We start from the raw sequence: 56,915 nt of genomic DNA on the forward strand, positions 1-56,915 counted from the left end.
CCATCGCCCGCTGCATGACCAAGGTGCGCAGCTGACTGGCCAACGAGTGGCGGATACGCAGCGGGTGGCGTCGATCGACCAGATTGTCTTCGAGCGCCTCGATCACGCCACTGTTGTCGAGGGTTTCACGCAGCAGGAGAGCGCCGCTGTCGCTGGTGGTGCGGTGGCCGCTCAGCTCGACACGGACAGAGCCGTTGCACGAGGGCGACCAGGTCGTTAGGGTTTCACCCATGGCGAGTGGTCCTCTTGAATCGTGTTCTGGCAGGAACATCTTGATTCTACAAGAGAAAACCACTCGCCATCTTCGTTTTCAGGACGCCCTCATGAATAAGCCGGGGTCTACCCTAGAAAAATCAAGAGAGCCTTCTCCTTGAAATTTTTCATACTGCTCTGGAGCCATATAAGGTCTACTACCATAAGGGCGACGAAGGACCAAATAGGCATTGGCAAGTTCAAAGTCGGCGACAAATGATCTCATTTTTATAGGATGGTCATCACCAACAGCGAAATGCTTCGATATATAGTCCAAAAAAATATTCTCAGGCTTGAGGTCTTGGTGGCATAACAGTCCTTTATTTGCACAATAATTCAAACCATGTATGATCTGAATAGAAATCGACAAGGCCTCAGACTCAGGAACAGGCCCCTCACATATGAAATCCCGCAATGTAATATCACGCTTCCTAGACAACAAAAAAGGAACGCCTGAAATTACATCAACATCAAAAAATCTCTGTACGGTTGGGTGATGGCAAACCACATGAGCATTATTCACTTCATACAATGCTTGTGAAAACAAAGCGTGTCTATCCGCCAAAGACATGGATTCTTCGATTTTAATACCTTTTGCAATCACATAGTTGACGTCGCCGCCCTTGAAGGTATAAATCATCGAATGAGGTGTAGACATTTCACCAATCAAATCACCATTCTTACAAAGCCTGCCTTCAACAATGATTTTTTGAATATCTTCAGGAAGTTCCCACAGCATTTTCATAAACAGTCTCACATAGACATAATGGATAAACTTTTACTTAGCCAGGAATCCAGACCACTCAGCATTCTCCCCAAGATATGTATCTTTATATTAAACATATGGCCATGTAAGCATTATTATCTCCTATCCAGTCATAATTCTGTGATCATGCCGGTACTCACCATTGACTGCAGGTAATCAGCCAGCTTTCTGGGATGCTCACCGCCTCTCAACAGCACGCCGGCCTCCATGTTTCTCTCCATGGCATAGCCGGTCAGATTGGCGCTGGTGATGAAGGCGAGGCGATCGTCGGCCACGGCGACCTTCGCATGGACACTGCCGCCAGTGAACTCTTCAGGCCTCATCTGCCAGGCGTAGAAGCGCGTTCTGGGAAGCACCCCCCTCATCAGAGAGACTGAGTCCAATGAGAGGTTCCCGCCCTTGTCTTCGGACGACTCCAGCAGAATCTTGACGTCGACTCCGCGATCGGCAGCCTCATTGAGCGCCGTGACGATGCGATCAACCTTGTAAGCGACGAAACTAGTAAGGAAGAGGCGCTTTCGGGCCCCTCGGATCACCTCCAACATGACCTGCTCGGTCTGCCGTGTGGCGGTACCAACTGGGGTTGGCCCCGTCCAAACCAGCTCGGGCCTCAGCTCCTGATAGTACTCGACGACACAGGATGCCCCTTCCAGCATTCCGGTAAGGCGAGTAGCAGAGATGTTTTGAGCCGCCGCCTCCCGCAGGAGCCGCCGAAGCAGCTCCTTCGAGTGGTGGTGCGTCACGCGACGCTCCAAAACGACCGCATCGATTTCACCGAGCTCGATCAATGCATCGACGACGCTGCGCAAGGCCCCCTTGGAAACGGCCGTGGCGAACTCGACCACACATCGTTGCAGCCCATTCATCCTTCCCACCTGAAGAAGGCGGCACCGCGTGTCTCCAGCGTGGGCATCAGCAGGGCACGATCCAGATACCTGTTGCCGGCTTCACAGGAGGTCTCGGCAACGAACGAGCACGCATGACAGGATGCACCATGCAGCGACTGGTCCTTGGTGGGGTCGTGCTCCGCACACAGCGGATCGGAGGAACACACCTCGGCCCTGTCAAGTGCCTGGGTTAGCAACCTCTCCAGGTTCTCCGGTTTGCCGAGCTCGACGAGACCACCCAGGGTGCCGTCCGAATCCGCCGCCGCGGTGTAGATCAACACACCGGCCTGGTTCTGATCGCCCTCGACATCGGCATAGATGCGCTCCCGAATGCTTGCGGCATTGTAGCCACACTCCAGCGCCATCTCTCGAATGAGGGCATGGGCTAGAGTGTGGAGCATGGCATAACGAATTCCAGGATAGCCGACTTCTGGGTCCAGCTTCCGTTTCCTACGCCAGCCGCGGTGGGCCGATCGCAGCTTCCTGTCCAGCCCATCAATGACCTCTCGACCGTGCCACTCTTCCAGGTGGTTCAGGTTGAACTCGATGAAGACACCTTCACCATGCACTTCCGTCGCCGGCACCCACTCAGGCGCTCGTGAGGTCAGCGGTGCACGCTTCACCGAGTCTTCGCCCGCCTCTTCTTCCGGGGACTCGATCCGTGTGAAGCCGATCAATGCGTTGACCTCCTTCAGACGCTCAAGGAGGACCACTCGCTTGATCTCATCCCGGAACTGATTCGGGGCGGGGACGACCTTGCTCTTGAAGCTCGGGTAGTCGTTGGGTGGCTCATCGGCCGTGAGCACCTCCCATTCCGGTGTCTTGATGTCACGATCTTGGACCTCGCCCCCCCTGCTCTGGTGCGCCTGAATGGCAACCCATATCTCGCCGACCTCATACGTCTCGATGCCTGGCAGCTGGCCGGACTTCTTGAGGGTCTTGACGACCATCTTGACTTCCAGCTCCGACTCGACATCCTCGAAGAAGGTCCATCCATCCTGAACCAGCTGGCTCAAGGGGGTCGACGACTTGGGCGGAATCGCTAGCACGGAGAGGGTCGCCGGAAACCAGCCATTGGTGGCCCCGAGCAGAACCGTGCGAGCCTCCTGATCACACTCCTCGAACCGCGTGAGATGCGGATGTCGGCCTCGACAGCCCGGCAAGTTCTCCTTGCTCGCCTTGCCGAACGCATGAGCCATGTTGCGAGCGGCTTTACACTCGTCACACTTCACCCACAGGTTCTCCGTCTGCAAGGAGGCCCCGTTCTCATAGAAACGCAGCGATCCCTTGCAGTCGCTCAGACCGCGGTGGACGAACCAGTGCCAAGGAAAGTCGTCCAAGTGTCCCGACTTGCAGGCGATCAGGAAACGCGCCGGGACGGCATCGGCATCGGAAGCTTTCTTCTTGTTGTCCGAGCCTTTGCACCCCTTGTGAACATAGCGCGCCTTCTCGATCCTGAATCGATCCTTCAGTTCGAACAAGCCCGCTTCGACGGGTGAGAGAAGCCCGCATTTCACACATCTGAGCCAGCGCGGAAACGGCTTCACCGGGACACCGATCAGCGCTTCGGCAGAGGTGTTGTCCTTCACCTCCCCCTCGTTGATCGGTGGCATGCGTAAGGACTCGACCTGAGGACCCAATACCCGTCTGACGTTTGCCAAGAGACGTGCCTCATGAACGGCTCGGCACCTGGGCTCGTCCCATTGCTCTGAGGACATCGTGACGACGGACATGTTGGGCAGATCAATCAAGGCCCCAGGGCCATACGACCACAGTAATTGACTGGGGCGGATCTCGCCGATTCGCGTCCTGCTCATGACTCTTCTCCTTCTTCAGCGGATGCCGCAGGCCGCGCCTGCCAGTCTGGCGCATCACGCATCCAGGCGTCGTCCATGACGATGCCCACCCCGGGCTCCACTTCGCGCATCGACATCGGTACCGTCCATTTCGACCATGGATCTACCCCGGGCTTCTTGAGCAACTCAACGGAGGTGTCCGATGACTGCCGCATTTTCTGATACACCAGCGTACGGCCGCCCAAGCTCGCTTCCTTGGCCCAATCATCGGCTCGCGACTTGAGCTGATCCACCGACCACTGGCGCTTCTCCTTGGATTCGGTGACGTTCGCGGCTCTATCCACGATCCGGTCAGAGACGTCTCGCAGCTCGTCTCGATCCGGTCGGTCCAACTCGTCGGCGCCCTCGTTGGCTCCGAACGCGTCATATTCGTTACGAAGTAGGCTGACGAAGGTGCCGGTCAGGCCACGATCCATCGCTCGTGGCGAGAACGGAGTGACCGACTGCGCCTCCACGTGCTGGTAGAAGGTGGCGTGATAATGCTCGTAGGTCTCGTAATGCGACAGATCACGGGGTTTCGACCAGGTGAGCACGCTGGCCACTAGACCTGGGAAGGCACGCCCCACCCGTGAGGTGGCCTGAATGTATTCGGCCGTTCCCTTGGGCTGGCCATTGACGACCATCAGCCCGAGTCGGTTGACGTCGACCCCCACGGAGAGCATGTTCGTCGCCAGCACCACGTCGAGCGCGCGATGATCGCGCTCGCCATAGTCGACAACCCACTTGCCCGCCTGATCATCGTAGCGCCCCTGGAAACCGATCTCCATCTGATCCAGATACTTGGGGATCTGGTCGTTGCGTACTCGTGAAGTGAGCTCCACCACATCGATCTTGCGACGCTGAGCCAACCCCGGACGTTCGACCAGACTCATGGCGACCCGATAACAGCGCGTGTTGACGTCGTCTTCCGCCAGGCGCTTCATGCCGCCAAGCTCGCGGAGTGAGTTGAAGTAGCCCACCAGCGTCATGTAGGGATCCGCGGCCTTGCCGAAATGATCGAACAGGGCCTGGGCCGCGGTCAGGAAGGCCGTGTAGGTACGAATCAGGACTGCGGGGCGAGAACTGCCCGGCGCACAGATGCCCAGATAACGACGCCCGGAGATCTCTTTGGTCGGGCGCTGGACGGAGAAGTAGTTGTCATCGACGTCCAACCCGGAAGGTGGGAAGACGGCGAGTCGCCGCATGAAGACGTTGCGTACCTGATCGGCGGCCTTCCGGACCGTCGCCGTGGAGGCGACGACCTTGGGGCGAATCTTGGTCTCTCCATCACGCCAACTGCAGAGTTCGTCCACGGCCGTCTCGTAGAGACCGACCATGGTCCCCAGCGGCCCACTGATCAGATGGAATTCGTCTTGGATGATCAGATCGGGCGGCCGAATCGCGGGAACGGTTTTCACCTTGGAGGCGGGGTGCATGCCCTGCTTGCGATGGCTGTTTTTGCACGATTCCAGCCCGGGCCAGAGGAGGCCATGACGTTCACACTCCCGGTCGACCCTCCCGAAGAGGGTTCTGACCTCCGGTTTCCAAGCCATCTGCGCAAACTTGTCGACCGTCGCGATCATCATGCTGGGCGGACGATGGTAGATCTCTTCGTCGACCACTTTCACGGGCAGCCCAGGGTGAGAGAGACGTGACGACCGACCTTCGGAGAACTCGCAGTGACCGTAGGGATCGCTGCAGTAGAGGGTCGTGCGCAGCGCCGTCTTGTCGACCTTGATGTTTCGCCGGGGATTGATCTCCGAGCCACACCAGGGACAACCGGTGAGCTGTGCGGGTGATGCCAGGCTCGAAGTGTTGCGGTCGTCGTTGCGCGTCGCCTCTATGGCTTCGTGCGCCTTGGCTGTGGTACCCGGTGTCACCTTGTTGCCGACCCACAGGCCGATCGTGAAGGGCTCCTCCCCCCAGACGACTGGCTCACTGCGGCGCATTACCTCCATGGCGCAGATCAATGCAGTGGCACGCTGGAACTGCTGCAGCGTGAGCAGCCGCAGGGTGTAACGCATGATGACGGTGAGCCCTCGCGAACCATCCAACCCACCCTGCATCCCCATAAGCCGGCGTATCCCCATGGCGAAGGCGGCAACACCCAAATAGGCCTCGGTCTTGCCACCACCGGTGGGAAACCACAACAGGTCGGCATGCGCCTCGACGGGATGGGTCCTGTCCTGGTGGTGTGGATTGGCGAGAGAGGGAATCGAGAGCAACAGGAAGGCGAGCTGGAAGGGACGCCAAGAACGGTTTTTCCGTTCATCAAGGGACTCAGGCGTCACATCGGCACCGCGCCGTTTCTGGAGTGAGTAGATGCTGCGGATCCGTTGATCCGCCATCGCCTGGTTGGCGAAGCGAAAGGCCTTTAGCGCCTTCGGATCATCCACAAGGGTCGACACTCCCTCGCGAAGCCGGGTGAGGATGGAACGGCAATCGCCGAGGATGCTCTTTGCAGCCTCCTCGTGCTCGGTGATCTCGTCTCCGATCCTGTTCTCCTGCTCCCCGATCCAGGCGGCATAGTCCTCGGTCAGGGAGGTCAAAGCCTCTCGCAGATCCTCGACCTCCATCGCCGCCAGCTCTTTCATGTCCAGCCAGCCACGCTTGATCATGTGCCGTTGGGCTGGACGATCCTCTGAAGACAAGCCTGGTGTCTCCGTGACGGGGATCTCATGGTAGGGCATCACCTGAGTGCGTACTTCAGTCGCCAATGTCGGCTTCGACTCGGGAACCGTGGCATGAACCGACACTCCGTGACCAACGGCGAACTCGAGCTTGCGCCGATAGACCAGGGCCAGCCGTTCGCGCTCTTCGTCATCGACGGCGTCACTGCCGGGGCGGCGATGGAAGATCGCCTTGTCGTCGGCCGATCCCACCGCCTCGACGCGAATCTCGGGCTGGAATACCCAGGCGGCATCCTTGTTCTGCTTGGGTTCCTCTTGACCGTTCACCAGGAAGAGCGTGACCAGCCGCTCCCCTTTGGCATTGGTTCGAATCGTCCCTTGGAGACGTATCAGCTCGTCGCTTGGACTGGGAGTCGCTGGAGCAATGGGGCCATCCTCGAGGGGCAGACGGAAGGAGCCGCCACAGGGCACCCGCTTCCACACCTTGATCTTGATCTGCTCTTCTTCCCCGGTCTCCTTGTTCTTCCTTGTGCGGGTGAAATCGTGTTCCTTCCCAGGGAGTTTCTCGTAGCGTCCCCAGGTGGCGGTCACCTCGACGCTGTCGACGTCCGGCGCCACGCAGAACGTCATCCCGATGCTCGAGGGGACCAGCGACTGATTGTCGGTGTTGTCGATCTCGTCAAGGGCATCGTCGTCGGCATCGACTCGCCCGGTGACCTTGTTGAAGTCCTGTCCCGGCTGGTGGAGCGAGGCATCCTGAGGCTCGTCCGGCTCGTCATCCTCATCCATCCCCGCCGCCGGCTCGACCGTGGTGGTATCACCATCCACAGGCTTTCGAGGGGCGAGCTTGCCGACGAGGTAACGGTCCTGGACGCTCATGTCCTTGATCAGCTCATTCGGGCCGCCGGCGGGGCCGAGAAGGTCGTCGACGACCGCCAACTGCAACAGCTCACGGATGTATGCATGGGCATGGGGTTTGTGCTCTGGATGCTCGGGATCGACGAGGGGCACTGCCGCCAGTGAGAACCCCAGCCCCTTCGAGACGGCCTCTGCGAACTTGGTCCATTCGAGGCGACCGATGCTGCCTGCACAAGGCGGCAGACCCAGGTTGGCGAGTGATACTGGCTGCTCGATGGGCTTCACGCGGTCCAGGTAGTACGTCGTGGCATCGGCCTGCCAGCGTGACTTGAGCACACGGCCGACACGTGCGACACGGCCGTCTCGATCGACGATGAGCAGCCAATCGCCATCACGGACTCCCTTGAGGAGCTCCCCACTTGACGTGATTTGCAGCGTGAATGGTGACAGCCTCGGATCGGTGACAGCACCCTGGTCGACGGCCATCCATGCGTTGGGAGTTCGACCTTCCATCTTCTCAGCCATCCTTTCCCCCTCAGTTCCCGAATTCGTTGTTCAACAAAGACTCGACCCTGCTTCTCGAATTGTATCCGTTCTTAATCAGTATCTCGGCGATGTCCCGGCCGGATATGAAGATGATGGGATGCCTGTCCTCACGAACCTCCTCATAGGCCTGCTTCGACACCACCGACGTGGTAACCAGCACACCGAACTGCCTGTGGCGAATGCGCGAAATGAGACGAGCGACGTCTTTCACGCCCACCGTGACGGGTGAACCGCCGCCAACGACGGGGGGACGATAGCACTTCGCTTCCAATGAGAACTCCGCGTGTACCGGATCGGACATCAAGCCCAGCGAGTAACGGCCCACGGCATCACGCCCACCATCCATCACGCCACGGGTGATCTCGTCGATGACGACACGCGTGTCGGTCATCTGATAGATACGAGCGGCGAATGCCTCGAAGGCGTGCGGGATGGCTGTGAAGTGGCCCCAGACGGCTTGGAGGATGTCCGCCTTGAGCTTTGTGTCGACCGTCTGCTGGGCAACTGATCGGACCGTCGTCGTGGGCTCGGCGGAGAGGGGCAGATAGTGACCCTTCGTCAGCCACTCCCGCCACGCATGTGGTGCATGCTCCGTCAACGAGTCGCCGGTTGCGAGGTCGTCGAGCCAACGACGCTTCACCACCGGCACGTCGAGGATGGTGAAGTGGGCACGGTAGTTCTGGAACCGCTGCCCCTCGGCCGACTTCCAAACACCCAAGAGATCCTCGGTGGCGGACAAGCCAGGAAAGCCCGGCACGGCCAAGCCCCGGAACTGCACGGAACGGGCTCCCTGCTCGGTGGGGTGCTTGCGAAACACGAAGAACGGAGGCACGCCAACGCGTGGAGCCTGGTCGCCGTGTACGCGGTCGAAGGCATGCCTCAGCAGCGCATTTCCGCCCTTTCGGGTGTCGTGCAGCTCGTGCCCAGGCCGCTTGTTGTCACCGTAATAGGTGAAGAGGCCCGTGCTCGTGTCAAGGGTGTCGGGCCAGTCAGGATCATGTTCCGTGGTGTACAGAACGACCCAGTTCTTGGTTGAGCCGCGACCCGCCATCCGGAAACCACCCATGTTCCCCGTACTAGGGGGCAGCTTGTTGATCGGCTCGCCCGCAAGCTGGCCGTCGCGGGTACTTTCGTACACGGCATCCACGATCAAGTCGCAACCCAACAGATCGCCATGGATAACTATTCGACTCATGAGTCGTGTCTCACGGCACGGTAACGAGCACCACGGCGTTCACCCTGACGCTCAATGAGGCCCCGATCTATGAGATCCCGAATCGCCGGAGACCAGTGGCTGTCGGCAAGGCCGGTGGCAGCAAGAATATCCGACTTGGCATACGAGCCTTCACGTGAATGGAGAAAGTCAAGAACCTTTTCGGAAGGAGCCAAGTCCACCTTGGTGGAAACCGGCCCTGACTCAAAATCAAGTTGAGGTTGATCCCTTTCCTCACTGGAGGCATATCGAGCACGTGAGGAACGGGACGAAGATTTTCTTTCTCCACTGCCAAGCAAGCCTTGGGCGACCTCTTCCTCGTAACGCTGACGGTTGAGTTCGGAAAGACGTCGAAGCACTTCAATACGCGCATTCTCGCTTATGGTGAAGCGGACTCGATCGCTTTCAGGAAGATATTCCACCTCGTGAAAACCATGATCAAGATTGAGGTCACTCCATCCGTAGGCGTGTGCGACGGCAGTATCCATTTTGCAGCGCAATGTGCGCAACTTTTCTATATGCAGATTCGCCTCACCTGTATTATGAAACAGGTTATATAGCTGAGTTGGGCCGACAGATAGAGCATCAAATGCCGTTTGTCGAAATTCACAGTATTCCTTACCAGCTTCGTCAAGCGCCCCCCCGCTTTCATACTCTGGGAATGGAAATGTTGACAATGCCTTTGAAGTAGAATAGGCGATACTCCCAGCACCTCGTGACCCAGACCTCCACCGAGCCCAGATATCATGTATAGTTGACTGAAGAATAGCAAACACCGCATCTTCATCAGAAAAAACAACTTTTGTTTTTTGATTAAATATTGCGTGGCCTGAGTAGAAACGAAACACAAGATACTTTGAATTGCTCGCTGTAACCAGATACCTCGCCATTCTTGACTGAGCAGCTCGTAGCCCAGGTCGCATATCCCAATATTTCCAGAAGCAGTCCTGATGAATTTGGCCTTCTTGTGCCTCTCTGAAAGGCTTTACAAACTCCTCAATTCTAGAGAATGCCGCACGCCATCTACGCGACTCTTCTTCACTTCTATCTTCAAAATCAATGGCCCAACGAAAGGGGAATAAATAGACTGAATCGGAGATGTCGTCACCACCAAAATACGGAAAAATAATATCCGACACCGACGGATCGCTTTGCACAAGAGATTCACGCTCTTGTGCCGACAACACAAACTCCTCCCCCATTAGCTTATAACCATCAGACCTCTCTCCTCTGAAGCATTTTAAATCATATATATCCACATCAACATTAGAGTCCAGCCCGCCAGAAATAAATGGAACAATTTTCTTATCTAGAAAGCGATCGCCATTCCATATTCCTTTTTGCAAAACAATGATGCTGACATCTAAAGCTGCGGACCCTGGCCAAGGCATTTGCGAAATCGCCCAAAAAATACTTGAATCTTTCCGCAACAGGTAATCCAAGCCTACAGCCCGATTTCCTGTATCTTTTATTGTTGCAGTCACCACTTTTCCGACAACCCCTTTACTAGCCAATATCGAAAAAGCTCTCAGCAAGAAAAATACGCACAAATCAGGCGAACCCCTCCTGCCTTCCCGAATGGAATCCAGATAGGTATAGTATGAGCGCCCAAAACTTCCTGTTATCAATCGGCCACCAATGTATGGCGGGTTTGCCACTATGGCATCAAAGCCTCTACGCTCTCCGACAAACACCTCTGGAAACTCTAAAGGCCAATGAAAAGGTTGGTGAGTTCCTTTTTTTACGTTAGAAAAACCATCACGGAGTGTAGCAACCGATATTTGCTGAATTGATGACACCGCATCACGGTCACCGTCAACAGCCTGCCCGGCCTGAATGGACAGCGACGCCAAGGCTCTTTCCAGAGCAGCGCCCTTGCTACCTAACGCGAAAATCTCCCCTATAAAAGCATCCGCGATCAGCTCCGGCACTTCAAGCTTACGCCTCGCATCCGCATCCAGATACGACATGGACTCAACGTCCCAGATATCACGAATCGGCATAGCGCGCAGCTGTTGACGCAATTCGATTGCCGCGTAAACCGCTCGCTCAATATTTTTCCCGAAAAGCTGTTGCTGCCCCTTCCCTGTAGGTTGCATAGAAAGTTCGGTAAGCTGATCCAACCGATGAATTCCCAACAAGCTGTCGCCACAGCGCAGGTTGTGATCCAAAAAGCCGAAAGGACGCCCTTCGGCCAAAGTGACCAACCAGATTGACAGTTTGGCGAGCTCCACCGCCAGCGGGTTCATGTCCACACCGTAGAGGCAGCGTTCGGCGACGAGCCGACGCGCGATCACCGTGCGTTCCTCGGCATCCCGTGGCAGCAGCTCACTCTCTTCGGCGCTCTTCAACACCTCACCGTCGTCGCTGACGAGCCCGCCCGAGGCTTCGGCCTGACTCCAGGCTTCGGTGAGCCGTTCACCCAGCCAGCGGCAGGCCTGGACAAGGAAGGCCCCAGAACCCATCGCTGGATCGCAGACCTTCAGGTCCAGTAGCTCTGCCGGGGATTTCAGTTTCCACTCTTCCTTCGGCTGCCCCTCCGCCGGGCCGAGGTAGGCAACTGGGGTCAGCGTCTCGTGGACGATCTTTTCAGTGAGGCTCTTGGGCGTGTAGTGCGTCCCGGTCTCGCGACGGTCATTGCCCATCACAACCGCATAGGCACCAGGGTGGTAGAGCCTGGGGTGGTCCCAGGGGTCCAGTGCCATCAGGTGTACGTAGGGCTCAACCCGATCATGTAGATCCACGTCTCCTCGACAGGCCGTCAGCAGCGCGGCGGACAGACGGTCATCCCGGGAACGTTGCAGATCAGTTCTCAATGCCGCAACACTACGTCCCGTCCTCTCTCTGAGAAGCTCGATCAAAGCCTCCTGGCCGTCCAGCCCGGCCTCGGCAAGCTCTCGCAACGTCACCTTCGGCGACTTGGCCTGGGCGGAGGCCCGCAGCTCGACCGTGACCTCATCGATTTGTCTGACGGTGCGCTCCAGTAGGCCCTCGTAGACGTGGCCTATCTGCTCGACGTCCAGAGCGCGATAGGAGAGCGTGCGCCCTTCGTAAATCTGGATCGCATCGAGCATGCGCAGTACGGTGCGATCGTCGATACGCAGCGGATCCGCTGCGTCTGTGAGCCAACTGGAGCCTTTGGCTCGCCCCTCCAGGAAGGGATAGCGGTCGGGATCGAAGAGTGACCCACCCATGGCGGGCAACCGCAGATCCGAGTGCTCGATGCCACCGTAGATGGCCCGGAACAGTGCCAGCAGCCTTGACCAACCGGCGTGTCGCCGCTCCAGGAGTTCGTGGGCATTGGACGACACCCGGCGGAGGCGCTGCCGGAAGGTCGACAACGCATAGTGGTTGTCGTAGGTGGTGTTGCCAAGCAGGAGAAGCCCCCGCTCCTCCGCCGAGAGGATGAAGACGAGCCGCATCATGACGGTGAGGCCGCCTTCGTAGAGCTCCTGCGGCGTCACGCCTTCGAGCAGCTTCCCGTTGGAATCCTGGTAGGCCTTGTCGATGGCTTGGATCAACACCTCGATCGCCGTGCGCACCTGGTCGCCCAGGGCCTCGGTGACCTCGTCCTGATGCTTCTCGGACTTGGCAAAGAGGCTGGGCAATTGCGCTTCCTCGGGACCGTAGAAACGAGGTACGGCCAGGAGCGAGGCGAAGGCACGCAGGGTCTCGGGCTCCTGACTCCAGAGGCGCGCGTACCAGCTCACGAAGCTCGTCACCTGGCCGGCCGGTGCATGGACGAGCATCCAACGCTCGCCGTTGGTGACCAGGCCGGTGGGGCAGCCGATGCCACGGAGATAGTGCACCATGCGTTCGGCCGGGGAAGCCGCCCAGCCATCTCGATGGACGACCTCGTCGAGCGGCGAATTGGGGGGCTGGACGAACATCGGCAGAAGAGGCTTGTCAGTGGCGTTCACATTCACGAGCACGACGTCCGGCGTGAAAGTCAGGCCATGCTCGGACAGCAACACGTGCAGGACGTCACCGATCTGGTCTCCGCGGCGAAGGTCTTGGTCACCCATCTGCAGCGCCGTCGCCAGCACCTCGTCCACCCAGGCTCGGTGGAGTTCGTTCAGGCTCGGATCGTCGACGTCGACGGCCTCTCGCCATTCGTCATAGGCCTGTCGGATCCTAGAACTGACGTATTTGTTAAGCCCTTCAAGCGACTGACCGGAGAACGCCTCGTCCAGCACCGGGATGCTCAGGAAGGGGCCGGACACCTCGATCAGGTTAAGCCAATCGTGACGTTCGCTCATGCCTCGACCTCCTTGGCGAGTGACTCGGGGACTAGGAAAACGACGGCGACGGGGAAGGTGTGATCCTTGGGGGCAGAGTGATGACGTTCGATGGCACCGACTTCGTCTTCCAACTCGGAGGGCAGGCGATTGAGACGAGCCTCCAGCGCTGCACGGTCCACCTGCAGCTGGTGTTTTTCGGCATCGCTGAAGATGTCCAACTGCTCCGGCTCCCCGTTCCCGTACAGCTCCTTCTCGAGCACCTGGCGAAGCTCGTCCAACACCTGCTGGATGTCGTCGATCTCACGACGCTTGCGACTCTCCAGGGTGTTGGTCAGGTACTGCAGACGATCACGGGAGCGTGCCTCCACGGTCGCCATCACAGCGTCTCGCTGTTGCTCAAAGCGCTCCCTGAGGGCCTGAAAGTGATCCTCCGACACCCTTGCCGGGCGGGCTTCCTCCAGCCAGGTGCGGATGGTCGTGACCCGGTCCTCGCGTTTGAAGCCATTCGACCTCAGGTAACCCCCCGCCTCGGTCAGCTCCTCGTGCAGGCGATGGTGCTGCCCCCCGGTGATCACCAGCCGTGACACCACGGCCATCGCGGGGGATTCCAACCGATCGTCGGGCAGTGTTCTCACAGCGACTCTGTGCACACGTCTTGAGCCACCACGATCCCAGACCTGTCGACGAAGAAGTCGCAACGACAGTTGCACCAGCGGATGATTGAGGTGCACCAGAACCACGTCGTCACGCCCCTTGGCGACGTCATGGTCGAAGGTGATCGGACGCGGTTTCTTGGTGAAAGGGTGAAGCAGGCCTTCCAATCCCTGCGCCCAGCTACCCGAAAGTCGAGGAAGCCTGAACACCTTGCCCTCCGGTACGCATTCGAGAGACGTCGGCTCCAGATCGGGCTTCTCGGCGATGCGAAGGGCCGTGCGTACCGCTCTCTCGATGTGCTCGGCATCGAAGTGTTGCTCCCGACGAGTCTCTTCTATGCGCTCGCGTAGCTTGGCGACCCGCTCGCGAAGATCCCGATCCGATTTGATCAGGTGACGACTCTTGTTGGCGCGGACCTCGGCCTCCTGGGTGTCGAGCTCGCGAACCCGCCCCTCGAGGAGAGCCGGCAGCTGTGGAGCGATGACGGGATTCACACTGCCCATGTCGGCACGCATGGTGTCCAACTTGTTGAGGGCCCGTAGGATGTCCGCTCCCTCATTGCCGTTGGCATCGATGGGGTGCCAGATGCGGACCTCGTCGGCTCTCTGGCCATGGCGGTCGATGCGCCCGTTGCGCTGCTCCATGACGTTGGGGTTGTAGGGGATCTCGACGTGGATCATCAAGCTGCAGTGGTTCTGCAGGTCGATACCCTCGGATGCGGCGTCCGTGGCCAGAAGGATCCTCAGTGGTGACTCGCTGGGGTGCGCCTGAAACGCGGCCTTGATCTTTTCGCGCTCCTCGGTGTCCATGCCACCGTAGATGAGCTCCATGCGCTCGGCGCCGAAGTCGTGACCCGAGAGGACCTGCTGGAGCCAGCGCTGGGTGTCGCGATATTCTGTGAATAGGATGACCCGCTCATCCGACCAGGCGCCGTCGCGTCGTATGTGACTCTCGAGCCAGTCGATGATGGCCGTCGCCTTGCTGTCCGTGCGGTGGGCGTTGCTCTGGGCCCACTGCATGAGCTCGCGAAGGATCTCGCGCTCCTCGTCATCGAGGGGGCGGCTTCGACGATCGACCTCGATCAGGGCTTCCGCTTCGGCGGCGTCACGCTGTCCATCATCGGCGTAATCCTCCTCGGTGCGGGCGATCGCCCGACGTAGGATGCCGGCGTCCAGCCTGTTCGCGCGCTCTTCGCCGGAGCCACCACGCCCCTCCATGGTGTCGACGTGCTTGGCGAGCGTGGAGGCGAAGGCGTCGGTGGACGAGGCGAGACGCTTCTTCAGGAGCTGGTGAACGAAGTGCTGCGCGGAGCGATCCCCCGCCTCGCCAGATTCACGGCTGGCGATGTACCGGTCCAGCAGTTCCCTAACGCGCTGCTCGTCGGGGGTGTAATGGACCTCCAGTGCCTCGAGACGCCGACGAGCGTAGACGGGACGCCCATCGGGGTGGACGAGCTCCGACTTCAGGCGGCGCACCATGACGCTGGCAAGTCGTGACTCGTCCGGCTCCACGTTGCGGGCGAAGCGCTGGTCGTCCAGCAGTTCGAGAAGTGCCGTGAACGACTCGGTGAAGCCGTTGTGCGGTGTCGCCGTCAGGAACAGCTTGTGCTGGAAGTGAGGAGTGAGCATGCGCACGAGTCGTGTGCGCAGGCTGTCTACGGCATAGTGCTTGACCGTGGGAGCCACATTGTGGGCTTCGTCAACGACGAGAAGGTCGAAGCGGCGCGGGAAGCTGGTGTGTACCGGCAGGGCATCACGAAGGTGCCGCAGCCCCTCCCCCTGCTTGGCCCAGTCCATGGAGGCGATGAGGCGTGGGAAAGAAGTCCAGGGGTTGGCGTGCAGCCCCTGCTCTCGACGCAGCCTCTTTAAGTAGGGGGTGTCGACTATGCGGAACTCGAGGCCGAACTTCTCCTGCATCTCCTGGCGCCACTTTTCCTGAAGCGACGCCGGGCAGAGGACCAACACGGTCCTGGCGCGGTGGCGAAGGAGCAGTTCCTGGATGACGAGGCCGGCCTCGATGGTCTTGCCGAGGCCCACGTCGTCGGCGATGAGCAGATTGACGCGTGCCATGTCGATGGCCCGCACCAGGGGATCGAGCTGGAAGTCCTCAATGCTGACGCCGCTTCGGAACGGCGCCTGCAGATAGCCCCGGTCGGCATTGGTGGCGGCACCCCAACGCACTGCATCCAGGAAGGCCTCGAGTGTGTCGGCGTCGTCCAGCCCGGTAATCGTCGGCAAGCCAGCGCGCTCGATGATATGTGCCCCGGGCTCGATCTCCCAGATGACCTGGAGCTCGTCCCCCAAGGCGTCGTCCTCGATGGACGAAAGCAGCACAAGATGCTGAGCTCTTCGCTTCCCTGCAATGTCGGAGGGGACGACGTCCGCCACCACCCATTGCCTACGCCTGACCTCCACCAGCTGGCCCGGTTCGGGGACGCCCGCTACCCTTTCGACTTCCCTTGTCGCTTCCGTCACTTCCGACATACGAGCTCTCCTCGGTGTCGGGCGCCTGCCCTTGGCGCTGGGCAGCATCGCCCCTCAGTTCATCCAATGCGTGTTCTATTCGATCTGCCGCCTCTGGGGGCGGCTCGTGTTCCCAGACTCTCACCACCGTCCAACCTGCCTCGGACAAGCGACTGTTCGTGTCGCAATCGCGTCGACGGTTGGTCTCGATCTTGTCCCGCCAGAATTCGGCGTTGTTCTTGGGCCAGGTCCCATGCAACGGGCACCCATGCCAGAAACAGCCGTCGACGAAGACGGCGAGCCGCTGGCGGGTGAAAACGATATCCGCCACCCGTCTCGGCTTCGAAATCACCTTGTACCCTACGCGATAGCGCAGCCCTCGCCGGTGCAGCTCGCGGCGCAAGAGCATCTCCGCCGAAGTGACCTTCTGACGGGTGCGCCGTAGACGACTGCTGACGTCAGGAGACGAGGGCTTCGGCTTGCTGGGCTTCACGATCACCTGGTGCCGTTGGATGTGACTCACCGACGGTCTCGAGATGAGCCCAGATGCTATTGGCGACGGCTCGTCCGAGCTCGACTGGCACTGCGTTGCCAATCAGTCTGGCCAATACCGAGAAACTGACGTCCTCGTGGCTACCCGCAAACTTGTAGGTCTCCGGGAAGCTTTGCAGGATCGCGGCTTCTCGCAGCGAGATGGCACGGTCCTGGGAGGGATGCCCAAATCGGCCGTTGCCATAACCGTGGCACTGCGTGGTCATGGTCGGTGATGGTTTCTCCCACTCCATTCGGCCGTATACGCTCGGATATGTGGATCCGCTCTTGGACCGGTGGCAGGCTGCCACCAAGTGCTCAGGCCAATCCTTCCAGCTGCCACCCGGCTTGGAAGCACGGATTCGCTGCAGGTTGATGTCGGTGAGCCGGGATGCCGTGTGCAGGGGGTCTTCCGGCCAAACGCCTCCTGCCTTGATTTCTGGTAGGTGGCCGATGGCTTCTTGAACGGTTTTGGCCTCGGCAGTCGTGGGAGGGATCAGACGTATTTTTCCACGTTTGGATGCGAGCAGGACGAGGCGACGACGTGTCTGAGGAACGCCGTACTTCGAGCAGTCGACGATGGCGTGGTCCGTCCAGTACCCCAGGCGCTTCAGCTCCTCGACGAAGTCCAGGAACACCTCGTTCTTCGCCAGGCTCGGAACGTTCTCCATGGTCACCAGGTCCGGCTGTGTCGCTTCGGCCAAGCGCGAGAACTCGTACAACAGGCCCCACTTGTGGTCACGCTTGATGTCGTAGCGCTGAGCATAGGTGGAGAAAGGCTGACAGGGGGCACAGCCGGCCAGCAGCCGGATGCCACTGTCGCCGAACAACGCTTCCAGGTCCTCTCCCGTCATCTCACGCACATCTCTCTTGATGAAGCGAGCCCCCCGATTGTTCGCTTCGAAGGGGTAACGACAGGCGGGGTCTACATCCACCCCTGCGGTAACTCGGATGTCTTCGAGAACGAGGCCGTGGGTCAACCCACCGGCACCACAGAACAGGTCAACACAAGTCACATCAGTCATGGCTGAATCCTTTCACACATAAAAATCAAGAAGTTAAAGAATAAACGAGTGACTCTACATACTTCACCATGACTTGGATTGATGTACATGCTCCATCATACTAGCCTCGGAACCCTTTAATATAGGAGCCGAGTCATACTTGTGTTACATCTCTGAACGCTCACTCATCTCCACTCCCACGGCCGCTGCTGCAACCCCGGCTGCCCCCACACGCCCTGCCCTAACTGGCGGGCCCGGCGCTCCGCCACAGAGTAACGCCGTTCATCGCAGTAGCGGTCGTACACGGCAGTCTCACCTGCCGCGACCATCGCCAGGTTCAGGCTTCGCCCGCCGGCCAACACCTCCCCCACCAGCCGCCCGTAGCGATCGCGCTCGATCGCTCGCACCTCCACCTGGCTCGGCGTGATACGGCGCAGGTGGTCGCGGCTGCGGCGGCCCCAGAGCTGCTGGCCCATCTCCGGGGCATCGATGCAGTACAGGCGTATCTTCTCCTCGCGACCATCGCAGAATACGGTCATGGTGTCGCCATCGTAGATGCTCACGACACTGCAGCTCGCAAAATAAGAATCACCTGCCTTCCTATGCCACCGCAGCGCCTCCTCGTGGGAAGCGCTGTGGTGGCGAATATGCTGTCAGGTTATAGGTAGCCACGTTCGGCAAAGGAGACACACCCCTCGCTCCCGACCACGATGTGGTCGATGACCCGGATCTCCATCAGGCCCAGCGCCTCCTTAAGCCGCTGGGTGATGCGCCGGTCGGCATCACTGGGCTCGGGATCGCCGCTTGGGTGATTATGGACCAGTATGACAGCGGCGCTGTTACAGGCTAACGCCTTCTTCACCACCTCGCGGGGGTAGACGCTGGCCGAGTCGATGGTGCCGCGGAACAGTTCCTCGAAACGGATCACGCGGTGTTGGGTATTTAGGAAGATGGCGCTGAACACCTCATGCTCAACCTCCTGCAGCAACACCTGCAGGTACTCGAAGGCCAGTGCCGGCTGGGTGAGCTTGCGTCCCCTGGCCAGCCGGCGCCTGGCGAGCCGCTGGGCGATCTGCAGCAGCTCAGCCTCTGTCACCGGGGCGGTGACGCGGTAGGTGCCGGCGACTTCGCCGGCCACCAGCTTGCAATGGGTCATGTTCTGTCTCCTCAGGCCGCCATCACCAGCGCCATGCGGCGCTCCAGTTCCGCGTAGAACGCCTCGACCCGCTCGGCGATGCTGCGGATCATCGCCTCGTCCCGGTAGGCCCGCTTGACGAACAGCGGCATGCCCGGCCAGTAGCTGACAAAGTCGATCCACTCCCGTTCGCTGACCCACAGACCGCCCTGGCACTGCGCGACATGTTCCGGGGGCAGCTCTCCCTCGAGCAGCAACTCGATCTGGTACTTGGGGAGCTTGGTCTTGATCTCCACCAGGCCGCGGCTGTCCACCAGGCAATCCGGGGAATAACCCACCCCGTGGTTGAGGATGATGCCGACCTGCTCCAGCCGAGGCAGGCCGGTGGCCTCCTGGTAGAGCTCGCGGGCCAATGGTTCCAGTTCATGCCCGCGCTGAGTGTGGGTGTTGCCCGAAAAGGCATCGGACGGCTCGCCGGTGATGCGCTCGCCGATCAGCTGGTGCATGTAACTCAGGGCACCGGCACCGAAGCCTGCCGGGCCCTTGCCCTTGACCAGCAGGGTCTTCAGTTCGGACATGGTGACGATGCCCAGACGGGCGGCATGCCACTCCGGCGTACCCTGTTCCAGTGTCAGGATCTGCATGACGCTCTCCTTCTCGATGACACGGCATACACGGCGAGGGGGCTGTCCCCTCGCTGGCCGGTCAATGACGTTGTTGGATCAGTGGTGTTGACGATCGGGCCTGGCGCGCTTCTGCAGGGAGGCCCGCAGCTTGTCGAAATCACTGCGCGGTACCTGTTCGGCCTCGCCGTACTTGCCGACGAACCATTCCTGCGTGGCCGCGGGACAGACAGTGATCAGCTGCCTGAGCTGCCCCGCCTGGAAGGACGTGACCAGCTTCACCGGGGCGGCGGCCTGGCCGTTGTCGTCCTGGCCGCGGGTGGTGATGTTGAGCAGGGCGCAGAGCACGTAGCGCTTGCCGTAGCTGGTCGAGGAGCCGAAGGCCTGCACGGCGTTCTTGCTGCCGCTGGTATCGGCCGGCAGCAGCATGCTGGTCTCCTCGCGGTGGCCGTCCTGGTGCATCAGCACCCCGGTGACCTGGATGCCGCGTTCCTGGGTCTGGATCCGGAAGCTCACCGCGAAGCCGTGCTTCTGCATGATCGGGCGCACGGTGTCGACGATGTCCTCCAGGGTGGCGTAGGCGCCGTTGTTGCCCTGGCCGCGCTCGGCAATGCTCGGCAACTCGGTCTGCATGGCCGCCATGGCGGCGCTGTAGGCCATCAGTGCCTGGCGATCGAGGACGCGCTCCTGCATCTGCAGCAGGCGCTCCATCTTGTCGATGTCGACCTCGGGGTTGAGGGCGGCCCGTTCGATCACCTGGATGATCGCGGTACTGTCCTGAAGGGACTGGGTGACCGGTGTCTTGCCATTGGCATCGGGTTGGATGGGAATGGCCATGGGGATCTCCTTACTGGTAGCGGTTGATGACGTCCTGGAGCTGGTCGGCGGGGACCGGCTCCAGCGACACGACCACGCGATACAGCTGGCCCTTGGCCAGCACGTGGGTCTGGGCCTCGTACTCCCTGGCCTCCAGTAGCTGACGGGTCAGCTGGGTCAGGGCGCGGCAGATCTCGAATGTCATGGGCGGTTGCATCGGCACCTCCAGAAACAAAAACGCCCGGCCGTGGTGGGCCGGGCGCTATGCCGTGGTGTGGGAACGTGGATTAAGACGGTGAGAGGGAAAGCGATCCGTGACACAAGGCGCCCTGATGATCAGCTCACCAGCGCCATGGCCGATTCCAGGGCCTTGTCCTTGAGACTGGCCCCTTGGCCGAACCAGGCGGAGTCCATGCGGTAGTCGTTGCTGCGTGCCCGCTTCTCATGGTCGACGTACTCGGTCACCGCATTGAGCAGGCCCCATGCCGTGTCCCTGGCGGTACACAGCTGGGAACCAAGTCCCTCTCCCTGGTAGAGAGCCTGTACCCGATTCAGGGCGCGGACGTTTGGCAAGCCGGAGGGATCCTCCAGCGGTGCCTCGGCATTGCAGATCACCGACTGGAAGTAGGCCTGGGCCTCGGAACGGGTGACCCGGCGTTCGGCCAGGGTCTTCATGCGGTACATGAAGTCGTCCCACTGCGCGACCGAGATGCCCAGCTGTTGCTTGACCAGTTGCGGGCGGAACTCGGTGCTGTGCGGCACCTTCACGCCCTGAGCCATATCGTCCACGGCGATAGTCAGGGTATTGTTGCACACCACCCGTACCGAGGTGGGCGTGGCCACCGTCGCCAATGAGCCATCACAGGAGGTGGCAAGCAGCAGGTAGGCGTTGACCTGGTCCTGCCCCTTCAAGGCGGTGCCCAGGCCGCTGCGGGCCAGCGCCCAGAACTTGCGCCCACCCTTGAGCACCCCGGCGGTCTCCAGCTCATAGCCGGCGTACTCGGTCAGATCCCGGTAGAACTCCAGCACCTCCTCCGGCTGCACCACCTTGTAACGCTGGGAGACCACCGACAGCGGGGCCCGGGTGTCCGAGCGGTAGAGCACCTTCTGCTCCGGGAAGGAGTGGATGCTGCCCAGGTGCCCCGTACCATCGGCGATGAAGCGCACCGGGGAGGCTTCGATGTGCCAGTCCATGCCGGTCTGCTGCCGCCACACCTCCAGGGGCTGATGGCGCGAGAGTTGTTGCCCCAGGCCATGCCAGGGGGTGTCGCCGACGTAGGCCATGTGTTCGATCTGATGTGCCATAAGAAACCTCCAAGACGAAAAAGCCGGCAAGTCGCCGGCAGAGGGGATGAAAGTGGGGTGACGGGATCAATCCAGTACCCGGAAGGCATGGCCGCATCCCAGGCAGAGCCAGGGCGTGCCTTCTCCGGGAGGAAACAGGTGCTGGACCATCTGATGGCCAGCGGCGGCCCCGGCGATACCGCTCGACGCAGCGGCCATCACTGCAACGGCGACTCGGCTGAGGGGAAAGTGAGCGGAGGAGGCCGGCAACCGGCCGGGCGAGGAGAGCGACGCATAGGCACCCTTTAGGGAGCCGGCCAACGCGCCGGTAGCCGTCCCCAACTTGCGGGCGGTCTCGAGGTTGATCACGCGCTGCGAGACACAGCGCGAGCAGGGTGGGGGCATGTCATGTGTCCTGTGTCGGTGGAAGAAGCCTGGGTAGGACTTGGGTCACAGGAGTGATATAGGTCTGAAAAAAATACAATCGTCGCTCATGGTGTGAGCGAGCGCCGAGCCTCTGTGGCTCGTCGTTATCTCATTAATAAAATGGAATTATTTTCTACTGTTTGGAATAGACGGAAAGCCGGGATCGGAACGCCGCAATGGCTCATGGAGAATGGGACACAACCCCCCTACTCCATCGGGCTGTTCCCCGTGTGACTGACGGTACCTAGTAGTATGCATACGCAGAACACCACAGGAATATCACCAGGGAGGAGGCCTACAAGCCGACGACCCATCCATCAAGGACAACAGGAGATACCCCGTAGGGGAAAGGCAACAGACGACAGTAAGAGGTCGCTAGAATAAGCAACCCTCTCAGAGACATATATCGACAGTGACACCAGCAATGGACCTTCCAGAGAACCAGGTGACCTGCCCCGTCAGTGACGCTGACTTCACTATTACAGCTTTAACATAGAGGAGTGACTGACACGTGGCGTGGGGCCGAAGGCCATGACCACGCGCGTGTCATATCCCACCAGAGCCTATCCCCTTCCTGCACGGGACGATGGCTACGCGTTGTGACGCGCCATCGCCTTGGAGTGGGCTAACCCTTCACCTCTTTCACGATGACACCGCCCCGTAAAGGACACGGCCTCAGTGCCGTGGGTATCCGCGTGGGTGTTTACCAGGAGACAGATACCATGAAACTCAAGCCAACCGTCGGCCAGCGCTTGCGCAAACGCCACTGGGACAATCCCCATCTACGCCTGTGGTTTGATGCGTATTACCACGACATGCGGGTCCAGACCTCACGAGGACCCTTGATCGAAAATTACCTGTATACCCTCCTCCGCGTGATGAACCAGGCACGCCGTGCCAATAGCCGAACCTACGCGATCCGCATCGATCTGCGCTTCCCCGAGGCCATGCCGGTCAGTTCCCTGCTGGCCAGTAATGCCGCGATGAACAAATTCTTTACGAGACTGGGCTGGGAACTCGACCTGATCAAGATCAAGTACCCACATGACATGCGCTACGTCTGGGTTCGGGAGCAGGACACCAGCGACAAGCCCCATTACCACGTTCTGCTGCTGTTCAACGGCAATGCCCTGCAAAGCCTGGGGCCGTTGAGTGCCTACGCTGAGAAGAGCGCTACCGAGGCGTATGCAGGGGACATCCTCTACCACCGACTCGTGCGCGCCTGGGAAGGGGTCATTGGCTTGCCAGCGGAACAGATGGGGGGACTGGTCAACGTCTCCAAGGATAAGTTCACCAAAGAGCTCATCACCTTCCACTTCCATCGTGACGACCAGGACTCGTTCGAGCAGCTCTTCTACGCGGCGAGCTACATGTGTAAGGCGCACACCAAACCCATCGCTCAAGGGATGCATTGCTGCGATGGGAGTCGCCGCTAGCCCCTCCTCCGCGTCAAGGGCTACCGCGGGGCCCGCGAGCCAAGGACTGCTGGAGGAAGAAGGGGGCAGGTAGTGGCGACCGCCTATTCCCCTTTAGGCTGCCCCAGGGGCTGACTGAGGATCTGTCGAAACACACCTCTGAACCGCTTTCGAGACAGCGAGCCGGTGAGTTGTGTGTCCATCACTCCACCGCGATGACGCGGCGACCTTCGCGGAGGTGTTCTATGCCGCAAGCTACCTGTGCAAGGCCTATTCCAAACACATCGCCTCGGGCTATCACTGTTTTGGTGGCAGTCGGCGGTAGCGAGTGGCGCCAGAGTCGGTACCCTCTTTGCCATGATGCTGCGCATGACCTCCAGGAGGACCCGACATGCCGGACACCCAAGCGCTGGCTTGCTGACGGCGGCGTAGCCACACGGCGAAATCGCTTGTTACCGGGTCCAGGGTGGCCGGTAACCCAATGGGTGAGGTTGCGTCCTCCCGACTCTTGGCAAATCCATACAGCCGCCAGGCGGCCTGACGATCTCGATTGTCGGGGATCAGACAAAAATCGAGCGACGTCACATCAACCGCATCATGCGAAGCGTTGGCGAGTTCGAGCAAGTCTTGGAGCTGTACGGCCAAGTGACGGGCAAGGGGATAGAAGAGGGTCACTTGGGGCGGTAGCGCATCAGCATCGCCACCCAGTGACGAGGCATCTTGGGGCCAACGTGGGAAATCATCGACGATGGCCTTGACCACATCGGGGTGACGCACCGCCACATCATCGATGTTCGACGCATCACTCCCCTCGCTCCGGGCCAGCAGCTGCAGGGCATAGGCCTGCAGGCGGCACTGCAACCAGTGGGCTAACGCCTCATCATAGTGTTCCGCCAACCATGCCCCCTGTGCACCGACGCGAAACCCGGCCGGCAGCAGCCACCTCGCATCATCGAAAACGGCCTCGTCACCGTCGGACAGCCCGTGTGGCCCCACGCCACCAGAGGACCTGCTTTCCAGCATCGCCACGACAAATAGCGCCTCTGCCAGGCCGTTGATCTCGGTCATCGGCGGTAATGGCGCGCCCTTGGTACGCGGGGTCCAGATCAGCAGATCCACGCACAGTCGGTCACGCCGACCGAACGCGGGATGAGAGAGGTTCAGCGTGAACAGCGATGTCCGTCGACCGCCCAGGCCCATACGCCCAGGCTGGTAATGGCCTAACAGCCCCAGCCGCTTTAATTTGCTCAGTTGACTGTGCAGCCGACTGCGCCCCATCCCGGTCAGAGATTTCAACTCCGAGAAGCCCAAACCAATGACCTGTCCGGCACTGTCGGCGTGAGCGAGCAGCACCATTACCAGCCACCGATTAGCCGAGGTAAGCTGATATTTGCGTGCATGGCCTTTACGAAGGTTCGGTGGCAACGGCGATAGCAAGACCGACCCGTCACCTCCCCCATTGTCACTTCCGTCCATCGGCAATTCGCTATCGGATAGCGTCTCCAAGGCTCGTCGCTTCGAGCCCCCGTCGATCGGTGTCATCTTCACCGCTGTGGTGACGTCATCCACCGCCTTGTCCCCCGACGCTTCCCAACCGCTGACGGACTCGATGCAGTCTGCCAGCGGCACGCTGGGCTGCGGAAGTGCGGCAAGCTTAGCCACCAGCGATGGTGCCACACGATACGTCTCGCAGGATCGTCCGCGTCCCTTGTTGGGAGCCGGGGTCGCCTCTATCCACCCCGACGCCTTGAGCGACCGGAGCGTTGCCTGCCCTTGGCTATCAGGCACCTGCAGTCTGTCCGGCAGCGTGCGTAACGAACAGGTCACGGGGCGATCAAGGCCGATATGGCGCGACCATTGCCACAGCCACCAGCGCGTTTCTGGCGATAGCGATACCCCGCCCAGCCACAGTAAAGAATGCGTCATCCGGTTGCCTCACCCCTTGATGCCACGGGTCAGTGAAGTAATTTTGTTCCCATAATAAACCGTTTTATATGGAATACAAAATAATATTGTGACATTGTCACGTGACTAAGTCACGATAGCTAGTCACAAAAATCATGAGGCGGATTGAGCCCGGTCGATGCCACCTCTATACTCGGTGCCGTAGCACGGAGCATTAAACGACACGACCTGCGCCGAGACGCCCTGCCATAGAGTGCAAGACATCGCCATGCCTCGACCGCCACATGTATGGATCGACCCCCAAAACCCTGCTCAGCTGGAGTGGATCATGGGCTATCTTGGTCGTCACCAACCTGACTTCACTGTGCCCGTTGACCTCTACTCACCACACCCGCTGCCGGATGTCAGCGCATTGATCGCGGCTCTCGAAGCACGCATGGGCGACCCACTCTTTCGCGAGCGCTATCGCAAGATGCAGACCGCCTGGCGGAAGGAAAAGTCGCGGCAACACCCCTATCGGAGGACGGTGACCTATCATCTTCCCAACAAGGTGCTATACCTCCTGGACAAGCTGGCAAGAAAGCGAGGGGATACCAAGGTCGGGGTGCTGGGGGAGGTCATTCAGGATGCCTGGTACCAGCATGACCGGGCGGCGAAACAGCTGAAGAAAACCAGCGCCACCTACAAAGCCCGCTTGAAGGATCAGCGCATCAAGTACCAGCAAGCCGAGCGGGTATATCGAGACACCATTGACGCTCTGCTCGAAGCTCTGGCGGAGAACTTGGATCATCGATGCTGTCTGGAGGCACTGGCTAGCGAGTACGACAACGCGACGCTGGAGGAGGCCGGCAAGGCCGCCTACCGGTCGCTGCTCCAGGCACGCCTGTCGGCGCTGGAGACGCCGCTGCGCGATGTCAAGATGCTGCGCCTTAAGACAGGATCACTGGCTCACCGTCTATCAGAGAGGGCCCAAGCACGCGACATAGCAGCACCCTTTGAGTGACCACATTGTGAGCTGTGGTATAGCTTTTGGAGAGCCTTCTTGGGGTACAACTCCTCATCAAAGCTGCGACACAATCGAGAAAAGGCCGGTGAATTACTTCACCGACCCACCACAATCGGAGCCTAATCAGGCATGGCCAATAAGGATAGGCCCGCTCGGCCTGCCCTCTGGAACAGGGTCCAAAGGAACCACATGGTAAGCCATGACTTTTGAATAGGCCTTGAAAGCTCCACCGCAACACTCTGACTGGAAGCCCAGCTCCCCATTCATTTTATTCTGGCTCAGCTTATCCATGACCCACGTCAAGTCGCCCAAGGGCTTTTCGCAGTAGTGACACTCCACCATGTACGCACTCCTTCAATAAAAAAATGTCTTTATGAGAAGACTACGATTATAGCAAAGAACCTACTGCTCTGCAGCAACCTCACATCCTTAATGTCGTACCGACTCAAAGCCTCTGTTTCGAATGGCTGTGAGGCGTGGGACTCGCAGACAAACACGGAAGGGGTTAGAAAGAAGTCAGCTTTAGAAAACTGACTTCTTTATTCAAACTCTATGCAGAGATCGCACCCCTATTCACCATCAACAAAATCAAGATTCAACCAAACCCTTCGTGTTTTATGCGGCTCAGAGAGCTCCTTTTCCGCACTCTCATTGAAAGCCTTTCTGAACCTTGGCTCCTTCCAAATAATCGGCTGAATCTTCTCAAAAACCTGATCTTCATTCATCGAGATATCCAAAGAAAAGCTCTTGCAAATGGCCGCAACATCTTTTGCAACCTCCTGTGAAGCTAGGACATGGTTACGCCAACCACCTGGAGGTCGAAGCCGGTCAAGGGATGACTCAATCAGGCTGCGCAACAACACCTCTCTCTCTTCTTTTTTCTCGGCCTTTACCTGATTTCCATATTGAGACTGCAAACTCTTGTCGCGGACCGCTTTCAGCAAGCGCCACGCTGTCGCGTGCTGCTGAGCGCAGGCAAATGAGTCAAGCATTTCTTCGCCAACTTTCATGAGCATCCCGGGCTGCGACGCCTCGGAAAAATAGCCTTTTATCTTCTGCATGTGATACTCGAAAAGGATACGAACATACACCGCCTGTCGCAATGCAATGTCAAAGTGTTCGTCAATTCGCTCATCAATCATACTCTCCTTACTGACCGGCCGTATAATCACCGACCAGTCCTTTCTTGGGTCGACTTCACCAGTCGCGATTTTCTCAATCGTGCTGACGACTTGCTCCTCCATATCCACTGCGTCGACCTTACTTTTCGGCAGTTCGTGCAAAAGAGAGTCGGCAAGGTCACCGGCTTTATCAAAGATCATCTGCCAAGGGTCTGTAGTCGTCACGTCAATCATGCCTCCCTGCTCAATCCAGTGACCCTTATATAGCACCCGCTTCTGGCTGCGGCCACCCTGACCCACCCCTAATCACATTCGCGAATCGACGTCAATGTCGATCCCTAAAATTCCGAGAAGTTTAAGGAGTGGCGATTCGCAGGCGACGGAGGGTCACCAAGATTGGGCCATCAAGACAGCGAATTAGGGAAACTGCCATGGCAGGAGCACTACTACGCCCCGATCAGGTCGCTGAACGGCTGGGCATGAGCCTCAGTTGGGTCTATGTCAACAAGCACAAGATCGGGTTCGTCCAGTTCGGCACCGCAGTGCGCTTTGAGCAGATCGCAGTGGAGAGGTACGCTGAGAACTGCAAGCGCGGCCCTCAGCCTGAGGAACGCGACACATGGGAATCACAGTCAGATACAGGGAAAAGAGGAACCGGTGGGTGGTCACGGAAACGTACCACGGTCACCGACATCAACGAACGTTTGAAGGGGATAGAGAGGGGGAGCGGCAGGCGCGGGAATACGCAGCGAAGCGCCAAGCCGAACTGAACGAAGCGGCTTTCCAGGGTGAGGCGATGGGACGCCAGCCGCGGCGCACCTTCATTGAGGGGCTCGAGCGATGGATCGACGAATACGACGTGGCCAGCCAGGTGAAGGCCATCCGACCGGTGGCCCACTACATGGGCGACCGGGTGCTGCTCGGAATGGAAAGCGTCGACAAGGCTCGCGAGATGGCCAGAGACCTTCGCAAGCAGGGGCGAGCACAGAGCACCATCAACAACCATCTGCAGGTGGTAAAGCGGGTACTGAACCTTGCCTACCGAGAATGGGGGTGGCTGGACCGCCCCTTGGGCGACAAGATCCGCAAGAAGATGCCGAAGAACGAACGGCATGTGTACCTGACCATCGAGCAGGTGGGTCAGCTGCTGCAAACCATCCCCGATCACTCGATTGTCGAGAAACGCGTGATCGCCCTGGCAGCACTGACCGGGCTACGCCAGGGCGAGCTGCTCAGCCTCGCTGCCTCGAACGTCCACGGTGGTCGCATCCTGCTGCGGCCAGACCAGACCAAGAGCGGCAAGGCCCGGGTGGTGCCAGTACCGGAAGATGCAAGGCCCTGGCTGGACGAGCTGCCCTTCGCTACCACCTATCATCGGCTGCGAACGGTGTGGGAGCATGCTCGCCAGGCCGTGGGGCGACCCGATCTGCGCTTTCACGACCTACGCCACAGCTACGCCAGCATGCTGGCCCAGGCCGGCGAGAGCATGACCACGGTGCGCGATCTGCTAGGGCATTCCAGCCTGATCGTCACCAGCCGCTACTCCCACATGTTCGATGCGGGGTTGGACGATATTGGCTCACGCCTGCCGAGCTTGAGCGCGGCCTTCTGCGACCAAACTGCGACCAAGCACTAGAAAAAGGGAGGGCAGAAACGCAAACAGTCGCCCGTAAGCGACTGTTTTTGAAGTGGTACCGGCGGTCGGACTCGAACCGACAAGGGCTTGCACCCGGCGGATTTTGAATCCGCTGCGTCTACCAATTCCGCCACGCCGGCAACGCGAGGGGCATTATACGTGGGCGCCGGGGCAGGTCAATCGGCCGGCTGACTTCATCGCGTCGAGACGGTATCCTAGCGGGCTTTGCGCGGCTCCCCGCGAGTCGCCCTCGACGCCCCTCATCCGGACCGAAACGTCTCATGCAGCGTGCCGACTTTCACTACGAGCTTCCCGAGGCGCTGATCGCGCGCTATCCCTCAGAACAGCGCAGCGACTGCCGCCTGCTGTGCGTCGATGGCGAGAGCGGATCCCTCGCCCACCGCCGCTTCCCCGACCTGGTCGAGCTGCTCGAGCCCGGCGACCTGCTGGTGTTCAACGACACCCGGGTGATTCCCGCGCGCCTGCACGGCCACAAGGCCAGCGGCGGCAAGGTGGAGATGCTGCTCGAGCGCCCGCTGGATGCCCACCGCGGCCTGGCGCACCTGCGTTCGAGCAAGTCACCGAAGCCCGGCACCGAAATCATCTTCGAGGGCGATATCCGCGCCGTGGTGGAGGGCCGCCAGGACGCGCTGTTCGAGCTGCGCTTTTTAGGCGAGACGCCGCTGATCGCGCTGCTCGAGGCCCACGGCCACATGCCGCTGCCACCCTACATCACCCGCGAGGACGAGCTGGCCGACCGCGAGCGCTACCAGACCGTCTATGCGCGGCGCGACGGCGCGGTGGCCGCGCCCACCGCCGGCCTGCACTTCGACGAGCCGCTGCTGGCGGCCCTGGCCGAGAAGGGCGTGGAGAGCGCCTATGTCACGCTGCACGTGGGCGCCGGCACCTTCCAGCCGGTGCGCGCCGACGACATTCGCGATCACCACATGCACAGCGAGTGGATCGAGGTGAGCGAGACGGCCTGCGAGCAGGTGCGCCGCGCCCGCGCCGCGGGTCGCCGGGTGATCGCGGTGGGCACCACCAGCGTGCGCTGCCTGGAATCGGCCTGCCTGAAGAGTGTTGACGGTGAGATCGCGCCCTACAGCGGCGAGACCGACATCTTCATCTACCCCGGCTATGAATGGCGCGTGGTCGACGCCCTGGTGACCAACTTCCACCTGCCGGAATCGACCCTGCTGATGCTGGTGTCGTCCTTCGCCGGCTATGACACGACGATGGCGGCCTACCGGGAGGCGGTGGCAGAAGGCTACGCCTTCTTCAGCTACGGCGATGCCATGTTCCTCGAGCGCGCGCGCTGAGCCACACGCCCTCGCCCGATCGCCCTTTTTTGGACCGCCCTGACACCCGGGTCCCGCGTGCCGCCGGCACGGGGCCCTTCGAGGCAAGCGAGACTCCCCATGCGTAAAGAAAGCTTCATGACATTCGAGCGCCTGGCCAGCGACGGTCGGGCCCGGCGCGGCCGCCTGACCTTCCCGCGGGGCACGGTGGAAACCCCGGCCTTCATGCCGGTGGGCACCTACGGCACCGTCAAGGGCATGACGCCCGAGTCGGTCAAGGAGATCGGCGCCGAGATCATCCTCGGCAACACCTTCCACCTCTGGCTGCGCCCCGGCACCGAGGTGATCGAGGCCCACGGCGACCTGCACGACTTCGCCCAGTGGGACAAGCCCATCCTCACCGACTCCGGCGGCTTCCAGGTGTTCTCGCTGGGCGCCATGCGCAAGATCACCGAGCAGGGCGTGCACTTCCGCTCGCCGGTGGACGGCGCCAAGGTGTTCATGGGCCCCGAGGAGTCCATGGCCGTGCAGCGCTCGCTGGGCTCCGACGTGGTGATGATCTTCGACGAGTGCACGCCCTACCCCGCCACCGAGAAGGAAGCCGAGCTCTCCATGCAGCGCTCGCTGCGCTGGGCGAAGCGCTCTCGCGAGGCCCATGGCGACTCGCCCTCGGCGCTGTTCGGCATCATCCAGGGCGGCATGTACCCGGAGCTTCGCGAGGCCTCGCTCAAGGGCCTTTTAGAGATCGGCTTCGATGGCCTGGCCATCGGCGGCCTCTCCGTCGGCGAGCCCAAGGAGGAGATGATCAAGGTGCTCGACTACCTGCCGACCTGGATGCCGGAGGACACCCCGCGCTACCTGATGGGCGTGGGCAAGCCCGAGGACCTGGTGGAGGGCGTACGCCGTGGCGTCGACATGTTCGACTGCGTGATGCCCACCCGCAACGCGCGTAACGGCCATCTCTTCACCGCCGAGGGCACGGTCAAGATCCGCAACGCCAAGCATCGCTATGACACCGGGCCGCTGGAAGAAGGCTGCGACTGCTACACCTGCCAGAACTTCTCGCGCAGCTACCTGCACCACCTCGATCGCTGCGGTGAAATGCTCGGTTCGATGCTCAATACCATCCACAACCTGCGCCACTATCAGCGCCTGATGGCCGGTTTGCGCGGTGCCATCGAAGCGGGTACATTGGCGAACTTCGTGGAAGGCTTCTATACGCAGCGCGGCCTGCCGGTTCCTCCCGCACCGAATTGACCCATGACCGGCCCGCCGGCCGGTCATTCATGCCTCTATTCATCACTCAGGAGATCGTCATACATGCTGGACTTCTTCATTTCCCCGGCCATGGCCCAGGACGCGGCCGCCCCCGGTGGGGGCATCGCCCAGATCGTCATGCTGGTCGGCTTCGTGGCCATCTTCTACTTTCTGCTGTGGCGTCCCCAGGCTAAGCGTGCCAAGCAGCACAAGCAGCTGATCGGCAACCTCTCCAAGGGTGACGAGATCGTCATCGGCGGCGGCATGCTGGGCCGCATCACCAAGGTGAGCGACGAAAGCGAGTTCCTGAGCATGGAAATCGCCGACGGCACCGAGGTCAACGTGCAGAAGAATGCCGTGGCCAACGTCCTGCCCAAGGGCACCATCAAGTCCATCTGACCCGGGCGCCCTTCGCCCCCGTCGCCGGCCACCCCCGGCCGTGACGGGGGCCGCCCTGCGGCCGGTGCGGCAGGAGCCGCGCGACCGGCTCCCTCCTTCATTGCCCGCCCGGCCCGCCTCGTCAGCCTCCAACGTCCGCAACCTGAGGACAGGGCCCCATGCTCAACCGTTACCCCCTGTGGAAGTATCTGCTGATACTCATCGTCCTCCTCGCCGGCCTGGTCTACTCCCTTCCCAACCTCTTCCCCGAGGATCCGGCAGTCCAGATCAGCAGCGAGCGGGGCGACGCCACCATCGATGAGCGCCAGCTCGAGCGCATCCGCGACGACCTCGACGAGGCCGGCATCGAGATCACCGAGGCCGAGCGCGACGCCAATCGCGTGCTGATCCGCCTCGACAACGCCGACGACCAGATCAGGGCCCGCGACCGCATCGCCGAGATGCTCGGCAACGACTACGTGGTGGCGCTGAACCTGGCCGAATCGACCCCTGAATGGCTGCAGTCGCTCTCCGCCTCGCCCATGACCCTGGGCCTCGATCTGCGCGGCGGCGTGCACTTCCTGCTCGAGGTCGACATGGACGCCGCCCTGGAGCAGCGCCTGGAGGTCAACGCCAGCGCCATGCGCGAGCAGCTGCGCGAAGAGCGGATCCGCTACCGCGACACCCAGATCGAGGGGCGCACCGTCTCCATGGCCTTCGCCAACGCGGAGGATCGTGACGAGGCGCGCGGCCTGATCGGCCGGGAGTTCCCCGAGTTCAGCTACTCGAGCGAGGGAGACGATCGCGGCGCGCGCCTGGTGATGACCATGAACGACCAGGCCGTGGACGAGCTCCAGGACTACGCCATCAACCAGAACCTCACCACCCTGCGCAACCGGGTGAATGAGCTGGGCGTGGCCGAACCGCTGGTGCAGCGCCAGGGGCCGGACCGCATCGTGGTGGAGCTGCCCGGCGTGCAGGACACCGTGGCCGCCAAGCGCATCGTCGGCGCCACCGCCAACCTCGAGTTCCGCCTCGAGGCGCGCCCGGACACCCCGGACAACGAGACCGAGTCCTTCCCGTTCCGCAACAGTGAGGGCCGCCGCGCCGACCTGATGCGCGACGTGATCATCACCGGGGACAGCGTTTCCAACGCCAACCACAGCTTCGACGAGAACGGTCGCCCGCAGGTCAATATCGACCTCGACGGCACTGGCGGCACGCTGATGAACCGCGCCACCCGCACCAACATCGGCCGCAACATGGCGGTGCTGTTCATCGAGCACAAGACCCGCGAGACCACCCGCATGGTCGACGGCGAGGAGGTCGTGGAGCGCACGCCCTACACCGAGCGCGGCATCATCAGCCTGGCCACCATCCAGAGCGCGCTGGGCAACAGCTTCCGCATCACCGGGCTCGACTCGCCCACCGAGGCGGCCGAGCTGGCCCTGCTGCTGCGTTCCGGCTCGCTGGCCGCGCCGATCTACTTCGCCCAGGAACGCACCATCGGGCCGAGCCTCGGCGCCGAGAACATCGAGCGCGGCGTGCTCTCGGTGCAGATCGGCCTGCTCTTGGTGGTGCTCTTCATGCTGGCGCGCTACAAGGTCTTCGGGGTCTTCGCCAACGTCGCCCTGGCGCTCAACCTGACCCTGCTGGTGGCCGCCATGTCGCTGCTCGGGGCTACCCTGACACTGCCCGGCATCGCCGGCATCGTGCTGACCCTGGGCATGGCGGTGGACGCCAACGTGCTGATCTTCGAGCGCATCCGTGAGGAACTGCGCACGGGACTCTCGGTGCAGCAGGCGATCCACGCCGGCTACCAGCGAGCCTTCACCTCGATCGTCGATGCCAACATCACCACCCTGCTGGTGGCGCTGATCCTGTTCTCGATCGGCACCGGGCCGGTCAAGGGCTTCGCCGTGACGCTCTCGCTGGGCATCCTGACCTCGCTGTTCACCGCCCTGATGGTGACCCGCGCGATGGTCAACCTGTGCTACGGCGGCAAGCCCATCAAGAAGCTCTGGATTTAAGAGGTGCCTATGAAATCCCTGACACAACGACAGTTCGACTTCATGGGCAAGCGTCGGATCGCCTTCGGGGTCTCGGTGGCGATGCTGCTGGCCGCGGTGGTCGCGATGCTGACGCTAGGCCTCAACCTGGGCCTCGACTTCACCGGCGGCACCCTGGTCGAGGTGCGCTTCTCAAGCGCGCCGGCGCTGGAAACCGTGCGCCAGGCGCTCGAGGGCGCAGGTTTCCAGGACGTCGCGGTGCAGACCTTCGGCGCCTCCACCGAGGTGCTGATCCGCCTGCAGCAGGCCTTCGAGGCCGGCGTCGGCGACCAGATCGTGACCCTGCTGCAGGACTCGGGCCATGACGTCTCGCTGGTACGCGCCGAGTTCGTCGGCGCCCAGGTGGGCGATCAGCTGCGCGACCAGAGCGGCATGGGCATGCTGGTGGCGCTGGGCATCGTGATGCTCTACGTCGCGGCGCGCTTCCAGTACAAGTTCGCCCTCGGCGCCCTGCTGGCACTGCTCCACGACGTGATCATCGTGATCGGCGCCTTCGCGCTGTTCGGCTTCGAGTTCGACCTCACGGTACTGGCGGCGGTGCTGGCGGTGATCGGCTACTCGCTCAACGACACCATCGTGGTCTATGACCGCATCCGCGAGAACATCCGCAAGTCGCAGATCGATGACATGCCGACCATCTTCAACGAGTCCATCAACCAGACCCTGTCGCGCACCCTGGCGACCTCGGGCACTACCCTGCTGGTGCTGCTGGCGCTGGTGATCCTCGGCGGCGACATGATCCACTACTTCGCGGTGGCGCTGATCCTCGGCGTGGTGGTCGGCACCTTCTCCTCCATCTACGTCTCCGCGGCCCTGCTGCTGCCGCTGAAGCTCTCGCGCGAGGATCTGATCCCGGCGAAGAAGGAGGACCCGGAGGCCGAAGAGCTGCCCTGACGGCGGCCCTTCTCGCGCCCACCAAAAAGCCACCCCGAGGGGTGGCTTTTTTTCGGTGCAAGGTGAGGCAAGCGCCTCGAATCACGCCTCGGCGGGTGCCGTCTCCCGGGCCCGGCGCACCGCCGCGGAAAGCGAGCGGGTCAGCTCGAGCACGCTGCGCGAGGCCTCGGCGGGGCTCTCGGCCCGGGCGACGCTGTCGGTCAGCGCCGAGCCCACCACCACCGCATCGGCGAAGCGGGCGATGCGCTCGGCCTGCTCCGGGGTGCGGATGCCGAAGCCGACGCCGATCGGCAGCGCGGTGCGCGCGCGGATGGCCTCGACTTCCTGCGCCACGCGCTCGGCGGACGGCGCGGCGGCGCCGGTCACGCCGGTGCTTGAGACGTAGTAGAGGAAGCCCGAGGTGTTCTCAAGCACCAGCGGCAGGCGCTGCGCGTCGGTGGTCGGCGTCGCCAGGCGAATGAAGTCGAGGCCGTGGGCCCGGGTCGGCAGGCACAGCTCCGCATCGTGCTCAGGCGGCAGGTCGACCACGATCAGCCCGTCCACGCCGGCATCAAAGGCCTCGGTCAGGAAGGCCTCGACGCCCATGCAGTAGATGGGGTTGTAGTAGCCCATCAGCACCACCGGCGTCGCGTCATCGCGCTCGCGCAGCGCCCGCACCATGGCAAGCGTCTTGCGCATGTCCTGCCCCCCCTTGAGGGCACGCAGCGTGGAGGCCTGGATGGACGGACCGTCCGCCATGGGGTCTGTGAACGGCATGCCCAGCTCGATCACGTCGGCGCCCGCCTCGGGCAGGGCCAGCAGGGTCTCGAGGCTGGTGGCGTAGTCGGGATCGCCGGCGCTGATGAAGGTGACGAGGCCGGCGCGATCGGCGGCCTTGAGTTCATTGAAGCGACGTGCAATACGGTCGTGGCGTTGGGTCATCGCCTCTCTCCTCATTCTGCCGGGGCGTCGTCGGCCAGCTCGTCGGCCAGGTGTTCGGTGACGGTGGCCATGTCCTTGTCGCCCCGTCCGCTCAGGTTCAGCACCATCAGATGGTCCGCCGGCAGCGTCGGCGCCAGCTTGATCGCATGGGCGATGGCGTGGGCGGTCTCCAGGGCCGGGATGATGCCCTCCAGACGGCACAGCGCCTTGAAGGCGTCCAGCGCCTCATCATCGGTCACCGCGACGTACTCGGCGCGACCGGTCTCGTGCAACCAGGCGTGCTCGGGGCCGATGCCCGGGTAGTCGAGCCCCGCCGAGATGGAGTGCGCGTCGGTGATCTGACCCGCGGCGGACTGCAGCAGGAAGGTCCGGTTGCCGTGCAGCACGCCGGGGCTGCCGCCCTGCAGGCTGGCGGCGTGCTTGCCGGTGTCCAGTCCCTCGCCGGCGGCCTCCACGCCGATCAGGCGCACGCCCTCGTCCTCGAGGAACGGATGGAACAGCCCCATGGCGTTGGAGCCGCCGCCGATGCAGGCCACCAGGGAGTCCGGCAGCCGGCCTTCCTTCTCGGGCATCTGCTCGCGCACCTCGCGGCCGATCACCGACTGGAAGTCGCGCACCATGGCCGGATAGGGATGGGGACCGGCCACGGTGCCGATGATGTAAAAGGTGTCCGCCACGTTGGTCACCCAGTCGCGCAGGGCATCGTTCATCGCGTCCTTCAGGGTGCCGGTGCCGCTGGTCACCGGGATCACCTTGGCGCCCAGCAGCTTCATGCGCTGCACGTTGACCAGTTGGCGGTCGATGTCGGTGCTGCCCATGTAGATGATGCATTCCAGGCCGAAGCGGGCAGCCACGGTGGCGGTGGCCACGCCGTGCATGCCGGCCCCGGTCTCGGCGATGATGCGCTTCTTGCCCATGCGCCGGGCGAGCAGCACCTGACCGATGCAGTTGTTGATCTTGTGCGCGCCGGTATGCATCAGGTCTTCACGCTTGAGGTAGATGCGGGCGCCACCCAGCTGCTCGGTCAGCCGCTCGGCGAAATAGAGCGGGCTCGCTCGCCCGATATAGTCGCGGTGCAGTGCCTCCAGCTCGGCGTGGAAATCGGGATCCTGCTTCGCCGACGCGTAGGCCGCCTGAAGCTCGAGGATCAGCGGCATCAGGGTTTCGGCGACGAAGCGGCCACCGAAGCGACCGAAGAAACCGTTGGCATCGGGGGCGAGTTCGGCGGTCGGGTGCGGCAGACCCATGGTGACGACTCCTGACTGGTGAGGTTGGCCATCACGATAAAGCGCGCCGCGGCCCTGTGATAAGCGATCATTGCGCGCTAATCTGTGAGAAAAGCTGACATGTCAGGAGCCCGCCTTGAGTGATCGACTGCCCTCGCTGAACGCCCTGCGCGCCTTCGACGAGACGGCCCGCACGCTGAGCGTCACCCGCGCTGCCGAGGCCCTCCATGTGACCCACGGCGCAGTCAGCCGCCAGCTCAAGCAGCTCGAGGCGCAGCTCGGGGTGACGCTGTTCCGGCGCCAGGGCCGCGGGCTAGCGCTGACCCAGGAGGGCGAGCTGCTGCGTGCCTCGACCTCACAGGCCTTCGAGCGGCTCGGCCAGGCCTGCAGCCAGCTGCGCCGGCGCGCCTCACAGGCGCCGCTGGTGCTCGGCTGCCCCGGCAGCTTCCTCGCCCGCTGGTTCATCCCCCGGCTGGACCGCCTGAAGGCGCAGTGCCCGGAACTGAACCTGCACCTCACCGCCGACGAGGAGGTGGCCGGCCGGCTCGGCACCGACGTGGACGCCGTGCTGCGCTTCGCCGAGCCGCCCTGGCCCGACGACGTGCAAGTGGTCGAGCTGGCGCCGGAGCGCATGGGGCCGGTGCTGGCGCCGCAACGTCTAGACCTGCCCGATCCCGCGGCCTGTGAGCTGACGACGCTGCCGATGCTGCATACCCAGTCGCGCCCCCAGGCCTGGTCGCAGTGGTTTGCGGCCAAGGGTCTGGATCCCGCCACGATGCGCCATGACCAGTCGTTCGAGCACCTTCACTACATGCTCGAGGCGGCCCTGGTGGGCCTGGGTGTGGCCATCGCGCCATCCTACCTGGTGGAGGAGGACCTGCGCACCGGGCGGCTGATCGCGCCCTGGGGCTTCATCGAGACGCCGGCCCGGCTCGGCCTGTGGCTGCCGCCGGGCCCGCCACGGAGGGACATCGAGAGGCTCACCGGGTGGCTGACACAGGAACTGGACCGCTCCTGCGCCTGACGCGCCGACAGCGAGTCGCCAGCAACGGGGACGGTTGCTCTTGTCACGATGGCGGCCCTTCTCACGATGGCGGCCCTTCTCACAACGCAAGACGCCCCCACGGCAGGGCCGTGGGGGCGTCTCGTCATTCGCCAAGGTCGTCGCTCAGAAGTGCGGCTTGAGCTGCTGCACCAGGGCCTTGTAGAGGCGCGGGCCGGCGGCCATCAGGCGCCCCTCGACCTCGACGCTGGGCTGGCCGTCGGGCGTACCCATCAGCGCGCCACTCTCCTTGAGCAGCAGCGAGCCGACGTGCAGGTCCTGCTCCTCGAGGCCCAGCACGAAGGCGGAATCCGCCCGACCGGCGGCCAGGTCGGCCATGTCGAGCAGGCCGCTGCCAGAGGCGCGCTGCTGCTCGACCTGCGGGCCGAGCTGCTGGACCAGGGTCAGGTAGGAGGGCAGATAGCGCGGACGCAGCCAGGTCTCGGGCAGGCTCATGGCGACGCGAGTGCCGGTCACGGCGGTGGGCTTGGTCACGCGCAGGCGCTTGCCGTTGAGCTGGGCACCGCGACCGCGGCTGGCCAGGTACTCGTCGTCGCTGAAGGGACAGATCACCACCGCGTGCTCCGGGCGGCCCTTGACGAGACACACCACCGACATGGCGAAGCCGGGAGCGGCAACGCTGAGATCGGAGTAGCCGTGGAAGGGTTCGATCTTCCAGAGGGTGTCGGCGCCTTCGCCCTCGCCGGCGCGATGGGGAGTGAAGCGCCCCTGGACGCCGTGTTGCGGATAGCCGCGGGCGAGCTGACGAACGATCAGCGTCTCGGCATTGCGGGCGGCGTCCTCGAGCAGGCGGTCGAGGCTGGGCTCTTGGTGGGAGTTCTCGATTCGCTCGCGGATGCGCAGGAATTGTTCGCCGGCACTGCGTGCGGCACGCAGGGCGAATTGGACCATCGGATGCATGATCGGGCCTTGGGGAGTCGGTGGTGTTAAAGAACGGAACGGCGCGAATCCTAGCAGAAGCGCATCGGATGCGCCATTCGTGGCGACCGGCCGCCATGCTAGAATCGCCGTTCCCCGTTTTTCCCAGGATCCACAGGCCCCCACCATGCTCGAGCGCATCCGCATCGTCCTGATCGGCACCAGCCACCCCGGCAACATCGGCGGCACCGCCCGCGCCATGCACAACATGGGGCTTGGCGACCTGGCCCTGGTGGCGCCGCGCTGCGAGCCGCTCACCGCCGACACCGTCTCGCGCGCCTCGGGCGCCGACCATATCGTCCACGCGGCGCGCACGGTCGAGAGCCTCGAGCAGGCGGTCTCCGATTGCACCCTGGTGGTCGGCGCCAGTGCCCGCTCGCGCACCCTGCCCTGGCCGATGACCACGCCCCGGGCCCTGGGCGAGCGGCTGCCCGCGGAGCTCGCCGACCCGGCGGCCCGCGTGGCGCTGGTCTTCGGCCGCGAGGACAGCGGCCTGACCAACGCCGAGCTGCAGCGCTGCCATGCCCATGTGCATATCCCCACCAACCCCGACTTCAGCTCGCTGAACCTGGCCGCCGCGGTGCAGGTACTGGCCTACGAGTGCCGCCAGGCCTGGCTCGGCCAGCAGGAGGCGAGCGAGCCGGCCGAAGCGGTGACTGCGCCGCTGGCCAGCCACGAGGAGCTCGAGCGCTACTTTGCGCACCTCGAGCGCACCCTGATCGGCATCGGCTTCCACGACCCGGCCATGCCGCGCCAGCTGATGGCCCGGCTGCGCCGCTTCACCCTGCGGGCCCGCCCCGAGCGCATGGAGCTCAACATCCTGCGCGGCATCCTCACCGCCACCGAACAGCAGGCCGAACACTCCCCGAGCGACGCTTCAACGGGCGATGACGCCTCGGGCGACGTTTCACCGGGGCAGTGACCTGCGCGCCTTGAAGCCGGCGCGGCGCGCCCCCACTATGAAGGCCAATCTTCGTTCGCCACGCCACCCAAGGACCGCCGCATGCTTCAACGTCTGCGCGAGGACATCAACAGCGTATTCGCCCGCGACCCGGCGGCCCGTAACTTCCTGGAAGTGCTGACCAACTACCCGGGATTGCATGCCTTGCTGGCACACCGGCTGAGTCACTGGCTGTGGCGGAAGAACCTCAAGTGGCTGGCGCGCACCCTGTCTCAGCTGTTTCGAATGCTGACCGGCATCGAGATTCACCCCGGGGCGACGATCGGCCGGCGTTTCTTCATCGACCACGGCATGGGCGTGGTGATCGGCGAGACCGCCGAGGTCGGCGACGATGTCACCCTCTACCAGGGCGTGACCCTGGGCGGCACCAGCTGGAACAAGGGCAAGCGCCACCCCACCCTGGGCGACGGCGTGATCGTCGGCGCCGGGGCCAAGATCCTCGGCCCCTTCACCGTGGGCACGGGGGCCAAGATCGGCTCCAACGCAGTGGTCACCAAGGAGGTGCCGGCCGGCGCCACCGTGGTCGGCATCCCGGGCAAGGTGGTCCAGCGCAGCGAACCCGACGACCCCGAGGCAGTCGAAGTGGATCCCGAGCGCCGCGAGGCGATGCGGCGCAAGTTCGGCTTCGACGCCTACGGAGTCAGCCAGGACATGCCCGACCCGGTGGCCCGCTCGATCCAGGCGATGCTCGATCACATGCACGCCGTGGACGAGCGCATCGAGCGCATGTGCACCACCCTGCGCAAGGTCGATGCCAGCTACCGTGACGGTCGCCTGCCGGAGCTTCGCGACGAGGACTTCGCCGACATCCTCGACGACGTCGACGGCGGCTGCCCGCCGGTTCAGGGGCCGGACGACGCCCCCGCCGACACCTCGACAAGCCCGCAGCAGGAACGACAGACGCCCCCTCGCCGGCGCAATGGTTGACCATGATACTCGGCCTTTATCATAATGGCCGATCACGTACATTGACTGCCGACCCGCGCGTCGGTGCCGAGGTGAGTTCCTCATGCGCCTGACCACCAAGGGACGCTACGCCGTCACCGCCATGCTCGACCTGGCCATGAACGCCGAGTCCGGCCCCATCAGCCTCGCCGACATCTCCAAGCGCCAGGAGATCTCGCTCTCCTATCTGGAGCAGCTGTTCGCGCGGCTGCGTCGCGCCGGGCTGGTCGGCAGCGTGCGCGGGCCGGGCGGCGGCTACCTGCTGGCCATGGCGCCGGACGAAATCACCGTGGCCCGCGTCATCCAGGCCGTCAACGAGTCGGTGGACTCCACCCGCTGCGGTGGCCTCTCGGACTGCCAGCAGGGCGACACCTGCCTGACCCACCATCTGTGGTGCGAGCTGTCCGAGCATATCCACGACTTTCTCGAAAAGGTCACTCTGGGACAGCTGGCCGGGCGCGAGGAGATCCTCGAGATCGCCAGCCGCCAGCTAGGCCGCCGTGACGACGGCCGCCGCAACGACGGCATCCTGGCCTCGACCCTCTGAGCCGCCGCCCCTGCCACCCAACCCCGGAATCGACTGCGAGCCCATGAGCGCACACGTCTACCTCGATTATGCCGCCACCACCCCGGTCGACCCGCGGGTCGCGGAGGTCATGAGCCGCTACCTTACCCTGGACGGCATCTTCGCCAACCCCGCCTCGCGCAGCCACATGCTGGGCTGGCAGGCGGAGCAGACGGTGGAGAGCGCGCGTCGCCAGGTCGCCGACCTGATCGGCGCCGATCCTCGCGAGATCGTCTGGACCAGCGGCGCTACCGAGGCCGACAACCTGGCGCTGACCGGCTTCATGCGCGCCAACCGCGCCCGTGGACGCCACCTGATCACCTCGACCATCGAGCACAAGGCGGTGATCGACACCGCCAAGGCGCTGGAGGACGAGGGCTTCGAGGTGACCTGGCTCGCCCCCGGCTGCGACGGTCGCATCACGCCGGCGCAGCTCGGCGAGGCCATGCGCGAGGACACCGTGCTGGTCTCGCTGATGGCGGTGAACAACGAACTCGGCGTCATCCACGACCTGGCGACGCTCTCTGAGGTGGCCCACGCCGGCGGCGCGATATTCCACGTCGATGCCGCCCAGGCGGTGGGGCGCATCCCGCTGGACGTGGCGCGTCAGGGCATCGACCTGATGTCGCTCTCCGGCCACAAGGCCTACGGCCCCAAGGGCATCGGCGCGCTTTTCGTGCGGCGCAGCCCCGATCTGCGCCTCGAGGCGCTGATCCACGGCGGCGGCCACGAGCGCGGCATGCGCTCGGGCACCCTGCCGACTCACCAGATCGCCGGCATGGGCGAGGCCTTCGCCCTCGCCGCCGCCGAGGGCGAAGCCGACCAGGCCCGCATCACCGCGCTGCGCGATCGCCTGCTGGACGGCCTCGGCGACCTCGACGGCATCCACCGCAACACCGCGGTCGAGGCCTCGGTGCCCAACATTCTCAACCTGGCCTTCGAAGGCGTCGACGGCGAATCGCTGCTGATGACGCTGCGCGATATCGCGCTCTCGACGGGCTCGGCCTGCAACTCGGCCAGCGTCGAGCCATCCTACGTACTGAAGGGCATCGGCGTGCCGCGCCCGCTGGCGCTGGCCTCGCTGCGCTTCAGCTTCGGCCGTTTCACCACCGAAGCCGACATCGACCGCACTCTGGACGCCCTGCGACACGCCCTCACGGGGCTGCGTCGCCGGGCGATCTGACCCTATCCCGACCAGGAGAGAGACCATGGCGCATCTTTCGATCACCACGTCCGCCGCCGAGCAGATCCACCGGGTGCTCGACGAACGCGGCCACGGCCTGGGCCTGCGGGTCTCGGTCAAGCCCAGCGGCTGTTCCGGTTACAGCTACGTACTCGACTTCGCCGACGAGGCCGCCAACGATGACGTGACCTTCGAGGAGCACGGCGTGACCGTGTTCGTCGCCCCCGAGGCGCTGGAGATGCTCGACGGCAGCGAGGTCGACTACGTCACCGAGGGGCTCAACCGCTTCTTCCGCTTCAACAACCCCAACGTCAAGGACGAGTGCGGCTGCGGCGAGAGCTTTAGCGTCTGAACAACTTCGGCGCCTGAACAACTTCAGCGTACGAACAGTGTCATCGCCTGAGCAACTTCGGCACCGGAACGGCGCCGGCGCCTGAACGATTGTTCAACGTCGGCTCGGAGCGTTATAATCCTCGACCCGTCGGCGAACCGCGCCGAACCGCCGGATCGCCGGCCGCTCTATCCGATTCGCCGCGCCGTCCCATGCTCCCGACAGCGGAGCCGCGGACGGCGCGGCGCTATCCATATTTGCAAGACGTCATCGTCACAAGACGACGACAATGCCAATCCTACGCTAGCCCCATCCGCGGCTAGCCCGAGTCCAACCGGAGACATGCCCCATGGCTAACCAGCGCACCCTGTCCATCATCAAGCCCGACGCCGTTGCCAAGAACGTGATCGGCGAGATCGAGAGCCGTTTCGAGAAGGCCGGCCTGAAGATCGTGGCCGCCAAGATGATGCAGCTCTCCGAAGAGAAGGCCGGCGGTTTCTACGCCGAGCACAAGGAGCGTCCCTTCTTCGGCGACCTGGTCGGCTTCATGACCTCCGGCCCGGTGATCGTGCAGGTGCTCGAGGGCGAAGACGCCGTCGCCAAGAACCGTGACCTGATGGGTGCTACCAACCCGAAGGAAGCGGCCGCCGGCACCATCCGCGCCGACTTCGCCGAGACCATCGACGCCAACGCCGTGCACGGCTCCGATTCCCCGGAATCCGCCGAGCGCGAGATCGCCTACTTCTTCGAGGCCGACGAGATCTGCGCACGCTGATCCCGCCTCTCCCGCGGGGGTGCTCACACCCCCGCCCTGCCCCACCGAAGCGCTGACCATCATGACCGCCACCACTGCTCCCCGACTCACCAATCTGCTCGGCATGACGCGCGAGGAGATGGAAGCCTTCTTCCTCTCCATCGGCGAGAAGAAGTTTCGTGCCGCCCAGATGTTGAAGTGGATCCACATCGAGGGCTGCGATGACTTCGCGGCCATGACCAACCTCTCCAAGGCGCTGCGCACCCGCCTGACCGAGGTCGCCGAGATTCGCGGCCCGAGCGTGGTCTACGAAGGCTCGTCGAGCGACGGCACCCGCAAGTGGGTGCTCGAAGTGGAAGACGGCAGCTACGTGGAGACGGTGCTGATCCCCGCCGACAACGGCAAGCGCCGCACCCTGTGCGTCTCTTCCCAGGTCGGCTGCTCGCTGGACTGCAGTTTCTGCTCCACCGGCAAGCAGGGCTTCCAGCGCAATCTCACCGCCGCCGAGATCATCGGCCAGGTGTGGGTGGCTCAGCGCAGCGTGGGGCCGCGCCGCGACACCGCCAACCGCCCGGTCACTAACGTGGTGATGATGGGCATGGGCGAGCCGCTGATGAATTACGACAACGTCGTGCCGGCCATGAAGCTGATGCTCGACGACGACGGTTACGGCCTCTCCAAGCGCCGCGTCACGCTCTCCACCTCCGGGGTGGTGCCGATGCTCGACAAGCTCGGCGACGAGCTCGACGTGAGCCTGGCCGTCTCGCTGCACGCCGCCAACGATGAGCTGCGCAACGAGCTGGTGCCGCTCAACCGCAAGTACAACATCCGCACCCTGATCGACGCCTGCCACCGCTACCTGGCCAAGTGCCACGACACGCGCCAGGTGACCATCGAATACACGGTGATCAAGGACGTCAACGACCAGCAGGTGCACGCCGAGCAGCTCGCCGCCGTGCTCGAAGAGCTGCCGTGCAAGATCAACCTGATCCCGTTCAATCCCTTCCCGCATTCGGGCTACGAGACGCCGTCGCGCAACCAGGTGATGCGCTTCCAGCAGTGGCTCTATGATCTGGGCTACACGGCGATGATCCGCTCCACCCGGGGCGACGACATCGATGCCGCCTGCGGCCAGCTGGTGGGCCGCGTCAAGGATCGCACCAAGCGCCATGCGCGCTATATCCAGTCGATCCAGATCGACGCCGACTGAGCGGAGGGCGCCTTGACTTCAATCGGTCTCGGCGCTTTGATGGACGGGCTTTTTTTCACCGTCGGCCGCGTGTCGAACGCCTCCCGCGGCCCTCGGTTGCGCGCCCATCTGGAGAGGATGCCATGACCCCTTGCCCGAGCATGACCGGCCTTCGGCAGTGTCCCGCCGCCCTCATGCTGCTCGGCACGCTATGGCTGTCCGGCTGCGCCACCCAGACCAACCTGTCCGCTGACGATGGCGGCGACGCTGCCGAGGCCTATACCCGCCTCGGTGTAGCCTACCTGGAGCGCGACAACCTGCCCCGCGCCATGAACGCCCTGGACCGCGCCCTGCAGAACGATCCCGACGACGCCGAGGCGCTGCAGGCCATGGCCATGGTCCACCAGCGCCAGGGCGAGGACGCGCTGGCCGACGAGACGTTCCGTCGCGCCCTCGAGGCCGACCCGACGTTGACCCGCACGCGTAACAACTACGCCGCCTTCCTGTATGATCGGGGCCATGTTGCAAAGGCCTGCGAGCAGCTCGAGCGCGCCTCCGAGGACACCCAGTATGCGAATCGCGGCCAGCTGTTCGCCAACCTCGGCCAGTGCCACCTCGAGATGGGCGACGTCACCGCCGCTCGCCGGAGCCTCGCCCGCGCCCAGGCCATCGATCCGCGCGGCGCGCGCAGCTATCTGCTGCTGGCCGAACTCGAGGCCGACGCGGGTAACCTCGAGCGCGCCGAACGACAGCTTGAGCGCTACATGCGCCTGGCCGGCCCCCGGGTCGAGGCCCTGCGCCTGGCCCGCGATGTGGCCCGCCGCCGCGGGGACGCGGCGACCGCCGACTTCTATGCCGATCAGCTGGAGGGCACCCGTGCCGGGCCCTGACCACCGTTTTCTGACGAAGGATGCTCAGACATGAGCGACACTCATAACGACGATGCCGCCGAGACCCCGCCCCGCCTGGCCTCGCCCGGTGAACTGCTGCGTCGCGAGCGCGAGTCCCAGGGGCTCGCTCGCGACGAGGTGGCCGACGCCCTCAACCTGCGCCCGGCGGTGATTCAGGGGCTGGAGAGCGACAGCTACGAGGAAGTGCCCGTTCCGGCCTATCGCCGCGGCTACCTGCGCAGCTACGCCCAGCTGCTGGGTATCGACGACCGTGAGGTCCTCGAGGCCTACAAGACTCACTTCGGCGGCAACGACGCCGAGCAGCGGGTCACGCCCGTGCAACTCAACCGGCCGCCCTCGCGGCTCGGCGCCTGGCTGTTTCGCCTGGTCACCCTGCTGGTGATCGCCGGCATGATCGGCCTGACGCTGATGTGGTGGCAGAGCCGCGGCGGCAGCCAGCCGCCTACCCCCGGCGACAGCGGGCCGGTGGCAGTCGACAGCCTCGACGGCAGCACCACCATCACCGAAGATCCGGGCGCCGACGCCGATGAGCTGCCGCCGCTGCCCGACGAGGGGAGCGACCTCGGCCTGACCGACGAGAGCGCCTCCGAGGCACCCTCGTCCGCCGCGGCCGACGACGAGGCTCAGACGACCGCCGCGGAGAGCGACGCATCGGCCGTCGCTGGCGGCGAGACGCCTTCCGCGCAGGATAGCGTGGCGACCGCCGCCGAGAGCGCCGAGACCACCGGCGAGGGCGATGCCCCGGCGGCCGAGAGCGCCGACGTCGCCACCAGCGATGCCGACGAGGCGACCGAGACCGTCGATGCCGGCGTGCTGGAGCTGACCTTCAACGAGCAGTCCTGGACCGAGATCTTCGATGCCGACAACCAGCGCATCTTCGTCGGCCTCCAGCAGCCCGGCACATCGGCCCGGGTCGAGGGCACGCCGCCGTTTCGCCTGACCGTGGGCAACGCCACCGGCGTCGAGCTGAGCTGGGGCGGCGAGCCCGTCGACCTCACGGCCCGCGCCGGTGCCAACAACGTCGCCCGCTTCACACTGGGAGAATGATTCCGTCATCATGCACGCACAATCCCCCATCGTTCGTCGCAAGTCGCGCCAGATCCACGTCGGCAAGGTGCCGGTCGGGGGCGACGCTCCCATCTCCGTCCAGAGCATGACCAATACCGATACCCTGGACGTGGCCGCCACCGTGGCCCAGATCCGCCAGCTAGAGGCCGCCGGCGCCGACATCGTCCGCGTCAGCGTGCCCGACATGGACGCCGCCGAGGCCTTCGGGCGCATCAAGCGCGAGGTCGAGGTGCCGCTGGTCGCCGACATCCACTTCGACTACAAGATCGCCCTGCGCGTGGCCGAGCTCGGCGTCGACTGCCTGCGCATCAACCCCGGCAACATCGGCCGCGAGGAGCGGGTGCGCGCCGTGGTCAACGCCGCCCGGGACAACGGCATTCCGATCCGCATCGGCGTCAACGCCGGCTCGCTGGAGAAGGACCTGCAGAAGAAGTACGGCGAGCCGACCCCCGCGGCGCTGGTCGAATCGGCGATGCGCCACATCGACCACCTCGATCGCCTGGATTTCCCGGACTTCAAGGTCAGCGTCAAGGCCTCCGATGTCTTCATGGCCGTGGCCGCCTACCGCGAGCTCGCCACGCGCATCGAGCAGCCGCTGCACCTGGGCATCACCGAGGCCGGCGGGCTGCGCTCGGGCACCGTCAAGTCCTCCATTGGCCTGGGCATGCTGCTGATGGACGGCATCGGCGACACCATCCGCGTGTCGCTGGCCGCCGATCCGGTCGAGGAGATCAAGGTCGGCTTCGACATGCTCAAGAGCCTCAAGCTGCGGGCCAAAGGCATCAACTTCATCGCCTGCCCCAGCTGCTCGCGCCAGAACTTCGACGTCATCGGCACCATGAACGCCCTCGAGGAGCGCCTCGAGGACGTCATGACGCCGCTGGATGTTTCGGTGATCGGCTGCGTGGTCAACGGCCCCGGGGAAGCCAAGGAGACCGACGTCGGCCTGACCGGCGGCTCCCCGGCCAACCTCGTCTACCTCGACGGCAAGCCGGCCAGCAAGCTGCGCAACGACCACCTGGTCGACGACCTGGAGCGGCTGATACGCGACAAGGTCCGCGAGAAGCAGCAGGCCGAGCAGGATGTGATCGCCCGGGACGCCTGAGCCGGCGCCCCCACAAGGAGCAAGCAGTGAGCAAGTCCGACACGAATCAGAAGAAGATTCAGGCCATTCGTGGCATGAACGACCTGCTGCCCGAGCAGTCCCCGCTCTGGCAGTACTTCGAGGGCCAGGTGCGCGCGCTGATGGGCCGCTACGGCTACGACGAGATCCGCACCCCGGTCGTCGAGCAGACCGCGCTGTTCAAGCGCTCCATCGGCGAGGTCACCGACATCGTCGAGAAGGAGATGTACACCTTCGACGACCGCAACGGTGACAGCCTGACGCTGCGTCCCGAGGGCACGGCGAGCTGCGTGCGCGCCGCCATGGAGCACGGCCTGCTGCACAACCAGACCCAGCGGCTGTGGTACCAGGGGCCGATGTTCCGCCACGAGCGCCCCCAGAAGGGCCGCTATCGCCAGTTCCATCAGATCGGCGTGGAGACCTTCGGCCTCGAGGGCCCGGACATCGACGCCGAGGTCATCCTGCTCTCGGCGCGGCTGTGGCAGCAGCTCGGCCTCGACAGGCACGTGACCCTGGAGCTCAACTCGCTGGGCTCATCCGAGGCCCGCGCCGCCTATCGCGACCTGCTGGTGGCCTACTTCGAACAGCACGCCGAGACCCTCGACGAGGACTCCCGGCGCCGCCTCACCAGCAACCCGATGCGCATCCTCGATTCCAAGAATCCGGCGATGGTTGATGTCATCGAGGGCGCCCCCAAGCTGATGGATCACCTGGACGACGAATCCCGGGAGCATTTCGAGCGGCTCTGCGCCATGCTCGACGCCGCCGGCATCGACTACGTGATCAACCCGCGGCTGGTGCGCGGCCTGGACTACTACGGCCGCACCGTCTTCGAGTGGACCACCACCGCGCTCGGCAGCCAGGGCACGGTCTGCGCCGGCGGCCGCTACGACGGCCTGGTCGAGCAGCTCGGCGGCAAGCCGACCCCGGCGGTGGGCTTCGCCATGGGTATCGAGCGGCTGATCCTGCTGCTCGAGACCCTGGAGCTCGTGCCCGAGGAGGCCCGCGGCGCGCTGGACGTCTATCTGCTGCCCATGGATGAGGCGGCCACCGGACCGGCCCTGCTGCTCGGCGAGCGCCTGCGCGAGGCGCTGCCCGAGCTGCGCGCCCAGCTGCACTGCGGCGGCGGCAGCTTCAAGAGCCGCATGAAGAAGGCCGACAAGAGCGGCGCCCGCCTGGCCCTGCTACTCGGCGAGGACGAGCTGGCCGAGGGCAGCGTGACCCTAAAGTTCCTGCGCGAAGAGCGCGAACAGCAGCGCCTGCCCCGGGCCGAGCTCGCCGACACCCTGACATCCCTGCTGGACGGCGACACCCTCGCCTGACAGACACCCGCATCAAAGGAGACCGCCCGTGGCGGAGCTGAGAACCGAGGAAGAACAGCTTGAGGCGATCAAGCGCTGGTGGAAGGAGAACGGCACCTCGCTGATCGCCGGCGTCGCCATCGCGGCGGCCGGCGTGTTCGGCTGGAACGCCTGGCAGGACTACCAGGCCAGCCAGGGTGAGGCCGCCTCACTGCGCTACCAGCAGCTGGTCGATCTCACCGGCCGCGACGCGCTGGGCGAGGACGCCCGCCGTCGCGCCGAGGAGCTGGTGACCGAGATCACCGACGAGCATGGCACGACCCTCTATGCCGACCTGGCCCGTCTGCTCGACGCCCGCCTGGCCGTCGAGGCGGACGACCGGCCGCGCGCCCGCGCCGCCCTCGAAACGGTGATCGAGGAGAGCGAACGCGGCTACCTCGAGGGACTGGCGCGCCTGCGCCTGGCCCGCCTGCAGCTCGTCGAGGGCGAGGCCGAGACCGCCCTGACTACCCTGGAGGGTGTGTCCGAAGCCCTCGCGGCGCAGCGCGCCGAGGTGGTCGGCGACGCCCAGCATGCCCTGGGACGCGTCGATCAGGCGCGTCAGGCCTGGCAAGAGGCGCTCTCCCTCGCCGAACAGCACAATCAACCGCTCTACGGCGTCCAGCTCAAGCTGGATGACCTCGGCACCAAGGAGGCCATCCTATGAGACCGACTCTGCTGATCGCCGCCGGCGCGGCCCTGGCCATGCTGGCCGGCTGCGCTAGTGGCCCCGAGCCCCAGTACGCCCCGCGCGAGCTCACCGATATCAACGCCACCACCGAGCTCAAGCCCCTGTGGAGCGAGCGCGTCGGCCAGGGCCTGGGCGATGCCGGCTACCCCGTGGCGCCCGCCCAGGACGGCGACACCCTGTTCGCCGCCGACGGCCGCGGACTGATCGAGGCCCTGGACGCCGACAGCGGCGAGATCCGCTGGGACGTCGAGCTCGACACGCCGGTTTCCAGCGGCCTGACCGCCGTCGCCGACAGCCTCTTCCTGGCCACCCGCAACGGCGAGGTGCTCTCCCTCGACCAGGCCGACGGTCGCGTCCAGTGGCGCGCCCGGGTCACCAGCGAGGTGCTCGCCGCGCCCCAGGCTAACCAGCAGCTCGTGGTGGTGCAGGCCGTCGACGGGCGCGTCACCGCGCTGGATCGCGTCAGCGGCGACGAGCGCTGGGTCTACAGCGGCCCACGCCCCGCGCTGAGCCTGCGCGGCACCGGCACGCCCACGGTGATCGACCCGGTGACCTTCGCCGGCTTCGCCAACGGTCGCCTGGTGACCCTGGATAACCGCAGCGGTCAGCCGCTGTGGGATCGGCGCATCGCCGTCCCCCAGGGGCGCAGCGAGATCGATCGCCTGGTCGACCTGGCCGGACAACCGGTACTGACTCAGGATGGCCGCCTGTTCGTCACCAGCTACAACGGCCGCCTGGCCGCGCTGGAGGCGCCCTCCGGCGAGGTGCTCTGGTCGCGGGAGCTCTCCAGCTACCTGACCCCGATACTCGTGGGCGACTTCCTGTTCGTGGTCGACGAGGCCAGCCACTTGATCGCCGTGGATGCCGGCACCGGCAACGAAATCTGGCGCAATGAGGCCCTCGAGGGCCGCTCGCTCACCGCGCCGGCCTTCGCCACCGATCACCTGGTGGTGGGCGACGCCGACGGCTACCTGCACCTGCTCGATGCACGCGAGGGCAAGCTCGTCGGCCGCACCCGCGTCGACGGCTCGGGCCTCAGCGTGCGCCCGCTCACCGATCGTCGCCGCGTCTACGCGCTGGCCGACGACGGCACACTGGAAGCCCTGGAGCTTCGCCCATGACCCCGGTGATCGCCCTGGTCGGCCGACCCAACGTCGGCAAATCGACCCTCTTCAACCGCCTGACCCGCTCGCGGGATGCCCTGGTGGCCGACTTCCCGGGCCTGACCCGCGACCGCAAGTACGGCAACGGCATGCTCGGCGACAAGGCCTACACGGTGATCGACACCGGCGGCATCAGCGGTGACGAGGAAGGCATCGACGCGGCCATGGCCGAGCAGTCGCTGGCCGCCATCGACGAGGCCGACATCGTGCTGTTCCTGGTCGACGCCCGCGCCGGCCTGAACGTTGCCGACGAGGCCATCGCCAACCACCTGAGGGTCAACCAGAAGAAGACCTGGCTGGTGGTCAACAAGGTCGACGGCCTGGAAGAGCACAGCGCCATGGCCGACTTCTGGCAGCTCGGGCTCGGCGACCCCCACGCCATCGCCGCCGCTCACGGGCGCAACGTCACCACGCTGATCGAGGAGGTGCTCTCGCCCTTCCCGGCCCGCGACGAGAGCATCCCCGCGGACACCGGCACCAAGGGCATCCGCATCGGCGTCATCGGCCGCCCCAACGTCGGCAAGTCGACTCTGGTCAATCGCCTGCTCGGCGAGGAGCGGGTAGTGGTCTTCGACGAGGCCGGCACCACCCGCGACGCCATCGAGATCCCCTTCGAGCGCCGCGGCAAGCCCTACGTGCTGGTGGACACCGCTGGGGTGCGACGCCGAAAGAACGTTCGCGAGGCGGCCGAGAAGTTCTCGATCATCAAGACCCTGGAGGCGATCAAGGAGTGCCATGTCGCCATCATGGTGCTCGATGCCCGCACGGGGCTGGTGGAGCAGGACCTGCACCTGCTCGACTACGTGCTGACCAGCGGCCGCGCCCTGGTACTCGCGGTCAACAAGTGGGACGGCCTGGAGAGCGAGGCCCGGGACAAGATGCGCGCCGAGATCAAGCGCCGCCTGGGCTTCGCCGACTACGCCGAGCTGCACTTCATCTCGGCGCTGCACGGCACCGGGGTGGGCGATCTCTACCCCTCCATCGAGCGCGCCTTCGACTCGGCCAACAGCCACTGGTCGACCAACCGCCTGACCTCGATCCTTCGGGATGCGGTGGAGCAGCACCAGCCGCCCATGGTTCACGGTCGGCGCATCAAGCTGCGCATGGCTCACCAGGGCGGCAGCAACCCGCCGATCATCGTGGTCCATGGCAACCAGACGAGTTCGCTGCCCGAGGCCTACAAGCGCTATCTGACCAACACCTTCCGCAAGGTGCTCAAGGTGCGCGGCACGCCGATGCGCTTCGAGTTCCGCTCTGGCGACAACCCCTACGACAGCATGGCGGGGGCCAGCGACCGGGAGAAGGCCAAGAAGCGTGAGCTCGGCCGCACCAAGGAGGCACGCAAGAGCCGCCGCTGAGGCCTTGCCCCGCCGGCCGCCTGATCGGCCCACTGCCCGCCCGGCCCGTCATCGATGACGGGCCGGGCGGTGTCGTTATGGCATGAGGTCATGGCGGCTCTTGGCGATTGTGGTGGTTGCGGTTTTTGGTGATCGTCGCATGGGGTCGCGGTGGCATGAGCAAGTACGGCCCGGCGTCACGCGTCGCGAGGCGCACCGCCTTCATGCAGGCGCCGCCTGCCCACCCACTGGGTGGCGAACTGCCAGGCGCCCCGGCCGCTGCGCCCGCCGCGCAGGGTGGCGAAGCGGATCGCCTCGGCCCGGGCCTCGGCGTTCCAGTCCTCGCGACTGCCCAGCTGGGTGACCCAGTGACAGCAGGCCTCCAGGTAGACGTCCTGATTGAAGGGGTGGAAGCCGAGCCACAGCCCGAAGCGGTCGGAGAGCGAGATCTTCTCCTCGACGGCGTCGCCGTGGTGCAGCTCGTCGCCCACCAGGCGCGAGGCGTCGTTGTCACCCATCGACTCCGGCAGCAGGTGGCGACGGTTGGAGGTGGCGTAGAGCAGCACGTTGGGCGGCGGCCCGGTCAGGGCGCCATCGAGCACGCTCTTGAGCGCCTTGTAGGCATCGTCGTGGCCCTCGAAGGACAGATCATCGCAGTAGACCACGAAGCACTGGGGCTCGCCGCGCAGCTGCTCCACCAGCGTCGGCAGCGCCGCGAGGTCGTGACGATCGACCTGCACCAGGCGCAACCCCTCGGGCGCCAGACCGTTGAGCAGGGCACGGATCAGCGACGACTTGCCGCTGCCCCGCGAGCCCCACAGCAGGGCGTGGTTGGCCGGCAGCCCCTGCAGGAAGGCGCGGGTATTGTCGACCAGCGCGAGCTTCTGGCGCTCTATGCCGAGTAGATCGTCGAGCCCCAGGGCATCCCGCGGCGGCACCGGCAGCAGCCGGCCGCCGAGGGCATGGCGCTGCCAGAGGGCGGCGACATCCCGCGCCCAGTCGACCTCCTGCGGTGGCGGTGGCAGCCAGGGCTCGAGGTGGTCGAGCAGCGTGAGCAGGCGACGCGAGAGCTCGGCGTCCATGGCGGTTCCTCCCTCTAAGCAAGACACGGCGTATAGCGTTCCCGGTTGACCTGACCGGTGGTCGGGGTATCTTGTGGCGAACCTCGACGCCCCGTCCAGCGTCATAGTGACCTGGACACCACAGGAGCCCACCATGCGCTGGACCCATATGCTTGCCGTTGGCGCCCTGAGCGTCAGCCTCGCCGCCTGTACCACCTCACCCACCGGACGCTCGCAGCTGACCCTCATGTCCGACGAGCAGCTCGACCAGATGGGGGCCCAGGCCTTCGCCCAGTACCAGCAGGAACTGCCGACGGTCGGCGGTGCACCGCTGCGCTACGTGCAGTGCGTGACCGAGGCCGTGGTCCGCGCCCTGCCGGAGCGGGAGCGTAACCAGAACTGGCAGGTCAAGGTCTTCGCCTCCGAGCAGGCCAACGCCTTCGCGCTGCCCGGCGGCTACGTGGGCATCAACACCGGCCTGCTCGACGTGGCGCGCAACCAAGACCAGCTCGCCGCGGTGATCGGCCACGAGATCGCCCACGTGCTGGCCCGCCATGCCAACGAGCGCGCCTCCACCGAGACCGCCACCCAGCTCGGCCTGTCGGCGATCTCATCGGCCGCCGGCATGCAGGGCGCCGGGGGCGAGACCATGATGGCGGCTCTCGGCATGGGCGCCCAGTACGGCATCCTGCTGCCCTTCTCGCGCAGCCACGAGAGCGAAGCCGATACCCTGGGCCTGACCCTGATGGCCGAGGCCGGCTTCGACCCGCGGGAAAGCGTCGCGCTGTGGAACAACATGAGCCAGGCCGGCGGTGCCAGCCCGCCGGCCTGGCTCTCCACCCACCCGAGCCACGGGCAGCGAATCGCCGGCCTGGAAGCGGGGCTGGGCAAGGCCATGGCGCGCTACGAGCAGGCCCGTCGGACCGGCCGCACCCCTAACTGCCCACGCCCCTGAAGGAACGCGCGACACTCATGCTGAAGATCGGACTGCTGCTGCTGATACTGCCCATCCTGGTGCTGATGGGCGTCTACTTCGTCGAATTGGGAGACGTGCGGGACTGCCTGCTGCTCCAGGAGGGGCACTGGGACTATCGCGCCGGCGTCTGCCGCGAGACCGCCCAGCCCTTCGTGCCCTGGGTCGACCGCCACCCCTGGCTGGTCAACGGCGGCATGCTGCTCTCGGTGGCCGGCCTGGCGATGTGCATGGTGGGGCTGTATGTGAAACGTCGCTGAGGGCGCCGCCCGGCGCTCACAGCGCGCGGCGCAGCGCCTCGCGAACCGGGGCGGTGTCGGGGCGCTTGCCGCGCCACTGGAAGAACGACTCGGCGGCCTGCTCCACCAGCATGCCCAGGCCGTCGAGGGGGCGGGCGCCGCGCTCGGAGGCCCAGCGCAGGAACACCGTGGGCGCAGCGCCGTACATCATGTCGTGGGCCGTCGCCCCGGGGGCGAAGAGCGCGTCGGGCAGCGGCGGCAGGTCGCCGGCGAGGCTCGCGCTGGTGCCGTTGATCACCAGATCGAAGCCCCCCCCCACCGTCTCGAAGCCGCCGCCGGCGATCGTGCCCAGGTCGCCGAAGTCGTCGGCCAGGGCCTCGGCCTTGGCCGCGGTGCGGTTGGCGATCCGCACGCTCGACGGCGCCTCCGCCAGCAGCGGCTCCAGCACGCCGCGCACCGCGCCGCCGGCGCCCAGCACCAGGATCCGCGCTCCGGCAAGCCTCACCTCGTGACGCTTGAGATCGCGCACCAGGCCGACGCCGTCGGTGGTGTCGCCATAGACCTTGAAATCATCGCTCAGGCCGTTGCCACCCAGGATCAGGGTATTCACCGCGCCGGCGCGGCGGGCGCGCTCGCTCAGGGTATCGCAGAGGGCGAACGCCGCCTCCTTGAAGGGCACGGTGACGTTGGCCCCGCGCCCGCCCTCGGCCACGAAGGCACGCCAAGCGCCGGCGAAGTCGTCCAGGGGCGCCTCGATGGCGGTGTACGCCAGGCGCTCGCCGGTCTGCTCGGCGAAGGCCTGGTGGATGGCCGGCGACTTCGAGTGGCCGATCGGGTGGCCGAACACGCAGTAGCGATCGATCATGCTTCGTCCTCCCTGGCCGCCTCGCCCAGCCAATCCCGAGGCTTGAGGTAATCGTCGAGTGCCGCCTCGGGGCTGCCCGGCTCGGGCTTCCAGTCGTAGATCCAGCGCGCCAGGGGCGGCATCGACATCAGGATCGACTCGGTGCGACCGCCGCTCTGCAGGCCGAACAGCGTGCCGCGGTCCCACACCAGGTTGAACTCCACGTAGCGGCCCCGCCGGTAGAGCTGGAAGTCCCGCTCGCGCTCGCCGAAGGGCGTGTCGCGACGACGACGCACGATGGGCAGGTAGGCCTCCAGGAAGCTGTCGCCCACCGCGCGCTGGAAGGCGAAGCTCGCCTCGAAGCCCTCCTCGTTGAGGTCGTCGAAGAAGAGCCCGCCGACCCCGCGCGTCTCGTCGCGATGCTTGAGGGTGAAGTAGTCGTCGCACCATGCCTTGTAGCGCGGATAGACCGCCTCGCCGAAGGGCGCACAGGCGTCGCGAGCCACCCGGTGCCAGTGCACCACGTCCTCGAACACCGGATAGTAGGGGGTCAGGTCGTAGCCGCCGCCGAACCACCACACCGGCGCCTCGCCTTCCTTCTCGGCGATCAAGAAGCGCACGTTACCGTGGCTGGTCGGCACATGAGGGTTCTCCGGGTGCAGCACCCAGGAGACCCCCACCGCGTGGAAGCTGCGCCCGGCGAGCTCGGGACGCGCCGCGGTGGCCGAGGGTGGCAGGCGTGCGCCGAACACGTGGGAAAAGTTGACGCCGCCCTTCTCGAAGAGCCGGCCCTGCTCGATCACCCGGGAGCGACCGCCGCCGCCCTCCTCGCGCTGCCAGCTATCCTCGTGAAAGTCGCCGCCGTCCTCGGCGGCCAGGGCCGTGCAGAGGCGGTCCTGCAGGTCGAGCAGGTAGGTCTTGACGTCATCGAGATTGGCGTGGGCCACCGGTGCCTCCAGGGGAAAAT

The 56,915-nt window shown here is 64.1% G+C and carries 51 protein-coding genes and 1 tRNA gene; 26 read left to right on the forward strand and 26 right to left on the reverse strand.

Features of this window, described 5'->3' with window-relative positions; all coding sequences use genetic code 11:
* From BM388_RS10730 to BM388_RS10810, 17 genes are all read right to left on the reverse strand, one after another.
* On the reverse strand, positions 1-271 hold a 271-nt coding region (locus BM388_RS10730; RefSeq protein ID WP_175535075.1), incomplete at its 3' end, for a transposase.
* A gap of 39 nt (positions 272-310) precedes the next feature.
* Complete coding sequence (locus BM388_RS10735; protein ID WP_089849987.1) at positions 311-997, reverse strand: protein kinase domain-containing protein; 687 nt, start codon at positions 995-997, stop codon at positions 311-313.
* A gap of 131 nt (positions 998-1,128) precedes the next feature.
* Positions 1,129-1,884: a DISARM system phospholipase D-like protein DrmC gene (gene drmC, locus BM388_RS10740; RefSeq protein WP_089849989.1), complete on the reverse strand. Its 756-nt coding sequence runs from the start codon at positions 1,882-1,884 to the stop codon at positions 1,129-1,131.
* Positions 1,881-3,722, reverse strand: coding sequence for a DUF1998 domain-containing protein (drmB, locus tag BM388_RS10745; protein WP_089849991.1), 1,842 nt, complete (start codon positions 3,720-3,722; stop codon positions 1,881-1,883). The genes drmC and drmB overlap by 4 nt, the downstream gene beginning before the upstream one ends.
* On the reverse strand, positions 3,719-7,753 hold the full coding sequence (gene drmA / locus BM388_RS10750) for a DISARM system helicase DrmA (protein ID WP_089849993.1): 4,035 nt from the start codon (positions 7,751-7,753) through the stop codon (positions 3,719-3,721). The genes drmB and drmA overlap by 4 nt, the downstream gene beginning before the upstream one ends.
* 10 nt (positions 7,754-7,763) lie before the next feature.
* Entirely contained in the window at positions 7,764-8,921 is a 1,158-nt protein-coding gene (locus BM388_RS10755) for a restriction endonuclease (protein WP_245781529.1), read from the reverse strand.
* A 44-nt stretch (positions 8,922-8,965) separates the two neighbouring features.
* The gene (locus BM388_RS10760) at positions 8,966-13,246 is read right to left on the reverse strand and encodes an Eco57I restriction-modification methylase domain-containing protein (protein WP_089849997.1); all 4,281 of its coding nucleotides are present in this window, start codon (positions 13,244-13,246) and stop codon (positions 8,966-8,968) included.
* A complete protein-coding gene (gene drmD, locus BM388_RS10765; RefSeq protein WP_089850000.1) occupies positions 13,243-16,365 on the reverse strand; it encodes a DISARM system SNF2-like helicase DrmD in 3,123 nt (1,040 codons plus the stop codon). Before drmD ends, BM388_RS10760 begins: the two co-directional genes overlap by 4 nt.
* On the reverse strand, positions 16,280-16,867 hold the full coding sequence (locus tag BM388_RS10770; protein WP_342714244.1) for a very short patch repair endonuclease: 588 nt from the start codon (positions 16,865-16,867) through the stop codon (positions 16,280-16,282). Before BM388_RS10770 ends, drmD begins: the two co-directional genes overlap by 86 nt.
* Entirely contained in the window at positions 16,803-17,900 is a 1,098-nt protein-coding gene (locus tag BM388_RS10775) for a DNA cytosine methyltransferase (RefSeq protein WP_089850002.1), read from the reverse strand. Before BM388_RS10775 ends, BM388_RS10770 begins: the two co-directional genes overlap by 65 nt.
* A gap of 164 nt (positions 17,901-18,064) precedes the next feature.
* Positions 18,065-18,418, reverse strand: a complete 354-nt coding sequence (locus BM388_RS10780) for a thermonuclease family protein (protein WP_139233926.1) — start codon at positions 18,416-18,418, stop codon at positions 18,065-18,067.
* Positions 18,419-18,537: 119 nt separating this feature from the next.
* Positions 18,538-19,035 (reverse strand): RadC family protein, encoded by a 498-nt coding sequence (gene radC, locus BM388_RS10785; protein WP_089850006.1) that lies wholly within the window; start codon positions 19,033-19,035, stop codon positions 18,538-18,540.
* A gap of 11 nt (positions 19,036-19,046) precedes the next feature.
* Complete coding sequence (locus tag BM388_RS10790) at positions 19,047-19,658, reverse strand: lambda exonuclease family protein (RefSeq protein WP_089850008.1); 612 nt, start codon at positions 19,656-19,658, stop codon at positions 19,047-19,049.
* Positions 19,659-19,736: 78 nt separating this feature from the next.
* Positions 19,737-20,474 (reverse strand): ERF family protein, encoded by a 738-nt coding sequence (locus BM388_RS10795; protein WP_089850010.1) that lies wholly within the window; start codon positions 20,472-20,474, stop codon positions 19,737-19,739.
* A gap of 10 nt (positions 20,475-20,484) precedes the next feature.
* A complete protein-coding gene (locus BM388_RS17855; RefSeq protein ID WP_175535076.1) occupies positions 20,485-20,658 on the reverse strand; it encodes a hypothetical protein in 174 nt (57 codons plus the stop codon).
* 131 nt (positions 20,659-20,789) lie between these two features.
* Positions 20,790-21,758 (reverse strand): DUF932 domain-containing protein, encoded by a 969-nt coding sequence (locus BM388_RS10805; RefSeq protein WP_089850013.1) that lies wholly within the window; start codon positions 21,756-21,758, stop codon positions 20,790-20,792.
* Positions 21,759-21,824: 66 nt separating this feature from the next.
* A complete protein-coding gene (locus tag BM388_RS10810) occupies positions 21,825-22,142 on the reverse strand; it encodes a hypothetical protein (RefSeq protein ID WP_089850016.1) in 318 nt (105 codons plus the stop codon).
* A 743-nt stretch (positions 22,143-22,885) separates the two neighbouring features.
* Here BM388_RS10810 and BM388_RS10815 point away from each other — a divergent pair.
* The gene (locus BM388_RS10815; RefSeq protein WP_175535077.1) at positions 22,886-23,599 is read left to right on the forward strand and encodes a YagK/YfjJ domain-containing protein; all 714 of its coding nucleotides are present in this window, start codon (positions 22,886-22,888) and stop codon (positions 23,597-23,599) included.
* Between the two features lie 276 nt (positions 23,600-23,875).
* Here BM388_RS10815 and BM388_RS10820 read toward each other — a convergent pair whose 3' ends face one another.
* Entirely contained in the window at positions 23,876-25,504 is a 1,629-nt protein-coding gene (locus tag BM388_RS10820; RefSeq protein ID WP_139233928.1) for a hypothetical protein, read from the reverse strand.
* Positions 25,505-25,811: 307 nt separating this feature from the next.
* Between BM388_RS10820 and BM388_RS10825 the strand changes: the two genes are divergently transcribed.
* Entirely contained in the window at positions 25,812-26,486 is a 675-nt protein-coding gene (locus tag BM388_RS10825) for a hypothetical protein (protein WP_089850022.1), read from the forward strand.
* A gap of 572 nt (positions 26,487-27,058) precedes the next feature.
* On the opposite strand, the gene BM388_RS10835 is transcribed toward BM388_RS10825, so the two are convergent.
* Positions 27,059-27,844, reverse strand: coding sequence for a hypothetical protein (locus BM388_RS10835; protein WP_089850028.1), 786 nt, complete (start codon positions 27,842-27,844; stop codon positions 27,059-27,061).
* 197 nt (positions 27,845-28,041) lie between these two features.
* On the opposite strand from BM388_RS10835, the gene BM388_RS17860 reads away from it, so the two are divergent.
* Complete coding sequence (locus tag BM388_RS17860) at positions 28,042-28,380, forward strand: helix-turn-helix domain-containing protein (protein WP_175535078.1); 339 nt, start codon at positions 28,042-28,044, stop codon at positions 28,378-28,380.
* Positions 28,381-28,406: 26 nt separating this feature from the next.
* Positions 28,407-29,246 (forward strand): tyrosine-type recombinase/integrase, encoded by an 840-nt coding sequence (locus tag BM388_RS10840; RefSeq protein ID WP_175535079.1) that lies wholly within the window; start codon positions 28,407-28,409, stop codon positions 29,244-29,246.
* A 53-nt stretch (positions 29,247-29,299) separates the two neighbouring features.
* Here the strand turns inward: BM388_RS10840 and BM388_RS10845 are convergent.
* Positions 29,300-29,386: transfer RNA gene (locus BM388_RS10845), tRNA-Leu, on the reverse strand.
* Between the two features lie 141 nt (positions 29,387-29,527).
* Here BM388_RS10845 and queA point away from each other — a divergent pair.
* From queA to secF, 5 genes are all read left to right on the forward strand, one after another.
* Positions 29,528-30,565, forward strand: coding sequence for a tRNA preQ1(34) S-adenosylmethionine ribosyltransferase-isomerase QueA (gene queA / locus BM388_RS10850; protein WP_089850031.1), 1,038 nt, complete (start codon positions 29,528-29,530; stop codon positions 30,563-30,565).
* Positions 30,566-30,682: 117 nt separating this feature from the next.
* On the forward strand, positions 30,683-31,801 hold the full coding sequence (gene tgt / locus BM388_RS10855; protein WP_217641058.1) for a tRNA guanosine(34) transglycosylase Tgt: 1,119 nt from the start codon (positions 30,683-30,685) through the stop codon (positions 31,799-31,801).
* A 63-nt stretch (positions 31,802-31,864) separates the two neighbouring features.
* Entirely contained in the window at positions 31,865-32,200 is a 336-nt protein-coding gene (gene yajC / locus BM388_RS10860) for a preprotein translocase subunit YajC (RefSeq protein ID WP_089850035.1), read from the forward strand.
* Between the two features lie 158 nt (positions 32,201-32,358).
* Positions 32,359-34,209: a protein translocase subunit SecD gene (secD, locus tag BM388_RS10865; protein ID WP_089850037.1), complete on the forward strand. Its 1,851-nt coding sequence runs from the start codon at positions 32,359-32,361 to the stop codon at positions 34,207-34,209.
* A gap of 9 nt (positions 34,210-34,218) precedes the next feature.
* On the forward strand, positions 34,219-35,142 hold the full coding sequence (secF, locus tag BM388_RS10870; protein ID WP_089850039.1) for a protein translocase subunit SecF: 924 nt from the start codon (positions 34,219-34,221) through the stop codon (positions 35,140-35,142).
* A gap of 81 nt (positions 35,143-35,223) precedes the next feature.
* On the opposite strand, the gene trpA is transcribed toward secF, so the two are convergent.
* The gene (gene trpA, locus BM388_RS10875; protein ID WP_089850041.1) at positions 35,224-36,063 is read right to left on the reverse strand and encodes a tryptophan synthase subunit alpha; all 840 of its coding nucleotides are present in this window, start codon (positions 36,061-36,063) and stop codon (positions 35,224-35,226) included.
* Positions 36,064-36,074: 11 nt separating this feature from the next.
* Positions 36,075-37,310, reverse strand: coding sequence for a tryptophan synthase subunit beta (gene trpB / locus BM388_RS10880; protein WP_089850043.1), 1,236 nt, complete (start codon positions 37,308-37,310; stop codon positions 36,075-36,077).
* A 115-nt stretch (positions 37,311-37,425) separates the two neighbouring features.
* Here trpB and BM388_RS10885 point away from each other — a divergent pair, with 115 nt between their 5' ends.
* Positions 37,426-38,313: a LysR family transcriptional regulator gene (locus tag BM388_RS10885; protein ID WP_089850045.1), complete on the forward strand. Its 888-nt coding sequence runs from the start codon at positions 37,426-37,428 to the stop codon at positions 38,311-38,313.
* 144 nt (positions 38,314-38,457) lie between these two features.
* Here the strand turns inward: BM388_RS10885 and BM388_RS10890 are convergent, their stop codons facing one another.
* Positions 38,458-39,252, reverse strand: a complete 795-nt coding sequence (locus BM388_RS10890) for an inositol monophosphatase family protein (protein WP_089850047.1) — start codon at positions 39,250-39,252, stop codon at positions 38,458-38,460.
* 145 nt (positions 39,253-39,397) lie between these two features.
* Here BM388_RS10890 and trmJ point away from each other — a divergent pair, with 145 nt between their 5' ends.
* From trmJ to der, 14 genes are all read left to right on the forward strand, one after another.
* Positions 39,398-40,192, forward strand: a complete 795-nt coding sequence (gene trmJ / locus BM388_RS10895) for a tRNA (cytosine(32)/uridine(32)-2'-O)-methyltransferase TrmJ (protein ID WP_089850049.1) — start codon at positions 39,398-39,400, stop codon at positions 40,190-40,192.
* Between the two features lie 81 nt (positions 40,193-40,273).
* Entirely contained in the window at positions 40,274-41,158 is an 885-nt protein-coding gene (gene cysE, locus BM388_RS10900; RefSeq protein WP_089850051.1) for a serine O-acetyltransferase, read from the forward strand.
* An 82-nt stretch (positions 41,159-41,240) separates the two neighbouring features.
* The gene (gene iscR, locus BM388_RS10905; RefSeq protein ID WP_089850053.1) at positions 41,241-41,723 is read left to right on the forward strand and encodes a Fe-S cluster assembly transcriptional regulator IscR; all 483 of its coding nucleotides are present in this window, start codon (positions 41,241-41,243) and stop codon (positions 41,721-41,723) included.
* Positions 41,724-41,766: 43 nt separating this feature from the next.
* On the forward strand, positions 41,767-42,924 hold the full coding sequence (locus tag BM388_RS10910) for an aminotransferase class V-fold PLP-dependent enzyme (RefSeq protein ID WP_089850055.1): 1,158 nt from the start codon (positions 41,767-41,769) through the stop codon (positions 42,922-42,924).
* Positions 42,925-42,949: 25 nt separating this feature from the next.
* Positions 42,950-43,276, forward strand: a complete 327-nt coding sequence (locus BM388_RS10915) for a HesB/IscA family protein (protein WP_089850057.1) — start codon at positions 42,950-42,952, stop codon at positions 43,274-43,276.
* Between the two features lie 328 nt (positions 43,277-43,604).
* Entirely contained in the window at positions 43,605-44,030 is a 426-nt protein-coding gene (gene ndk, locus BM388_RS10920) for a nucleoside-diphosphate kinase (RefSeq protein WP_089850059.1), read from the forward strand.
* 61 nt (positions 44,031-44,091) lie between these two features.
* Positions 44,092-45,219 (forward strand): dual-specificity RNA methyltransferase RlmN, encoded by a 1,128-nt coding sequence (gene rlmN / locus BM388_RS10925; RefSeq protein ID WP_089850113.1) that lies wholly within the window; start codon positions 44,092-44,094, stop codon positions 45,217-45,219.
* 122 nt (positions 45,220-45,341) lie between these two features.
* Complete coding sequence (pilW, locus tag BM388_RS10930) at positions 45,342-46,088, forward strand: type IV pilus biogenesis/stability protein PilW (RefSeq protein WP_089850061.1); 747 nt, start codon at positions 45,342-45,344, stop codon at positions 46,086-46,088.
* Positions 46,089-46,118: 30 nt separating this feature from the next.
* Positions 46,119-47,156 (forward strand): RodZ domain-containing protein, encoded by a 1,038-nt coding sequence (locus BM388_RS10935; protein ID WP_089850063.1) that lies wholly within the window; start codon positions 46,119-46,121, stop codon positions 47,154-47,156.
* Positions 47,157-47,166: 10 nt separating this feature from the next.
* Positions 47,167-48,282: a flavodoxin-dependent (E)-4-hydroxy-3-methylbut-2-enyl-diphosphate synthase gene (gene ispG, locus BM388_RS10940; protein ID WP_089850065.1), complete on the forward strand. Its 1,116-nt coding sequence runs from the start codon at positions 47,167-47,169 to the stop codon at positions 48,280-48,282.
* Between the two features lie 74 nt (positions 48,283-48,356).
* Entirely contained in the window at positions 48,357-49,622 is a 1,266-nt protein-coding gene (gene hisS, locus BM388_RS10945) for a histidine--tRNA ligase (RefSeq protein WP_217641060.1), read from the forward strand.
* Between the two features lie 28 nt (positions 49,623-49,650).
* The gene (locus BM388_RS10950; protein ID WP_089850069.1) at positions 49,651-50,307 is read left to right on the forward strand and encodes a YfgM family protein; all 657 of its coding nucleotides are present in this window, start codon (positions 49,651-49,653) and stop codon (positions 50,305-50,307) included.
* Positions 50,304-51,452, forward strand: a complete 1,149-nt coding sequence (bamB, locus tag BM388_RS10955; protein WP_089850071.1) for an outer membrane protein assembly factor BamB — start codon at positions 50,304-50,306, stop codon at positions 51,450-51,452. The genes BM388_RS10950 and bamB overlap by 4 nt, the downstream gene beginning before the upstream one ends.
* Positions 51,449-52,852 (forward strand): ribosome biogenesis GTPase Der, encoded by a 1,404-nt coding sequence (der, locus tag BM388_RS10960; protein WP_089850073.1) that lies wholly within the window; start codon positions 51,449-51,451, stop codon positions 52,850-52,852. Before bamB ends, der begins: the two co-directional genes overlap by 4 nt.
* Before the next feature lie 176 nt (positions 52,853-53,028).
* Here the strand turns inward: der and BM388_RS10965 are convergent, their stop codons facing one another.
* Complete coding sequence (locus BM388_RS10965; RefSeq protein WP_089850075.1) at positions 53,029-53,913, reverse strand: ATP-binding protein; 885 nt, start codon at positions 53,911-53,913, stop codon at positions 53,029-53,031.
* Between the two features lie 133 nt (positions 53,914-54,046).
* Here BM388_RS10965 and BM388_RS10970 point away from each other — a divergent pair, with 133 nt between their 5' ends.
* Both BM388_RS10970 and BM388_RS10975 read left to right on the forward strand, forming a co-directional pair.
* Entirely contained in the window at positions 54,047-54,847 is an 801-nt protein-coding gene (locus tag BM388_RS10970) for a M48 family metallopeptidase (protein ID WP_089850077.1), read from the forward strand.
* A 17-nt stretch (positions 54,848-54,864) separates the two neighbouring features.
* Positions 54,865-55,125 carry a hypothetical protein gene (locus BM388_RS10975; protein ID WP_089850079.1) on the forward strand — a complete coding sequence of 87 codons (261 nt, stop codon included), beginning with the start codon at positions 54,865-54,867 and terminating at the stop codon, positions 55,123-55,125.
* 16 nt (positions 55,126-55,141) lie between these two features.
* Here the strand turns inward: BM388_RS10975 and aroE are convergent, their stop codons facing one another.
* Both aroE and hemF read right to left on the reverse strand, forming a co-directional pair.
* Entirely contained in the window at positions 55,142-55,969 is an 828-nt protein-coding gene (aroE, locus tag BM388_RS10980) for a shikimate dehydrogenase (RefSeq protein WP_089850081.1), read from the reverse strand.
* Positions 55,966-56,895, reverse strand: coding sequence for an oxygen-dependent coproporphyrinogen oxidase (gene hemF, locus BM388_RS10985; RefSeq protein WP_089850083.1), 930 nt, complete (start codon positions 56,893-56,895; stop codon positions 55,966-55,968). Before hemF ends, aroE begins: the two co-directional genes overlap by 4 nt.
* Positions 56,896-56,915 lie beyond the last annotated feature (20 nt).

Origin of the sequence: Halomonas saccharevitans, from assembly GCF_900116405.1 — a bacterium.
Classification (GTDB): Bacteria; Pseudomonadota; Gammaproteobacteria; order Pseudomonadales; family Halomonadaceae; genus Halomonas; species Halomonas saccharevitans.

What these genes read in the sequence shown, in the direction of transcription:
- BM388_RS10780 (WP_139233926.1), bottom strand. Translation starts at nt 18,418, where the DNA reads ATGACCGTATTCTGCGATGGTCGCGAGGAGAAGATACGCCTGTACTGC.
- radC (WP_089850006.1), bottom strand. Translation starts at nt 19,035, where the DNA reads ATGACCCATTGCAAGCTGGTGGCCGGCGAAGTCGCCGGCACCTACCGC.
- drmB (WP_089849991.1), bottom strand. Translation starts at nt 3,722, where the DNA reads ATGAGCAGGACGCGAATCGGCGAGATCCGCCCCAGTCAATTACTGTGG.
- yajC (WP_089850035.1), top strand. Translation starts at nt 31,865, where the DNA reads ATGCTGGACTTCTTCATTTCCCCGGCCATGGCCCAGGACGCGGCCGCC.
- BM388_RS10975 (WP_089850079.1), top strand. Translation starts at nt 54,865, where the DNA reads ATGCTGAAGATCGGACTGCTGCTGCTGATACTGCCCATCCTGGTGCTG.
- trmJ (WP_089850049.1), top strand. Translation starts at nt 39,398, where the DNA reads ATGCTCGAGCGCATCCGCATCGTCCTGATCGGCACCAGCCACCCCGGC.
- ispG (WP_089850065.1), top strand. Translation starts at nt 47,167, where the DNA reads ATGCACGCACAATCCCCCATCGTTCGTCGCAAGTCGCGCCAGATCCAC.
- BM388_RS10820 (WP_139233928.1), bottom strand. Translation starts at nt 25,504, where the DNA reads ATGACGCATTCTTTACTGTGGCTGGGCGGGGTATCGCTATCGCCAGAA.
- BM388_RS10915 (WP_089850057.1), top strand. Translation starts at nt 42,950, where the DNA reads ATGGCGCATCTTTCGATCACCACGTCCGCCGCCGAGCAGATCCACCGG.
- BM388_RS10890 (WP_089850047.1), bottom strand. Translation starts at nt 39,252, where the DNA reads ATGCATCCGATGGTCCAATTCGCCCTGCGTGCCGCACGCAGTGCCGGC.
- drmA (WP_089849993.1), bottom strand. Translation starts at nt 7,753, where the DNA reads ATGGCTGAGAAGATGGAAGGTCGAACTCCCAACGCATGGATGGCCGTC.
- der (WP_089850073.1), top strand. Translation starts at nt 51,449, where the DNA reads ATGACCCCGGTGATCGCCCTGGTCGGCCGACCCAACGTCGGCAAATCG.
- BM388_RS10965 (WP_089850075.1), bottom strand. Translation starts at nt 53,913, where the DNA reads ATGGACGCCGAGCTCTCGCGTCGCCTGCTCACGCTGCTCGACCACCTC.
- BM388_RS10810 (WP_089850016.1), bottom strand. Translation starts at nt 22,142, where the DNA reads ATGCCCCCACCCTGCTCGCGCTGTGTCTCGCAGCGCGTGATCAACCTC.
- secD (WP_089850037.1), top strand. Translation starts at nt 32,359, where the DNA reads ATGCTCAACCGTTACCCCCTGTGGAAGTATCTGCTGATACTCATCGTC.
- queA (WP_089850031.1), top strand. Translation starts at nt 29,528, where the DNA reads ATGCAGCGTGCCGACTTTCACTACGAGCTTCCCGAGGCGCTGATCGCG.
- aroE (WP_089850081.1), bottom strand. Translation starts at nt 55,969, where the DNA reads ATGATCGATCGCTACTGCGTGTTCGGCCACCCGATCGGCCACTCGAAG.
- BM388_RS10790 (WP_089850008.1), bottom strand. Translation starts at nt 19,658, where the DNA reads ATGCAGATCCTGACACTGGAACAGGGTACGCCGGAGTGGCATGCCGCC.
- pilW (WP_089850061.1), top strand. Translation starts at nt 45,342, where the DNA reads ATGACCCCTTGCCCGAGCATGACCGGCCTTCGGCAGTGTCCCGCCGCC.
- hisS (WP_217641060.1), top strand. Translation starts at nt 48,357, where the DNA reads ATGAACGACCTGCTGCCCGAGCAGTCCCCGCTCTGGCAGTACTTCGAG.
- bamB (WP_089850071.1), top strand. Translation starts at nt 50,304, where the DNA reads ATGAGACCGACTCTGCTGATCGCCGCCGGCGCGGCCCTGGCCATGCTG.
- cysE (WP_089850051.1), top strand. Translation starts at nt 40,274, where the DNA reads ATGCTTCAACGTCTGCGCGAGGACATCAACAGCGTATTCGCCCGCGAC.
- BM388_RS10805 (WP_089850013.1), bottom strand. Translation starts at nt 21,758, where the DNA reads ATGGCACATCAGATCGAACACATGGCCTACGTCGGCGACACCCCCTGG.
- BM388_RS10970 (WP_089850077.1), top strand. Translation starts at nt 54,047, where the DNA reads ATGCGCTGGACCCATATGCTTGCCGTTGGCGCCCTGAGCGTCAGCCTC.
- iscR (WP_089850053.1), top strand. Translation starts at nt 41,241, where the DNA reads ATGCGCCTGACCACCAAGGGACGCTACGCCGTCACCGCCATGCTCGAC.
- secF (WP_089850039.1), top strand. Translation starts at nt 34,219, where the DNA reads ATGAAATCCCTGACACAACGACAGTTCGACTTCATGGGCAAGCGTCGG.
- BM388_RS10735 (WP_089849987.1), bottom strand. Translation starts at nt 997, where the DNA reads ATGAAAATGCTGTGGGAACTTCCTGAAGATATTCAAAAAATCATTGTT.
- BM388_RS10835 (WP_089850028.1), bottom strand. Translation starts at nt 27,844, where the DNA reads ATGATTGACGTGACGACTACAGACCCTTGGCAGATGATCTTTGATAAA.
- BM388_RS10775 (WP_089850002.1), bottom strand. Translation starts at nt 17,900, where the DNA reads ATGACTGATGTGACTTGTGTTGACCTGTTCTGTGGTGCCGGTGGGTTG.
- BM388_RS17860 (WP_175535078.1), top strand. Translation starts at nt 28,042, where the DNA reads ATGGCAGGAGCACTACTACGCCCCGATCAGGTCGCTGAACGGCTGGGC.
- BM388_RS10795 (WP_089850010.1), bottom strand. Translation starts at nt 20,474, where the DNA reads ATGGCCATTCCCATCCAACCCGATGCCAATGGCAAGACACCGGTCACC.
- trpA (WP_089850041.1), bottom strand. Translation starts at nt 36,063, where the DNA reads ATGACCCAACGCCACGACCGTATTGCACGTCGCTTCAATGAACTCAAG.
- trpB (WP_089850043.1), bottom strand. Translation starts at nt 37,310, where the DNA reads ATGGGTCTGCCGCACCCGACCGCCGAACTCGCCCCCGATGCCAACGGT.
- BM388_RS10935 (WP_089850063.1), top strand. Translation starts at nt 46,119, where the DNA reads ATGAGCGACACTCATAACGACGATGCCGCCGAGACCCCGCCCCGCCTG.
- BM388_RS10825 (WP_089850022.1), top strand. Translation starts at nt 25,812, where the DNA reads ATGGGCTATCTTGGTCGTCACCAACCTGACTTCACTGTGCCCGTTGAC.
- drmC (WP_089849989.1), bottom strand. Translation starts at nt 1,884, where the DNA reads ATGAATGGGCTGCAACGATGTGTGGTCGAGTTCGCCACGGCCGTTTCC.
- BM388_RS10840 (WP_175535079.1), top strand. Translation starts at nt 28,407, where the DNA reads ATGGGACGCCAGCCGCGGCGCACCTTCATTGAGGGGCTCGAGCGATGG.
- BM388_RS10760 (WP_089849997.1), bottom strand. Translation starts at nt 13,246, where the DNA reads ATGAGCGAACGTCACGATTGGCTTAACCTGATCGAGGTGTCCGGCCCC.
- BM388_RS10815 (WP_175535077.1), top strand. Translation starts at nt 22,886, where the DNA reads ATGAAACTCAAGCCAACCGTCGGCCAGCGCTTGCGCAAACGCCACTGG.
- tgt (WP_217641058.1), top strand. Translation starts at nt 30,683, where the DNA reads ATGACATTCGAGCGCCTGGCCAGCGACGGTCGGGCCCGGCGCGGCCGC.
- BM388_RS10910 (WP_089850055.1), top strand. Translation starts at nt 41,767, where the DNA reads ATGAGCGCACACGTCTACCTCGATTATGCCGCCACCACCCCGGTCGAC.
- ndk (WP_089850059.1), top strand. Translation starts at nt 43,605, where the DNA reads ATGGCTAACCAGCGCACCCTGTCCATCATCAAGCCCGACGCCGTTGCC.
- BM388_RS17855 (WP_175535076.1), bottom strand. Translation starts at nt 20,658, where the DNA reads ATGACATTCGAGATCTGCCGCGCCCTGACCCAGCTGACCCGTCAGCTA.
- drmD (WP_089850000.1), bottom strand. Translation starts at nt 16,365, where the DNA reads ATGTCGGAAGTGACGGAAGCGACAAGGGAAGTCGAAAGGGTAGCGGGC.
- rlmN (WP_089850113.1), top strand. Translation starts at nt 44,092, where the DNA reads ATGACCGCCACCACTGCTCCCCGACTCACCAATCTGCTCGGCATGACG.